Annotated in this window: 62 protein-coding genes (2 of these 62 cut by a window edge); 4 read left to right on the forward strand and 58 right to left on the reverse strand. The window is 38.8% G+C overall.

Going from position 1 to position 57,671, the window contains the following annotated elements:
• The 17 genes from AC0L0O_RS23750 to nuoA all read right to left on the reverse strand — a co-directional run.
• A protein-coding gene (locus AC0L0O_RS23750; protein ID WP_000170849.1) for an ABC transporter ATP-binding protein crosses the window boundary here: on the reverse strand, nt 1–820 show its 5' portion. Its footprint begins 23 nt before the window's first position; only the first 820 of its 843 coding nucleotides appear in the window; its start codon is at nt 818–820; its stop codon lies beyond the left edge, outside the window.
• 181 nt (nt 821–1,001) lie between these two features.
• The gene (locus AC0L0O_RS23755) at nt 1,002–2,009 is read right to left on the reverse strand and encodes a LytTR family transcriptional regulator DNA-binding domain-containing protein (RefSeq protein WP_075396257.1); all 1,008 of its coding nucleotides are present in this window, start codon (nt 2,007–2,009) and stop codon (nt 1,002–1,004) included.
• Between the two features lie 128 nt (nt 2,010–2,137).
• Nucleotides 2,138–3,157 carry a stage II sporulation protein D gene (spoIID, locus tag AC0L0O_RS23760; RefSeq protein WP_428889163.1) on the reverse strand — a complete coding sequence of 340 codons (1,020 nt, stop codon included), beginning with the start codon at nt 3,155–3,157 and terminating at the stop codon, nt 2,138–2,140.
• Nucleotides 3,158–3,365: 208 nt separating this feature from the next.
• On the reverse strand, nt 3,366–4,670 hold the full coding sequence (murA, locus tag AC0L0O_RS23765) for a UDP-N-acetylglucosamine 1-carboxyvinyltransferase (protein ID WP_000411264.1): 1,305 nt from the start codon (nt 4,668–4,670) through the stop codon (nt 3,366–3,368).
• Between the two features lie 39 nt (nt 4,671–4,709).
• Nucleotides 4,710–5,414: a YwmB family TATA-box binding protein gene (locus AC0L0O_RS23770; protein ID WP_000767907.1), complete on the reverse strand. Its 705-nt coding sequence runs from the start codon at nt 5,412–5,414 to the stop codon at nt 4,710–4,712.
• A gap of 51 nt (nt 5,415–5,465) precedes the next feature.
• Nucleotides 5,466–5,702 (reverse strand): DUF1146 family protein, encoded by a 237-nt coding sequence (locus AC0L0O_RS23775; protein WP_000940742.1) that lies wholly within the window; start codon nt 5,700–5,702, stop codon nt 5,466–5,468.
• Nucleotides 5,703–5,915: 213 nt separating this feature from the next.
• Nucleotides 5,916–7,430 carry an NADH-quinone oxidoreductase subunit NuoN gene (nuoN, locus tag AC0L0O_RS23780; RefSeq protein ID WP_346428331.1) on the reverse strand — a complete coding sequence of 505 codons (1,515 nt, stop codon included), beginning with the start codon at nt 7,428–7,430 and terminating at the stop codon, nt 5,916–5,918.
• A 7-nt stretch (nt 7,431–7,437) separates the two neighbouring features.
• Nucleotides 7,438–8,940: an NADH-quinone oxidoreductase subunit M gene (locus AC0L0O_RS23785; protein ID WP_428889162.1), complete on the reverse strand. Its 1,503-nt coding sequence runs from the start codon at nt 8,938–8,940 to the stop codon at nt 7,438–7,440.
• Nucleotides 8,937–10,799, reverse strand: a complete 1,863-nt coding sequence (gene nuoL / locus AC0L0O_RS23790; RefSeq protein ID WP_428889161.1) for an NADH-quinone oxidoreductase subunit L — start codon at nt 10,797–10,799, stop codon at nt 8,937–8,939. Before nuoL ends, AC0L0O_RS23785 begins: the two co-directional genes overlap by 4 nt.
• A 29-nt stretch (nt 10,800–10,828) precedes the next feature.
• Nucleotides 10,829–11,143 (reverse strand): NADH-quinone oxidoreductase subunit NuoK, encoded by a 315-nt coding sequence (gene nuoK, locus AC0L0O_RS23795; RefSeq protein ID WP_000100078.1) that lies wholly within the window; start codon nt 11,141–11,143, stop codon nt 10,829–10,831.
• Entirely contained in the window at nt 11,136–11,660 is a 525-nt protein-coding gene (locus AC0L0O_RS23800) for an NADH-quinone oxidoreductase subunit J (RefSeq protein WP_001012801.1), read from the reverse strand. Before AC0L0O_RS23800 ends, nuoK begins: the two co-directional genes overlap by 8 nt.
• The gene (gene nuoI / locus AC0L0O_RS23805; protein WP_000677187.1) at nt 11,657–12,076 is read right to left on the reverse strand and encodes an NADH-quinone oxidoreductase subunit NuoI; all 420 of its coding nucleotides are present in this window, start codon (nt 12,074–12,076) and stop codon (nt 11,657–11,659) included. The genes AC0L0O_RS23800 and nuoI overlap by 4 nt, the downstream gene beginning before the upstream one ends.
• A gap of 25 nt (nt 12,077–12,101) precedes the next feature.
• A complete protein-coding gene (gene nuoH / locus AC0L0O_RS23810; protein WP_000573430.1) occupies nt 12,102–13,103 on the reverse strand; it encodes an NADH-quinone oxidoreductase subunit NuoH in 1,002 nt (333 codons plus the stop codon).
• Complete coding sequence (gene nuoD, locus AC0L0O_RS23815) at nt 13,103–14,203, reverse strand: NADH-quinone oxidoreductase subunit NuoD (RefSeq protein WP_375361169.1); 1,101 nt, start codon at nt 14,201–14,203, stop codon at nt 13,103–13,105. Before nuoD ends, nuoH begins: the two co-directional genes overlap by 1 nt.
• A gap of 4 nt (nt 14,204–14,207) precedes the next feature.
• The gene (locus tag AC0L0O_RS23820; RefSeq protein ID WP_428889160.1) at nt 14,208–15,371 is read right to left on the reverse strand and encodes an NADH-quinone oxidoreductase subunit C; all 1,164 of its coding nucleotides are present in this window, start codon (nt 15,369–15,371) and stop codon (nt 14,208–14,210) included.
• Nucleotides 15,368–15,886 carry an NADH-quinone oxidoreductase subunit NuoB gene (gene nuoB, locus AC0L0O_RS23825; protein WP_000236331.1) on the reverse strand — a complete coding sequence of 173 codons (519 nt, stop codon included), beginning with the start codon at nt 15,884–15,886 and terminating at the stop codon, nt 15,368–15,370. The genes AC0L0O_RS23820 and nuoB overlap by 4 nt, the downstream gene beginning before the upstream one ends.
• Nucleotides 15,877–16,245: an NADH-quinone oxidoreductase subunit NuoA gene (gene nuoA, locus AC0L0O_RS23830; RefSeq protein WP_000179279.1), complete on the reverse strand. Its 369-nt coding sequence runs from the start codon at nt 16,243–16,245 to the stop codon at nt 15,877–15,879. Before nuoA ends, nuoB begins: the two co-directional genes overlap by 10 nt.
• A 290-nt stretch (nt 16,246–16,535) precedes the next feature.
• Between nuoA and AC0L0O_RS23835 the strand changes: the two genes are divergently transcribed.
• Nucleotides 16,536–19,265 carry a putative bifunctional diguanylate cyclase/phosphodiesterase gene (locus AC0L0O_RS23835; protein ID WP_000743639.1) on the forward strand — a complete coding sequence of 910 codons (2,730 nt, stop codon included), beginning with the start codon at nt 16,536–16,538 and terminating at the stop codon, nt 19,263–19,265.
• Between the two features lie 72 nt (nt 19,266–19,337).
• Here AC0L0O_RS23835 and AC0L0O_RS23840 read toward each other — a convergent pair whose 3' ends face one another.
• The 19 genes from AC0L0O_RS23840 to AC0L0O_RS23930 all read right to left on the reverse strand — a co-directional run bounded on the left by AC0L0O_RS23840 (nt 19,338) and on the right by AC0L0O_RS23930 (nt 33,600).
• Complete coding sequence (locus AC0L0O_RS23840; protein ID WP_428889159.1) at nt 19,338–19,991, reverse strand: DUF975 family protein; 654 nt, start codon at nt 19,989–19,991, stop codon at nt 19,338–19,340.
• A gap of 47 nt (nt 19,992–20,038) precedes the next feature.
• Complete coding sequence (locus tag AC0L0O_RS23845) at nt 20,039–20,830, reverse strand: DUF975 family protein (RefSeq protein WP_000578791.1); 792 nt, start codon at nt 20,828–20,830, stop codon at nt 20,039–20,041.
• Between the two features lie 121 nt (nt 20,831–20,951).
• Nucleotides 20,952–21,353, reverse strand: a complete 402-nt coding sequence (gene atpC, locus AC0L0O_RS23850) for a F0F1 ATP synthase subunit epsilon (protein ID WP_000847214.1) — start codon at nt 21,351–21,353, stop codon at nt 20,952–20,954.
• A gap of 20 nt (nt 21,354–21,373) precedes the next feature.
• A complete protein-coding gene (gene atpD / locus AC0L0O_RS23855) occupies nt 21,374–22,783 on the reverse strand; it encodes a F0F1 ATP synthase subunit beta (protein WP_001032600.1) in 1,410 nt (469 codons plus the stop codon).
• A gap of 119 nt (nt 22,784–22,902) precedes the next feature.
• Nucleotides 22,903–23,763 (reverse strand): F0F1 ATP synthase subunit gamma, encoded by an 861-nt coding sequence (gene atpG, locus AC0L0O_RS23860; protein ID WP_000157696.1) that lies wholly within the window; start codon nt 23,761–23,763, stop codon nt 22,903–22,905.
• Nucleotides 23,764–24,052: 289 nt separating this feature from the next.
• Nucleotides 24,053–25,561 carry a F0F1 ATP synthase subunit alpha gene (atpA, locus tag AC0L0O_RS23865; protein ID WP_000027518.1) on the reverse strand — a complete coding sequence of 503 codons (1,509 nt, stop codon included), beginning with the start codon at nt 25,559–25,561 and terminating at the stop codon, nt 24,053–24,055.
• 11 nt (nt 25,562–25,572) lie between these two features.
• Nucleotides 25,573–26,115 carry a F0F1 ATP synthase subunit delta gene (gene atpH / locus AC0L0O_RS23870; RefSeq protein WP_000064678.1) on the reverse strand — a complete coding sequence of 181 codons (543 nt, stop codon included), beginning with the start codon at nt 26,113–26,115 and terminating at the stop codon, nt 25,573–25,575.
• Nucleotides 26,112–26,618, reverse strand: coding sequence for a F0F1 ATP synthase subunit B (gene atpF / locus AC0L0O_RS23875; RefSeq protein ID WP_001142616.1), 507 nt, complete (start codon nt 26,616–26,618; stop codon nt 26,112–26,114). The genes atpH and atpF overlap by 4 nt, the downstream gene beginning before the upstream one ends.
• 129 nt (nt 26,619–26,747) lie before the next feature.
• Complete coding sequence (atpE, locus tag AC0L0O_RS23880) at nt 26,748–26,966, reverse strand: F0F1 ATP synthase subunit C (RefSeq protein ID WP_000052064.1); 219 nt, start codon at nt 26,964–26,966, stop codon at nt 26,748–26,750.
• Nucleotides 26,967–27,022: 56 nt separating this feature from the next.
• Nucleotides 27,023–27,742, reverse strand: a complete 720-nt coding sequence (atpB, locus tag AC0L0O_RS23885; protein WP_000399873.1) for a F0F1 ATP synthase subunit A — start codon at nt 27,740–27,742, stop codon at nt 27,023–27,025.
• A gap of 7 nt (nt 27,743–27,749) precedes the next feature.
• On the reverse strand, nt 27,750–28,142 hold the full coding sequence (locus AC0L0O_RS23890; RefSeq protein WP_000567600.1) for an ATP synthase subunit I: 393 nt from the start codon (nt 28,140–28,142) through the stop codon (nt 27,750–27,752).
• Entirely contained in the window at nt 28,142–28,366 is a 225-nt protein-coding gene (locus tag AC0L0O_RS23895) for an AtpZ/AtpI family protein (protein ID WP_001171223.1), read from the reverse strand. The genes AC0L0O_RS23890 and AC0L0O_RS23895 overlap by 1 nt, the downstream gene beginning before the upstream one ends.
• A 26-nt stretch (nt 28,367–28,392) precedes the next feature.
• A complete protein-coding gene (locus AC0L0O_RS23900; RefSeq protein ID WP_000232961.1) occupies nt 28,393–28,506 on the reverse strand; it encodes a DUF4024 domain-containing protein in 114 nt (37 codons plus the stop codon).
• 371 nt (nt 28,507–28,877) lie between these two features.
• Entirely contained in the window at nt 28,878–29,507 is a 630-nt protein-coding gene (gene upp / locus AC0L0O_RS23905) for a uracil phosphoribosyltransferase (protein WP_000517539.1), read from the reverse strand.
• A gap of 271 nt (nt 29,508–29,778) precedes the next feature.
• On the reverse strand, nt 29,779–31,020 hold the full coding sequence (gene glyA, locus AC0L0O_RS23910; RefSeq protein ID WP_000349816.1) for a serine hydroxymethyltransferase: 1,242 nt from the start codon (nt 31,018–31,020) through the stop codon (nt 29,779–29,781).
• Between the two features lie 216 nt (nt 31,021–31,236).
• Nucleotides 31,237–31,809, reverse strand: coding sequence for a TIGR01440 family protein (locus AC0L0O_RS23915; RefSeq protein WP_000136366.1), 573 nt, complete (start codon nt 31,807–31,809; stop codon nt 31,237–31,239).
• A 66-nt stretch (nt 31,810–31,875) separates the two neighbouring features.
• Nucleotides 31,876–32,319 carry a ribose 5-phosphate isomerase B gene (rpiB, locus tag AC0L0O_RS23920; protein ID WP_098945372.1) on the reverse strand — a complete coding sequence of 148 codons (444 nt, stop codon included), beginning with the start codon at nt 32,317–32,319 and terminating at the stop codon, nt 31,876–31,878.
• A 96-nt stretch (nt 32,320–32,415) separates the two neighbouring features.
• Nucleotides 32,416–32,856, reverse strand: coding sequence for a low molecular weight protein arginine phosphatase (locus tag AC0L0O_RS23925; RefSeq protein ID WP_000832355.1), 441 nt, complete (start codon nt 32,854–32,856; stop codon nt 32,416–32,418).
• A gap of 246 nt (nt 32,857–33,102) precedes the next feature.
• Nucleotides 33,103–33,600, reverse strand: coding sequence for a PTS sugar transporter subunit IIA (locus AC0L0O_RS23930; protein WP_473786152.1), 498 nt, complete (start codon nt 33,598–33,600; stop codon nt 33,103–33,105).
• A gap of 387 nt (nt 33,601–33,987) precedes the next feature.
• Between AC0L0O_RS23930 and AC0L0O_RS23935 the strand changes: the two genes are divergently transcribed.
• Both AC0L0O_RS23935 and AC0L0O_RS23940 read left to right on the forward strand, forming a co-directional pair.
• The gene (locus AC0L0O_RS23935) at nt 33,988–34,374 is read left to right on the forward strand and encodes a DoxX family protein (protein WP_000968618.1); all 387 of its coding nucleotides are present in this window, start codon (nt 33,988–33,990) and stop codon (nt 34,372–34,374) included.
• Between the two features lie 159 nt (nt 34,375–34,533).
• On the forward strand, nt 34,534–35,145 hold the full coding sequence (locus AC0L0O_RS23940) for a flavin reductase family protein (protein ID WP_000949069.1): 612 nt from the start codon (nt 34,534–34,536) through the stop codon (nt 35,143–35,145).
• Between the two features lie 439 nt (nt 35,146–35,584).
• Here AC0L0O_RS23940 and AC0L0O_RS23945 read toward each other — a convergent pair whose 3' ends face one another.
• The 14 genes from AC0L0O_RS23945 to spo0F form a co-directional block, all read right to left on the reverse strand.
• Nucleotides 35,585–35,863, reverse strand: a complete 279-nt coding sequence (locus tag AC0L0O_RS23945) for a DUF3935 domain-containing protein (RefSeq protein WP_000197486.1) — start codon at nt 35,861–35,863, stop codon at nt 35,585–35,587.
• 230 nt (nt 35,864–36,093) lie between these two features.
• Nucleotides 36,094–36,642: a manganese efflux pump MntP gene (locus AC0L0O_RS23950; RefSeq protein ID WP_473786153.1), complete on the reverse strand. Its 549-nt coding sequence runs from the start codon at nt 36,640–36,642 to the stop codon at nt 36,094–36,096.
• A gap of 77 nt (nt 36,643–36,719) precedes the next feature.
• Entirely contained in the window at nt 36,720–37,760 is a 1,041-nt protein-coding gene (locus AC0L0O_RS23955) for an L-threonylcarbamoyladenylate synthase (RefSeq protein ID WP_473786154.1), read from the reverse strand.
• Between the two features lie 108 nt (nt 37,761–37,868).
• Complete coding sequence (locus AC0L0O_RS23960; protein ID WP_000758435.1) at nt 37,869–38,327, reverse strand: GNAT family N-acetyltransferase; 459 nt, start codon at nt 38,325–38,327, stop codon at nt 37,869–37,871.
• Nucleotides 38,328–38,376: 49 nt separating this feature from the next.
• A complete protein-coding gene (gene spoIIR / locus AC0L0O_RS23965) occupies nt 38,377–39,243 on the reverse strand; it encodes a stage II sporulation protein R (RefSeq protein ID WP_042988832.1) in 867 nt (288 codons plus the stop codon).
• Between the two features lie 112 nt (nt 39,244–39,355).
• Nucleotides 39,356–40,207, reverse strand: coding sequence for a peptide chain release factor N(5)-glutamine methyltransferase (gene prmC, locus AC0L0O_RS23970; RefSeq protein WP_428889157.1), 852 nt, complete (start codon nt 40,205–40,207; stop codon nt 39,356–39,358).
• Nucleotides 40,207–41,274, reverse strand: coding sequence for a peptide chain release factor 1 (gene prfA / locus AC0L0O_RS23975; protein ID WP_000887065.1), 1,068 nt, complete (start codon nt 41,272–41,274; stop codon nt 40,207–40,209). The genes prmC and prfA overlap by 1 nt, the downstream gene beginning before the upstream one ends.
• Before the next feature lie 391 nt (nt 41,275–41,665).
• The gene (locus AC0L0O_RS23980; protein WP_000280867.1) at nt 41,666–42,253 is read right to left on the reverse strand and encodes a thymidine kinase; all 588 of its coding nucleotides are present in this window, start codon (nt 42,251–42,253) and stop codon (nt 41,666–41,668) included.
• Between the two features lie 108 nt (nt 42,254–42,361).
• Nucleotides 42,362–42,607, reverse strand: a complete 246-nt coding sequence (locus tag AC0L0O_RS23985; protein WP_000643433.1) for a type B 50S ribosomal protein L31 — start codon at nt 42,605–42,607, stop codon at nt 42,362–42,364.
• A gap of 331 nt (nt 42,608–42,938) precedes the next feature.
• Nucleotides 42,939–44,210 carry a transcription termination factor Rho gene (gene rho, locus AC0L0O_RS23990; protein ID WP_001053899.1) on the reverse strand — a complete coding sequence of 424 codons (1,272 nt, stop codon included), beginning with the start codon at nt 44,208–44,210 and terminating at the stop codon, nt 42,939–42,941.
• A gap of 382 nt (nt 44,211–44,592) precedes the next feature.
• Entirely contained in the window at nt 44,593–45,558 is a 966-nt protein-coding gene (glpX, locus tag AC0L0O_RS23995) for a class II fructose-bisphosphatase (protein WP_000442336.1), read from the reverse strand.
• A gap of 117 nt (nt 45,559–45,675) precedes the next feature.
• Entirely contained in the window at nt 45,676–46,965 is a 1,290-nt protein-coding gene (murA, locus tag AC0L0O_RS24000) for a UDP-N-acetylglucosamine 1-carboxyvinyltransferase (RefSeq protein WP_000413260.1), read from the reverse strand.
• A gap of 331 nt (nt 46,966–47,296) precedes the next feature.
• Complete coding sequence (locus AC0L0O_RS24005; protein WP_001131850.1) at nt 47,297–48,154, reverse strand: class II fructose-bisphosphate aldolase; 858 nt, start codon at nt 48,152–48,154, stop codon at nt 47,297–47,299.
• A gap of 210 nt (nt 48,155–48,364) precedes the next feature.
• A complete protein-coding gene (gene spo0F / locus AC0L0O_RS24010) occupies nt 48,365–48,733 on the reverse strand; it encodes a sporulation initiation phosphotransferase Spo0F (RefSeq protein ID WP_000398594.1) in 369 nt (122 codons plus the stop codon).
• Nucleotides 48,734–48,934: 201 nt separating this feature from the next.
• On the opposite strand from spo0F, the gene AC0L0O_RS24015 reads away from it, so the two are divergent.
• A complete protein-coding gene (locus AC0L0O_RS24015) occupies nt 48,935–49,459 on the forward strand; it encodes a DUF2529 domain-containing protein (RefSeq protein ID WP_000912417.1) in 525 nt (174 codons plus the stop codon).
• 31 nt (nt 49,460–49,490) lie between these two features.
• Here AC0L0O_RS24015 and pyrG read toward each other — a convergent pair whose 3' ends face one another.
• From pyrG to AC0L0O_RS24055, 8 genes are all read right to left on the reverse strand, one after another.
• Nucleotides 49,491–51,098 (reverse strand): CTP synthase, encoded by a 1,608-nt coding sequence (pyrG, locus tag AC0L0O_RS24020; protein WP_000170455.1) that lies wholly within the window; start codon nt 51,096–51,098, stop codon nt 49,491–49,493.
• 257 nt (nt 51,099–51,355) lie between these two features.
• Nucleotides 51,356–51,886, reverse strand: a complete 531-nt coding sequence (rpoE, locus tag AC0L0O_RS24025; RefSeq protein ID WP_070171519.1) for a DNA-directed RNA polymerase subunit delta — start codon at nt 51,884–51,886, stop codon at nt 51,356–51,358.
• Between the two features lie 154 nt (nt 51,887–52,040).
• Nucleotides 52,041–52,670 carry a TetR/AcrR family transcriptional regulator gene (locus tag AC0L0O_RS24030; RefSeq protein ID WP_000238605.1) on the reverse strand — a complete coding sequence of 210 codons (630 nt, stop codon included), beginning with the start codon at nt 52,668–52,670 and terminating at the stop codon, nt 52,041–52,043.
• 64 nt (nt 52,671–52,734) lie between these two features.
• On the reverse strand, nt 52,735–53,874 hold the full coding sequence (gene acdA / locus AC0L0O_RS24035) for an acyl-CoA dehydrogenase AcdA (protein ID WP_428889156.1): 1,140 nt from the start codon (nt 53,872–53,874) through the stop codon (nt 52,735–52,737).
• Between the two features lie 21 nt (nt 53,875–53,895).
• The gene (locus AC0L0O_RS24040; RefSeq protein WP_428889155.1) at nt 53,896–55,026 is read right to left on the reverse strand and encodes an acyl-CoA dehydrogenase; all 1,131 of its coding nucleotides are present in this window, start codon (nt 55,024–55,026) and stop codon (nt 53,896–53,898) included.
• Between the two features lie 72 nt (nt 55,027–55,098).
• Nucleotides 55,099–55,950, reverse strand: coding sequence for a 3-hydroxybutyryl-CoA dehydrogenase (locus tag AC0L0O_RS24045; protein ID WP_000538860.1), 852 nt, complete (start codon nt 55,948–55,950; stop codon nt 55,099–55,101).
• Between the two features lie 49 nt (nt 55,951–55,999).
• A complete protein-coding gene (locus AC0L0O_RS24050) occupies nt 56,000–57,283 on the reverse strand; it encodes an acetyl-CoA C-acetyltransferase (protein ID WP_428889154.1) in 1,284 nt (427 codons plus the stop codon).
• Between the two features lie 9 nt (nt 57,284–57,292).
• Nucleotides 57,293–57,671: the final stretch of a (Fe-S)-binding protein gene (locus AC0L0O_RS24055; protein ID WP_001086787.1), read on the reverse strand. 1,733 nt of this gene lie beyond the right edge of the window; 379 of the gene's 2,112 nt are visible here — the last part of the coding sequence; its start codon lies off the right edge, out of view; the stop codon is at nt 57,293–57,295.

Consider the following 57,671-nt stretch of genomic DNA (forward strand, 5'->3'; position numbering starts at 1 on the left):
CAATAAAGATATCACCTAACGTTGGCTCATAAGAATGAATGGATAATAGTTCTCCTTTTTTCATCCATTCTGAAATGCGTTTTGCACCTAATTCATCTTTTTGTACCGTTTCTTTCTTCTTATCCTTTAACACGACTTGTATTTGGTCTTTCGCATACTGTAAGCGAAGGTTCTCCGGTGTATCAAGCGCTACAATTTCTCCGCTACATAGAAAGGCAATGCGGTTACAAAGCGTTTCTGCTTCGTCCATGTTGTGCGTCGTTAGGAAAATTGTCGTTCCTTCTTTATTTAAGTCTTTTAAGATTTTATGAATGTTTTGTACGTTAACTGGATCGAGTGCAGATGTTGGTTCGTCTAAGAAGAGGATATCTGGTTTATGAAGAATTGCTCTAGCTAATGTGACGCGCTGCTTCATTCCTTTTGATAATTTCTTTACTAATGTTTTTTTATCATCTAATAGATTCACTTGCGCTAGCACTTCATCGATTCGTTCTTTTTTACAATCATATAAGTCACAAAATAATAGTAAGTTATCATAAATGCTAAGTCTTTCATATAAGCCACTGTTGTCTGTTAAAATACCAATTCGTTTGTAATCGATACTACTTGGCCCTGTAATATCTTTTCCTAGTACTCTTACCGTTCCAACACTATGAAGTAATTGAGAAGTTAAAATTTTTACTGTTGTTGTTTTTCCAGATCCACTCGGTCCGAGGAATCCGAAAATCTCTCCTTGCTTCACCTCAATATTTACATTTCGAAGTGCCGTTTTTTCATTGAAGCTTTTCATTACATCTTTCATTTCAATTGCCAATGTCATCTCGTCATCCCCTTTGTTTTTTTCTTTTATAGATGAAAGTCGCTTTAGTGCTTTTCGTTTGTTTGTTTCGCTTTTCTTGACTCCATCATATGAAAAACAAAGGGTTTACGCAGTAAAATACCGGTAAAAGGAGTATTTTTACCGGTGAATGAATCATATTTTGAGCTTATTGGAGCACTTTTTATAGCCCAATCACGCCTTTTAATTCATCCATTCGTCCTTTCGAAAGCGGAATTGAACTTTTTCTTTCGTCATCCAAAATTAAACTAAAACTATTACGAGTCCACGTAATCACTTCTCGTACTCTTTGTAAATTCACAAGGTACGAGCGATGACATCTAAAGAAACCAAAACCTGTTAATCTCGCTTCTAGTTCACTTAATGTTAATGCACATACGAAATCACCTTCACGAACATGAATATGGGTTATTCCGTTTTGCGTTTCAATGAAATGAATTTCCATCGGGTCTAATAAAATGATTTTATCGTTCACTTTCGCTGGTATTCTTTCTAACTTCATTTGCGGAATCATTTGAATGACTTTTTCTTCATCGACTTCTTCTGCTTCTTCTTGTTCGATTTCTATTTTTTTCACACCATCATTGTTTAATATGTATACATCTTCTGTTAACGAAAGGGCATCCGATAGAAATGATGACGTAATAAAAATTGCCTTTCCTTGCTCTTTCATTTTCATAATTGCTTTTCGAATCATAATCGTACTCTCTGTATCTACATTTTGCTCCGGCTCTTCCAAAATAACTAAATCTGGATTATGAATCATTACTCGCCCAATATGAAGACGACGTTTCTCTGAAAATGATAGTTTTTCTATTTTAACGTTTAACTTATCTAAGAGACCGACAGATTGTACAACTTCTTCCATACTTATATTCGATTCATAAAGCCCTATTAAGAACTTGAAGTATTCCTTTACCTTCAAACGATCATATGCTTCATCTTTCAAAAAACAAAAACCGATGCGCGAATAATTTCTCTTTCCAATCACTTCCTCTTCAAATAGCACATTACCAGTTGAAGCTTCTTCCTCACCAATAATAATGCGGTGCAAAATCTTTGCTGTATGGTTATTACACTGCAAAACAACACATTGTCCCTTCTCAACCTTCAGTTCAACTGCCGGTAACTGATTTGTCTTTCCTAACTGTTTCAACTCCAGTAGTGCCATTCCGTCTCCCCCGAATACTTTTTTATCCTATTATACCAAACAATTAATGGAAAATTTAGATATTTTATGAAGCATTATAAAAAAAGAAGGACCGTCCCAACATACCTCTTAGGACGGTCCCTTTTACTCTACTTCTTCACCATCAACTTACCTTCATAATCGTTCATCGTCTTTATTTCAACACCTTTATAGTAATGAGCGACGATATCTGTATATTTCTTGCCTTCTGCTGCCATGCCGTTCGCGCCGTATTGGCTCATGCCAACGCCGTGGCCGAAGCCTTTCGTCGTAACAATGATTTTATCTCCCTCTTGTTTCCACTTGAAGTCAGAGGAGCGTAAATCTAACTTTTCGCGAACTTCTTTTCCTGTTAATGTTTTCCCTTGAAATGCTACGTCTTTTACTCGCTTTCCTTCCGTAAGATCTTTAATATTTCCAACCTTCCCGTCTGCCAGTACCTTCACACCGAGACGTTTTTGAAAGTCAGCTACGGTAAAGGTTTGCTCGCTCGTAAATTTCGGAGAAGCTTGATCCCACGGGCTATCTACACTCTTTAAATACGGATAATCATTTCCCCAATAATCAGCCGCATTTTCTGTCCGGCCATTACTCGTTGAGAAGAAGGATGCTGAGATTGGGTTTCCCTCATACGTTAAAACTTGTCCTGCGGTTTTCGAAACAGCTTCCTCAATTTTCTTCAAATTATTTTCGTAGTTATTGCCCCATTGTTTTTTCAATTCTTCTTTACTTTTGTACACTTGATCATTCACCGTATCTGTCACGTCCGCATTGTTTTTCTTACCTCCGCTTAGCATACGCTGGACTACAAATGTTCTCGCTGCTAATGCCTGCGCCTTTAGCGCCTCTATTTCAAAACTGGCATTCATCTCAGAAGCTACTACACCGGTCACATACTCCTCCATAGGTAATGATTCTACCTTCTTTTGTTTCTCGCGATATACAGCAACCTGAACCGCTGTATCCACTTTTCCTGGAGCTGGTATACTTTCTATCGCTGGAGGAGTTTTAGAAGCTACTTTTTCCCCTACTTTTGCTTTCGCAAACGGAATAACAAGAGCAGCAGGTACAATGATAACGAGCGCTATGAGAAGCACTACCGTGATAAAAAATGGCTTTGAAAATTTCATCTTATTTCCCCCAATATAAAAAAGCTTTACTCCATTCATTCTTATGGAACAACTCTTTCTTTTAGAACATACTTCAGGGGGAACAGTATAAAGTGAAACTTTTCTAAATATTTTTACTGGTACGTGCATAAGTATAGAATTTCTTGACTATAACAGTAATAACCCAAAAAAATAGCCTCTACGTCAAAAGACGTAGAGACTATTTCAATTAAGCGTGAAGATCAGAAACTTCTTGTTCTTTCACTTCTTCTACTTTTTCGTTTACACGTTCAATAGTTGCACCTAATGCAGCTAATTTCTTATGGAAATCTACATAACCACGGTCAAGATGCTTTAACTCAGTTACACGAGTGTAACCTTCTGATACTAAACCAGCTAAGATTAATGCAGCAGCAGCACGTAAATCAGTTGCGCCTACTTCAGCACCTTGTAAGCTGTTTGGACCGTTCATAATAACAGAACGACCTTCGATTTTAATATCAGCATTCATACGACGGAATTCTTCAACGTGCATAAAGCGGTTTTCAAATACCGTTTCTGTAATCATACTTGTGCCATCAGCTTGTAGTAATAATGCCATCATTTGTGATTGCATGTCTGTTGGGAAACCTGGGTGAGGCATAGTTTTAATATCAACCGCTTTTAACTTATCTGGGCCGATAACACGTACACCTTCATTTTCTTCGATAATTTTAACACCCATTTCTTCCATTTTCGCTGTAATTGAGCGTAAATGTTCAGGTACAGCATTTTCAATTAAGATGTCTCCACCAGTAATTGCCGCTGCAACCATGAATGTTCCCGCTTCAATACGGTCAGGAATAATAGAGTGGTTTGCACCATATAATTTATCAACGCCTTCGATACGAATCGTTCCAGTTCCAGCTCCGCGTACTTTCGCTCCCATCGCATTTAAGAAGTTAGCTAAGTCAACAATTTCTGGTTCTTTCGCTGCGTTTTCAAGGATTGTTGTCCCTTTTGCTAATGTAGCTGCAGACATAATATTTTCTGTTGCGCCCACGCTTGGGAAGTCTAAATAAATTTTAGCTCCTTTTAGTTCTCCCTCAACGTATGCCTCAACAAAACCGTTACCAACCTGTACTTTTGCTCCCATTGCTTCGAAGCCTTTTAAATGTTGGTCAATTGGACGTGAACCAATTGCACATCCACCAGGAAGTGCAATACGAGCACGACCATTACGTGCTAATAATGGTCCCATTACTTGAACAGATGCACGCATTTTACGTACATATTCAAATGGTGCTTCAATGTTTAGCTCTTTAGAAGCATCGATTGTTACTTGGTTATTTTCAAATACGACTTCAGCATTTAAATGACGTAATACCTCATTAATTGTGTATACATCAGACAAAACTGGTACTTCAGATAGTACATTCTTTCCATCACTCGCTAATAGGGCTGCAGCGATTATAGGTAATACAGCATTTTTTGCGCCCTCAACACGCACTGTGCCGTTTAACCGCTTTCCGCCACGGACGATGATCTTTTCCAAATTATTCCCCTCCGTGTCCTTTTTTCAGTATCTATTCACTCAATACTCAGAAGTTATGATCGGTGTGCCAACCACAATTGTATCTTTGTTGTCTGTAGAACGTATTGCTATTTGCACATTTATTTTCTCTCTATTTGTTGAAAGAGCGTCATCCCACTTTTTATTGTATGCGGAGACTGACACAAATGCTCTTTCTTCTATCTGTTCGATCGCTCTTGCTGAAAGATCTTTCAAAACCTGATTGGTTTTATTTTGCAAAACACCTTCAATCTTATCATTCAGTACACCTTGAACACAAGTGTAAATTATAGGTTTTTCACTAAAAATTTTATTCGTTTTTTGAATATACTTCGGGTCCCATTTCGCCCCGCTCACTTCAAAAATAATGAAAGTGTTTTCTTTAGTATTTTCCTTACTCCAAGTTACTACTACTCGTTCTTCATAAGAAGAAAATTTTTTATAGGATGTAGCTTTATATCCATCTGGAGATTGCTCTAATTCCCACTTTTGAATATTCGCCTTCTCCTTCACATCGTTTAACAACTTTTGAAACGTATGTATATTAGAAATTGTTTTTGTTTCTCGCGCTAACCATGACCATTTCTCTACTTTCGCATCATTTTTCTCTAAGGATGCGATCATGCTCTCCATCTTCTGTTCATCACTGATTGGTTTCATCTCTCTATACCCAACCAAAAATAAAACAACACTAAGTGCAACAATAAGAATGGCTTTAAGCTTCAATTTCATCCCCTCCTATCCCCATTGTTAACGGAGATATGAGGTTCTATACACTTACTTTACTAAATACGTTAAACTCTTTGAATAGCCTAAATAATCAAGGAAAAAGTTACTTACAGATGTCCCAATTGCAATTGTAATTAAGATGAGTAATACTCTCGTCTGCATCACCTTTCCAGGCTTCATTAAACGCTCAATGTGAATACCTTGTAAGGCCCACCACGTAATGGTAATAAACAATAAATGCGAAACAATGGCAATCAGTGCTTGTTGCCCTAAAAGATGTGCCAAAAAACCGACCCCTTTTTACCCAGCTACTACTTACGAAATCATATAAAAACGATACCATAATAAGTAGGAGCCACACTTTTTCAAATACAAATAAGCATCTTACATTTTACATCGAAATTTTTCTCTTTAAAAACGTATACCTATATGTATTTTCAATTGTAGTTCACACAAAATAAAAAGCGCAGAGTAACGACTCCACACCTTTTATTTTCACTATTGTACCACGTTCCCTAAGAAGAAGAAATCTTTCATTAATGGAAAATATTCATAAAAGAAATTGTATCCAATCATCGGCACAATCCCTAGTATTACAATCGAAATTGCGCAAAGGCTCATCACAATCTTTATATTGAGTGGCAAACGAATTTTCTCTTCTACTTCTCCCGTCCGGAAAAATATTTGTTGTAAAATACGGAAATAATATACGAATGAAATGACTGTCGTCCCCATCATAATAGAAGCTAGTACGTAATGAGCTGGCTCTACATGAAGAGCCCCTAAAAAGATGTTAATTTTCCCAATGAAACCAGCTGTTCCTGGTATCCCCGCTAACGATAAAATAAAAATCGTCATCACAATCGCTGTAAATGGCGATCTTTTATATAATCCAGTGAAAATGGTGATATTTTCTTTATCGCTTTGTAAGATTAAGCCGTGGATAATTGCAAACGCGCCTATATTCATAAGCATATATGCAAGCATGTAAAACCACATACTATCCATCGTAAATGGTGATAATGCGACAAGCGGAACGAGTAAATATCCCGCATGCGCGATTCCCGAATAAGCAAATAGGCGTTTTACGTTATATTGCTTTAATGCGACTACATTTCCAATAATCATCGTAATACTAGCTAGCACAGCGATATATATGCTCATACGTCCGTATAAAGATTGCATGTCTCCTTGCACCGATACACTTGCAAAAACCATGAGGAACAAACGAATGATGAGTAAGAAACCCGCCATTTTAGAAATTGTTCCAAGAAAAGCAGTAACAGGTGTAGCTGCTCCCTCATACACATCAGGTGCCCACATATGAAACGGCACTGTCGCAATTTTGAATGAGAGCCCAACGAGTAAGAGTAGGAATGCGAGAGCTAGTAATAACTGAATGCCACTAGCCAGTTCCCCGGCAAATACTTTTTGCATATCCACCATATTGGTTGAGCCTGTAATACCGTATAAATAACTCATTCCAAAGAGTGTAATTGCCGTTCCAATTCCTCCATTAATGACATATTTCATTGCTGCCTCATTTGATGCACGGTTCTTTTTTCGTATTCCTACTAAAATGTAGGAGGAAAGTGAAAGCAATTCTAAACCGACGAAAAGTGTAACGAAATCAACGCTAGAAGCCATAAACATCGCCCCAAGAAGCGCCATTAAAAATAAGTAATAATATTCTCCCTTGTCTTCAATTGGATTTTTCTTATCATCGCTCATTGCGGTGCACAAAATCAGGGCCGCCCCGCCTAACAACAACGTTTTAAATCCTTTTGAAAATCCATCTAACACAAACGATCCATTTAAAATATCTCCCGCTGGTTCGCCATATAGCGTAATTAACGACACGATTGCTAATACGACCGCCGCGATTGCACCAAGCGCTACGTATCTATGGTTCAGCTTAAAAAACAAATCACATATGGAAAGAAGGATGGCAGCCCCGAGAATAATGAATTCTGGCACCATGAGATGCCACGATAAGCTAAGTAACGTATTCATATCCATCCTACTTCACCCCCAATGTTTTCAATGTATTTTGAAGCGGATCCCCTAGTATTTCTGGCATTACGCCAATTGCAATAATGCAGAAGATAAGTAGCAATATAGGAACATACTCCCATCCGTGTATATCAGCTTTCGCTTCCCACTCTTTCTTACCAAATGTTACTTGAAGTGTTGCTCTTAATACGTATACAGCGGTTAAAATGATGCCAAGTACTCCGGCCGCAGCAATGACTGGCTCTACTTGGAATAAACCGAGAAAGGCAAGAAACTCGCTAACAAATCCAGACATTCCCGGCAATCCAAGCGATGCCATTCCTCCCGCTAAAAAGAAACCGCTAAGTACGGGTACACTTTTTGCAAGTCCGCCAAGCGCTGTAATATCCGACGTTCCAAAACGCTGTTCTATAACACCAAGTAAGAAAAAGAGTAAGGCTGCAATTAAGCCATGCGACACAACTTGGAATAGTGCCCCTTGTGTACCTGGTGCATTTAACGCCGCAAGGCCCATTAATACAATACCCATATGCGAAATACTAGAGTAAGCAAGCACCTTCCGAAAGTCTGTTTGAATGAGCGCTAAGAAGGCTCCGTACAATAAATTGATAACCCCTAAAATCGCAATGAGCGTTGCAAACTCGCGAAAGTATTCCGGGAATAGCCCCTGCCCGAATCGAATTATACCGTACGCTCCAATCTTCAGTAAAACACCTGCATGAAGCATCACTACAGCCGGATGCGCTTCAATATGTACATTGACCATCCAGCGATGTAACGGGAAAACGGGTAATTTAATTGCGAAAGCAATCATTATGGCAAGAAACAAGCCGAACTGTAAGCTACTTGGGACAATCATTCCTCCCCCAGCACCTACACTCGCTAATATTTCTTTCAGTTCTGTAATATTTGTTGTACCTGTTTTCGCAAATAAAACCGAGAAAACGATGAGTAAAATAGCGGAGCCAATACCGTTATATATTAAATAACTATAAGCAGCCTTTTCACTCGACAACTTCCCCCACTTCCCAATTAATAAAAACATCGGCGGCAATGTAATTTCAAAGAAGATAAAGAACAACATTAAATTTTGAGCAGCGAAGACGCCGAGCATTCCTATTTCTAACATGAGTAACAGCATATAAAATGCTTTCAAATTTCTTTTAATCGTAAATGCCGCAATTGCTGCAAGCATCGCTAGAAGGGCCGTCAGCACCATCATAACGAGCGATAAACCATCTATACCAAGTTCGTAATAAATGGAAAACCATCTTTTATCTACCGCTGCAAAATCTCCGAATTTAATCCATTTCACTTTTTCATCAAATAGAGACAAATCCCTTCCAGAAGCATATGTACAAGCGAGGACGATAGCCATTCCAAATGGAAGCACCGTTCCAAATAAACCGAGCGCTCGCACTGTACGCGATTCTTTTTTCGGTGTTAATGCAAGTAAGAGAATTCCTAAAAGCGGGGAAAAAATGAAGAACGTTAATAACAAATCATTCATCGTAAATCCCCTCCTGTATAGAGCAAAATAATGAAGAGTACCGCAAGTGAAACAGCTGTTACAGTCCCGTACACTTGTACATTTCCGTTTTGGAGTCTAGAGCCGACTCCGCTCATCCCTTTAACTAAACTCCCTATTAAAATAGCAATTCCTTCGACTACATACACCTCAAATAAGCGAAGCACATGAGCGATTCCTTTCGTAATAGGAATGACCGTCATATTGTATAGTTCATCCACATAATATTTTTCTTTCAAAATTTTATACAGAGGTTCTTCCTCGCCACCAGCCCAATCTCTAGCAATAGATTTCTTGCCATATATGAAATATGCAAGAGCAATCCCAGCCAAAGAAACGAGCGTCGCAACAATCATAATCCAAACTGGGCCGTGTGCTTCTTGCACTTTAAATGCTACATCTTTCGTAAGCCAATCTCCGAGAAACGTTCCAAACCACGGTGTATTTATATAACCTGCCACGACTGCAAGGACGCCAAGGACAATCATCGGATATGTCATGATGCGAGGCGATTCATGCACATCTTCCTTCGTCTTCGCTTCCCCCGTAAAGACGAGAAAGTATAAGCGGAACATGTAGAACGCTGTTAGGAATGCTGCAATTACTGCTAATATGAATAAAACGTAATTGCCGTTCATCCAAGTCACCGCTAAAATTTCATCTTTACTAAAGAAACCGGAAAGGAGCGGCACACCACTTATTGCAAGGGTACCGATTAAAAATAGCGCAGCAGTTACTTTCATCTTCTTCTGTAAGCCGCCCATTTTATTAATGTTTTGCGTATGCACGGCATGAATGACACTTCCTGCCGCCAAAAATAGCAACGCTTTAAAAAAGGCGTGTGTCGTTAAATGGAACACACCAGCTACATAACCGGCAGATCCTAATGCAAGCATCATATACCCAAGCTGACTAACTGTAGAATAAGCAAGCACTCTCTTTATATCCGTTTGCACAAGACCAATGGAAGCCGCAAAGATCGCGGTGAAAGCTCCAACGATTGCCACCGTTTGCATCGCCACCGCACTTGCTGAAAATAGCGGAAACATCGTTGCCACTAAATATACGCCAGCTGCGACCATCGTCGCCGCATGAATGAGTGCCGAAACAGGCGTCGGCCCTTCCATCGCATCCGGTAACCACGTATGAAGGGGGAACTGACCTGATTTTCCCATCGCCCCGATAAAAATTAATATCGCCGTTATTGTAATCATCGTAGGGGTAAGATCACCCGTATGAATCGCCCTAAATATTGCGTCATATTCAAAACTACCTGCATGCCAGAAAATTAAGATCATCCCAATAAATAAACCGACATCTCCAATACGCGTCATAATAAAAGCCTTCTTCGCGGCAGCCCTCGCTTCTTCTTTAAAGAAATAAAAAGCGATGAGTAAAAATGAGCCAAGGCCAACTAACTCCCAAAATATATAAAGCTGTAATAAATTTGGTGATATAACGAGCCCGAGCATCGCAAATGTAAAGAGCCCTAAATAGGCATAAAAGGTTGGTAATCTTTCCTCACCTTTCATATAACCTTTCGAATACACATGTACAAGTAAACTCACAAGTGTAACGATAAACAACATTAAAGCCCCTAATGCTGTCACTTCAAAGCCAAACGATATATCAATATCTCCAGTTCTAAGCCATACCCACTTATGCTTCACTGGTACTGTCGAAAGTCTTTCTATTAATACAAGTACCGCACATATAAAGGAGAGAAAGACGAAGAAAATACTAAGTACACTGCTTCCTTCTCTAATTTTCTTCCCGAATATAATTAATAACAAAAACGAAACAAGCGGGAAAAGCGGTATGAGCCATACATAATCGATCATTGTTTCCTTCCCCCTTTTCGGTCACAATGCTATCCTTTGAGCGTATCCATTTCATCTACATGAACTGTCGTACGGTTACGATATAAAGCAATTAAAATGGCGAGTCCTACCGCGGCTTCCGCTGCTGCTACAGCCATCGTAAACAGAGAGAAAATTTGCCCTGTTAAATTTGGAAACAAACCTAATTTACTAAACGCTACTAAGTTTAAATTGGCTGCGTTAAGCATTAATTCAATACAAACTAATACAATCACTGTATTTCGCTTCGTTAAAGCTCCAAACAAACCGATGCAAAACAAAATAATCGCAAGCGTTAAATATGCAGAAGCAGGTACGCTACTCATTGGAATCCTCCTCTTTCTCATCCTTCTTCGCAAGAATAATTGCGCCAACAAGTGCTACAAGTAAAATAACTGAGGTTAACTCAAATGGAATAATATATTTTGAATAGAGAAGTGTACCGATTTGAAGTGTGTTTTTTTCATGGAGAGGTAAACTTCCTTGTGCGCTCTCATTTGCAAAATCAATATTGTTAACAGCGAAATACATAACTGCCCCAAATGCTACAACCGCAAAGAAGATAATCCATTTTCGAAGAGTAAGACGTGATTCATTTTCCGCGTTATGTTTCGTTAACATAATGCCAAAAATCATAATAATTGTGATCGCACCCGAGTAAAGTAAAATTTGTGCAACCCCTATAAATTCAGCTGATAAAAGAAAGTACAAACCCGCAATGCTGAGAAATGTCAGAACGAGAGCTAGCATCATATGCATGACTTTCGTTAAATTCAACATAAGAACGCCGCCGATAATTGCAGACAAGGATAGTATAAAGAATGCTATAAACTCGCCATTCATGCTTTATTCTCCTTCCTGACGTTTTCGTCGTTTTCATCAAGCCACTGCAAATTTTTAAATAAGTCATCCCGTGAATACTCCGCAAGTTCAAAGTTATTTGTCATAACGATTGCCTCTGTCGGACAAACTTCTGTACATAAATCACAAAGAATACAAATTTCAAAATTAATATCGTACGTGTCGATAATTTTTCCTTTTTTCGTAGGATCCGGATGTTTTTTCCCCGTTAACTGAATACAGTCTGTCGGACAAATATTGGAGCACTGGTTACAAACGATACACTTTTCCGGATAAAACTTTTGAATCCCTCGAAAACGGTCTGGCAATGGCAACGGTTGATTCGGATAATCATACGTCACCTTTTTCTTGCTCAAATTGCCTAGTGTATATTTTAATCCTTTAAATAGACCTTTCATCTCTTACTGGCACCCCCCTCATAGATTAGAAGAATAACTCCTTAATCAATGCCGTTAAGAAAATATTTGCAAGTGCAATTGGCAATAATACTTTCCAGCCAAACTCCATTAACTGATCACCTCTTATACGCGGAAACGTAACACGGAACCAAATTAATAGAAAAACTACGCTGCTAAACTTTAAAGCAAACCATACGGCACCTGGAATAAATCCAAGGAACATAACTGGATTCCATCCGCCTAAAAAAAGCACTGTAATTAACGATGCCATCCCGAAAAAATATACGTACTCTGAAAGCATGAAAAACGCCCAGCGAAACCCTGAGTATTCCGTATGATATCCAGAAACAAGTTCCGATTCTGCTTCTGGTAAATCAAACGGCGTCCTATTTAACTCTGCTACCGCTGCGATTAAGAATACGACGAAACCGATTGGTTGCACGAAAATGTACCAAACATTCTCCTGCGCTGCTACGATTTCATTTAAATTTAAGCTACCAGCTAATAAAACGATGCCAATTACACTCATTACGAGCGGAATTTCATAAGAAATCATTTGCGCCGCCGCACGCATCCCTCCTAAAAGGGAATATTTATTATTGGATGCCCATCCTCCCGTTACGACGCCAATCGTCGTAATGCCAGAAACAGCAATGTAATATAGTAAGCCTACGCCAATATCTGCGAACTGAAATTTATCAGTAAACGGGATGACTGCAAGCACCATAAATGCTGGCGCGAATGCAATAACAGGCGCTAATATAAACAACGGTTTATCTGCCGCTTTCGGAATACTATCTTCTTTTAGTAGTAGTTTTAAAACATCAGCTACCGTTTGCAGCAGACCGAACCGGCCCCCGACTTGGTTTGGCCCAATCCGCCCTTGCATAAAACCCATCACTTTCCGTTCTGCCAAAATACCATATGTAACGAAGCCAAGGACTGCAAATAATAGGAGCACCGCTAATCCGAAAAAAATGAAGAAATTCGTCCAGCTAGAAGGTGATTGTAAGAGCGTTTCAATCATTAGCCATCAACCTCCCCAAGTACAATATCCACTCCACCTAAAATCGTAATTAAATTGGCGATGTTTTCACCTTTCAATAACTTCGGTAAAATTTGCAAATTGTAAAAAGACGGCCTGCGAAACTTCAAACGGTATGGCTCTTTCTTCCCATCACTAGCAATATAGCAACCAATCTCTCCGCGCGGCGATTCTATACGGACGAACGCTTCCCCTTTAGGCGCCTTAATAATTTTCGGTACTTTCGCCAGTACAGCTCCTTCTTTTGGGAACTGCTGGACTGCTTGCTCAACAATCTTTAAAGACTCCTCAATTTCCTGCATGCGGCAAACGTAGCGATCCCAGGCATCCCCCACGCTCCCAATAGGAATATCAAAGTCAAAACGATCATAAATGGAATATGGTTCATCCTTGCGAAGATCCCAGTTTACTCCGGTACACCGCAAATTCGCTCCGCTTAAAGAATACGAAATCGCTTCCTCCGCGCTATATATACCAACGCCTTTTACACGATTTAAGAAAATCTCATTGCCGCTAACAAGATCATGATACCCTGCCAATTGTTCTCTCATATACGGAACAAATTCTTTCACTTTTTCAATCCAACCATCCGGTGCATCCCATTTCACACCGCCGACTCTCATATAATTAAAAGTAAGCCGTGCACCGCATAATTCGTTTAATAAATTAATAATCATTTCTCGCTCACGGAACGCGTACAAAAACGGGCTAACTGCTCCTATATCAAGAAGATTTGTCCCCCACCAAACGAGGTGGCTCGCAATCCTTCCAAGCTCCATTGCAAGTACTCGCAAGTATTCGGCCCGCTCCGGGATTTCAAGCCCCATCATCGTCTCTACAGCATGGCAAATGACGTAATTATTCGTCATAGCCGATAAATAATCCATCCGATCTGTATAAGGGATGATTTGCGTATACTGTAAGCTCTCTGCAATCTTTTCGGTCCCGCGATGCAAATATCCAATAACTGGTGTAGCTTCTTTAATAATTTCCCCGTCAATCTTAATAACAAGCCTGAACACACCGTGTGTACTCGGATGCTGAGGACCTACATTCAAAAGCATTTCTTCCGTACGGATCATTTAGCTACACCTCCACATCATACGGTTCATAATCTTTCCTAAGCGGGTGCCCTACCCAATCATCAGGCATTAAAATACGTGATAAATTCGGATGCCCCTTAAATACAATACCAAGCAAATCATACGCTTCCCGCTCTGGCCAGTCCGCTCCTTTCCAAAGCGCTGTCACCGATTCCACTTGCGGCGCTTCCCTATCCAGCTTCACCTTCACCGCTACTGACTGTTTCTTTCCATATGAAAATAAATGAACATACACTTCCATATGTGTCACAAAATCCGTCGCATGTAGCTCTGACATATAATCAAATGCAAGTCCCTCATGGAATCGCAGTAACTCCATTACTTCATAATATTTTGCAGGTTCCACCACAAGAGTTGGTACATCTTTTGACAGTTTATTAATGTAGAAATCTACTAATATATCCTCTCCTATCTTTCCCTTAATAACTTCAACATACTGATTTAAATACGGTTCATTCATGGATGGCTCTTCCTGCTTCGGCTCCTCTTCCTTCTTACCTTCAGCACCCTTTGTCTTCGCCCTTGCAGCCGCTGCCGCTTTTGCCTTTGCTGCTGCAATTGCCTTCGCCTTTTCATCTCCCGAATCTCCATTACCTTGCGATGCTTTCTGCTTCGCTAACGCTGCTGCTTTTGCTTTCGCGGCTGCGACTGCCTTCGCTTTCGCTTTCGCCTTTTCTTCTTCCGTTACTTCTTCTGTTCCTTCTCTTTTCTGCTTCGCTAACGCCGCTGCTTTTGCTTTCGCGGCTGCCGCTGCCTTCGCTTTCGCTTTGACCTTTTCCTCTTCCGTTACTTCTTCTATTCCTTCTCTTTTCTGCTTCGCTAACGCCGCTGCTTTTGCTTTCGCGGCTGCCGCTGCCTTCGCTTTCGCTTTGACCTTTTCCTCTTCCGCTACTTCTTCTATTCCTTCTCTTTTCTGCTTCGCTAACGCCGCTGCTTTCGCTTTTGCGGCCGCGGCTGCACGTCGTTTTGCTTCTTCTATAGTCATATCGTCATTTTTTGGTAGCGCTTTCTCTTTTTCGCGATTTTCTTCCTCAAGTTTACTTATTTCCACACCATGTTTCGCAACGAGACGCTTTCTCGCCTCTTCTTTCGCACGCCTAGCCGCTTCTCTTTTTAAATCCTCTAAGTCTTTGTTAGGATCACTCATTTATTCGTCACCTGCTTTCCAGTCTTTGCTTCGTAACGAATTTTTTCTTTTAATTTATTAATTCCATAAATTAAAGCTGCAGGATTTGGTGGGCAACCAGGGATATACACGTCAACTGGCACAATTTGATCTACACCTTTCACAACAGCGTACGAATTTACATATGGACCACCTGCTGTCGCACAAGATCCCATTGCAATAACCCATTTTGGTTCAGGCATTTGGTCATATAAGCGCCGAACAATAGGAGCCATCTTCTTCGTTACCGTTCCCGACACAATCATAACGTCCGATTGCCTTGGTGAAGTCCGAAAAAATGACCCAAATCGATCTAAATCATAATGTGATGAACCTACTCCCATCATTTCAATTGCACAGCATGCCAGTCCAAATGTCATCGGCCATAAAGAATTACTTCGCGCCCATCCTTTCAACTGTTCCAATGTAGAAAAAAAGATATTTCGTTCTAATTCCGCTCGCTCATTTGGATGTAATTCCTCAAAATTTATAACCATTGTAACACCTTCTTTTTCCAAGCATACGCTAATCCAACTAGCAACATTACAACAAAGATGAGCATTTCAATCAGTGCAAATAAACCGAGGTTGTCATATGCAACAGCCCATGGATATAAAAATAAAGTTTCTACATCAAAGATGACAAACAATAAAGCAAAAATATAATAACGAGCATGAAACCGAATATTCGCATCATGAAAAGGCTCAATCCCGCTCTCATACGTCGTCGCTTTCGCTGCACTTGGTTTGTTTGGGCGCAGCATCCTTCCTAATGTAAGAGCCACTACCGGCAGCAATATACCTAATAGTAAGAAAATCAAAACGATCATATAACTATTTCCATATACACTTGCCATTGTGAAACCCTCCCCCCTAAATTAAGAACAAGTTCACTTAGTAAACAATATGTCCTAGTTGCAGTAATTATTATTTTTAAATTTTTCTAAATAATGCAACTATTTTAATCATTATAGCAAACTTCAAATTCCTATGTCGATATGTTGGGGACAGAAACGAAAATTATTAAAATCTGTTTTTATAACTTGCTATACTTGCGCAAAATAAGTATATAGGTTATATATGTTTTTTAAGAAATTATAAAAAATACAAAAGAGGAATTTATATGTATATACCGTGGGTGAGATAGATGAAAAAACAAGCACATGTAAGTATTCTTATAAGCATTACATTGCTATCTATAGTGATTCATTATGTGGCAATGCCTTTTCTATATGAATACTCATTTCCCTTTCAAATATTAATTGGAATGAGTACTTTATTCATTGATATTATCGCTTGTAGTTATATACTTTATTTTTCAAACATGAAAGAAGGGTTACCTCGTTTATTTTGGACGATATTATGCGTTGGAACTCTCTCTTATTTCATTGGAGATATCGTCGTTGCCTATCAACGTTTAATTTTAAAGGACTACTATACATTCGTTGATCCGTCTGACTTTTTTTATTTACTTTTTTTAATTAGCTTTGCATTCGCCTTTCTATATGAAATCATTTATAACCGAGATTTATTAGAAAAGCTTTTTATGATATGTGATATTTGCATTATTGTTACAGCACAATTCACTTTAAGTTACTATTTACTTATTGAACGAACCATTCACGTTTTTACAACATCCTATATCGACATATTTGTTCAACTTACCTATCCAATGGCAGACTTACTCTTCCTTCTCATAGGAATCAATCTTTTATTCAGACCATTATCCTTATTACCGAAAAAAGTTGGAGCGCTTCTTGGCAGTGCTTTACTTTTATATGCGACTACAGATGCAATTTATGCTTTTATCAAATACTTTACACCAGAGTATTCTATGTTTACAGTTACTCCTCTTTATCAAGTAACTTTAGTACTAGTAGCAATCGCCTGTATTATCCATACAAAAGAACCTGAAAAACAAGAACAAATACTATTAACACCTAAACTTGGTGAGTCAATCAGATTGTCATTACCTTATATTTCTGTCGTAATGCTTATTGTTTTTATATTAGTTGAATACGTTTTTGCACCTATTGTAGTAATCGGGCTTATCATAACCTTCTCCTTCGTCCTTATACGCCATAGTTTAGTTCGTAAACAAAATAAATTATTATTACTAGCCCAAATGCAATTCAACTCAGAACTCGAAAAACAAATTGAACTGCGTACAGAAGATTTAGTAGAACAAAAAAATGAGCTCTATCATAACCAACAAATGTTTAAGTCTTTATACGAGCATCATCCAGATCCAATCTTCACATTAGATTTGTATGGTAATTTTCTCAAAGTGAATAATGCCGGTACGACTTTACTCGGCTATCAAACAAACGAATTATTAAATCAACCTTACTACTCACTCATATACGAAGAAGATTTAGAAGAAATTATTAACACCTTTCATCGCGTAAAAAAAGGGCATTCTATTTCTTTAGAAATACGGGCTTATCATAAAAATAGAGATATTTACTACTTGCATGTTACGGCTGTTCCTATCTTTTTAAAAGATCATATTTCGGGAGTTTATTTAATGATTAAAGATATTACGGAAAGCAAGCAACAACAAGAGCAAATTAATTTTCTAGCATATCGTGATACCTTAACAGAGCTTGCAAACCGACGTGCATTTCACCAATATGTAGAACAAGCAATTGCTCGATCCAAAATATCAAAAAGACCTTTTGCTGTTATGTTTCTAGATTTAGACCGTTTTAAAATTATTAATGATACCCTCGGTCATAGGGTAGGAGACCTCCTATTAATCGCAGTAGCGAAAAGACTCGAAAGAATGGCCACACCAAATATGAAGCTCGCCCGTCTAGCTGGGGATGAGTTCACAATCCTTATTGAGAACTATAATAAAAGACCAGATGTAAAAAGAATGGCTGATACGATTGTAGAAGCTATGAATGAACCATTTGAAATTGAAAATCAACATTTACAAATCTCACCGAGCATCGGGATTGCCATATATCCTGAAGCAGGTGAAGACCCATTGTCGATTCTACAACATGCTGATATGGCCATGTATGAAGCAAAAAATAGGGGCAAAAACGGTAGCTCTCTATACACGAAAGAACTGTACAAAAAAATGGAACGAAAAGCTCGAATTGAAAAAGATTTGCCACTTGCTTTAGTGAATAAAGAATTCTATCTCGTATATCAACCACAAATTGATATTACAACGAAAAAGATCATTGGTGCTGAAGCATTACTACGTTGGAAGCATCCACTATTAGGCGATATTCCACCGTGTGAGTTTATTCCAATTGTAGAAGAAACTCCACAGGTCATTCCACTTGGACATTGGGTATTACAGGAATCTTGTCGGCAGTTAACAATTTGGCATTCCTTCGGTTACAAAGATTTAAACATAAGTGTTAACTTATCAGCAAAAGAATTCCAGCAAGATCATTTAATCGAGAACATTTCACAAATACTAACAGATGTTAAAGTCGATCCAAAGTATGTAACACTTGAATTAACAGAACGAATTGCGATGATCGATGAAAAAGAAACATTATCAAGACTAAAACAATTAAAGGAATATGGTATTCAAACGTCCATTGATGACTTCGGCACCGGCTATTCTTCTCTCGCTTATTTATCTATTTTCCCTATCGATACATTAAAAGTACCGAGAGAATTTACACAACTAGCTGATCATCGACCAGAAGAGAGAGCCATCGTTTCCACTATCCTTTCCCTTGCAAATACTTTAAACCTTTCTGTCGTTGCTGAAGGAATTGAAACAGAAAAACAACTTAAGTTTCTACAAAGGAACAACTGTAAATATATGCAAGGTTACTATTTCAGTAAACCACTTACTAGCCAGCAATTTATAAAATTTCTACAAAAAACACCCAGTATGAACCAATAGCTCATACTGGGTATTTTTATCATACTATTTGCGGACAGTAAAACTAGTCATCAATGCGGGGTTCCCCCCACTTTATAATGCTGGAATTTCTTTCTCGTAATATTCCTCTGCAATTTCTTCATAAAAAGCTGCTGATGTCGTATAAAAATATGGAATTAACCATAAGAATCCAATCCCGAGTGTAATACAACTTAATATAAACCAACCAATAAAGCTTAAACATAAAATTAAATACTCCATCTTATGCCCATCCATCATACGACGACTTTCTGTAATCGCTTGATTTATAGAATACTCAGGGTGGTCATTTATTATAAAGTACGTCATCGCATAAGAAAATGATTTAATAATGCCTGGAATAATAAATAGTAAACACCATAAGAAAATATAAATATTCACTACTATATATAATAAAAATGACTTTATAAACTTATTTCCGCCTGTAAACCATCTGAATATATTCCCAATACGTGCGTCTTTCTCACGAATGATATGTAGTGCTAAATAATAACCACCTAGCGTTAGTGGACCTATCACCAATATTGTAATAACATCTACTGAAAGCGAGTTCTTTACTTCTTTCCAATCCCAAAACTGAGAGAAAATGAAATCAACACTAAAACTAAATGCTGAAATAAGAATTGAAATAAGTAATGTCGCCCCAACAGCTAATCCCCATTTCCCTTCTAATGAATCTAATGCCTCTCCTTTTAAATCACCAATCATACGTAGCCTCCTATACACAATAACTCTATTAGTATAGCATGTTCCTACTACAATTCATCTTTTGAAATATAGCGATAAAAATGCGCTGTCGTTGTACTTACATACGGGCTAAGCCAAAGAAAACCTATTCCGAGTGTAAGAATTGCTAAAAGTGCCCAACCTATAAAACTCAGCCATAAAAGGAATAAATCTAACTTATGTCCCTTCATCAGATTCTTACTTTCTTTCATTGCTTGTGAAACACTATATTCCGGTTTTTCAACCATCACATAATATGTCATCGAATATGAAAAATACAAAATGGCCATTACAATAAACGAAATAGCTAATAGAATAAAGAAAACAATTATAAATGATGGATTTGCATTCTCATCAAGAAAACCTAATAGCCCAAATACAATCATTCCTAACATCGGAACCCATGTACCTGTATATAACAAAATTGCAAGCATAGCCCACATCGTTTTCATCATTCTTTTAAAGCCACGAAATCCTTCAAATAAATAATCCACTCTAGCATCTTCTCGTTTGCTTATTTGTAGAAACAAATTCGTATGACCATATGTGGTAATGCCATAAGCGGCATAACTTAAAATTATCATAAGACAGTAAAAAATCCCAAACGTAATAGCAGCTCCAATTGCCATCACGTCCTCTTCAATTGAACCAGCTGAAATAGATGCTAAAAGAACTATTATAACTCCTGGAATTAATAGTATAAGCATTACAGCCATTGAAACGACGTAACTTACAATATGATATAAAATCGTTGATCCAACACCTAGCCCCCATTTTCCTTTTAAAGAGTGCAATGCTTCTCGTTTCATTTCACCGATCATTTATTCATCCCCTTTATAAATTGTTGTACATTCTCTACTTATACAAGCATCAACATAAGTATACCATTTTTGTAAAATTATCCATAAAAAAAACCGTAAAGGCAAAGCCTTTACGGTTTTTTTATTTCATATCGGAAACGTTTAAACGGTTCACAGCACGTTGTAATGCCATTTCTGCACGTTTAAAGTCAACATGTGCTTGCTTATCTTGCATACGTTGCTCAGCACGACGCTTCGCTTCATTTGCACGATGGATATCGATATGGTTTGCTTCTTCAGCAGATGATGATAATACAGTTACTTTATCTGGACGAACTTCGATAAAGCCACCACTTACTGCTACATAATCAGTATGTCCACCATTTTTCAGACGAACTGCACTAATTTTTAATGGTGCAACAGTTGGAATGTGACCTGGTAAAATCCCCATTTCCCCACTCTCTGCTTTTACACTTACCATTTCTACTTCTTTTTCGTAAACCGGTCCATCAGGAGTTACAATACTGACTGGAAATGTCTTCATACTTCGTCCCTCCTAAGGCCTTACGCCATCATTTTCTTCGCGTTTTCAATAACTTCTTCAATGCCACCAACTAAGCGGAATGCATCTTCTGGAAGGTCATCATATTTTCCTTCTAGAATTTCTTTGAAACCACGAACTGTTTCTTTTACAGGTACATAAGAACCTTTTTGACCTGTAAACTGCTCCGCTACGTGGAAGTTTTGAGATAAGAAGAATTGAATACGACGAGCACGATGTACAACTAACTTATCTTCTTCAGATAACTCATCCATACCTAAGATAGCGATGATATCTTGAAGCTCTTTGTAGCGTTGTAAAGTTTGCTGTACTTGACGAGCCACTTCATAATGCTCTTCTCCTACGATTTCTGGAGAAAGTGCACGAGATGTAGATGCTAATGGATCTACGGCTGGGTAAATACCCATTTGTGTTAAACGACGCTCTAAGTTTGTTGTTGCATCTAAGTGAGCGAACGTTGTAGCTGGTGCTGGGTCAGTATAGTCATCGGCTGGTACATATACCGCTTGGATAGACGTGATAGACCCTTTATTTGTAGATGTAATACGCTCTTGTAATTGACCCATTTCTGTTGCAAGTGTTGGTTGGTAACCTACCGCAGATGGCATACGGCCAAGAAGGGCAGATACTTCAGAACCTGCTTGCGTGAAACGGAAGATATTATCGATGAACAGAAGTACGTCTTGTCCTTGCTCATCACGGAAATGCTCAGCCATTGTTAAACCTGTTAACGCAACACGTTGACGTGCTCCAGGTGGCTCGTTCATTTGTCCGAATACCATCGCAGTTTTCTTAATTACGCCAGAATCGCTCATTTCGTGGTATAAGTCATTACCCTCACGAGTACGTTCACCTACACCAGCGAATACAGAGATACCACCGTGTTCTTGTGCGATGTTATTGATTAATTCCTGAATTAATACCGTTTTACCTACACCGGCACCACCGAATAGACCGATCTTACCACCCTTAATGTAAGGAGCAAGTAAGTCTACTACTTTAATACCAGTTTCAAGAATTTCTACTTTAGTAGATAATTCTTCGAATGCAGGTGCTTGACGGTGAATTGGATCACGACGTACATCCGCAGGAACCTCACCATCTAAGTCAATTGCATCACCTAATACGTTAAATACACGACCAAGTGTTGCATCACCAACTGGTACAGAGATTGCTTTACCAGTATCTTCTACTTCTGTGCCACGAACAAGTCCATCTGTGGAAGACATTGCAACTGTACGAACTGTGTCATCACCTAAATGAAGTGCAACTTCAAATGTTAAGTTAATGCTTGTTCCGTTTTCGTTGCTCTGTTTTACCGTAAGGGCGTTGTAGATTTCTGGTAGCTTTCCGCCATCAAACTTAACGTCTACAACCGGACCCATGATTTGCGTAACGCGCCCTTTATTCATCGGGTTCCCTCCTAGCTTTCTTTTAATTAGCCAACTTTCTACGAGCAGTTAGCTTTTCATTTTTTATTAGTTTATAGCTTACGCGACTCTTTTGACAGAGCCGCTTCCACTTTTTATTACTATTCTAACGCTGCTGCTCCACCAACGATTTCCGTAATTTCTTGCGTAATCGCTGCCTGACGTGCACGGTTGAATGAAAGTGTAAGTGAATCGATAACTTCCATTGCGTTGTCTGTAGCACTCTTCATTGCTGTCATACGCGCTGCGTGCTCACTTGCTTTACCGTCTAGTAATGCACCGTACACTAAGCTTTCTGCGTATTGTGGCAATAGTACTTTTAAAATTTCTTCTTCAGAAGGTTCGAATTCATAAGCTGTCGTCGGTTTATCAGACGCCACATCAGTAAGCGGTAAAATTTTATTTTCCGTTACTTCTTGTGAAATTTTACTTACGTAATGGTTGTAGTAAATATACAGCTCATCATAAGCACCATCTGCGAACATCGCAATTGCTCGAGAAGCAAGGTCTTTAATATCAGTAAATGATGGATGGTCAGATAATCCAACTACTTCATCAATGATGTTAAAGCCGCGACGTTTTAAATAATCACGTCCTAGTCGTCCAAGCACAATAATTGAATATTGGTTTGAATCCATATTATGACGTTCACGAATTACGTTACTTACTGTACGTAATACGTTACTGTTATAACCACCTGCTAGTCCGCGATCAGATGTAATAACGATGTATCCTGTACGCTTTACAGGGCGCGCATTTAGCATTGGATGATTAATTCCTTTACTTCCTTGCGCAATGCTCGCTACTACTTCTTGAATCTTTTCCATATACGGAACGAAAGATTTAGCATTTTGCTCTGCACGGTTTAACTTAGATGCAGATACCATCTCCATCGCTTTCGTAATTTGACTCGTTTTCTTTGTCGAGTTAATCTTCGCTTTTATATCGCGTAAAGATGCCACAGGTTTTCACCACCTTTTTTCCGGAAGTTGGCACGATTAGTAAGAATCCTCTTCCTAATCTACGTTGCAAGATATTCTTGCTCATGATTGAAGGAAAAGAATAGGTGCACCTACTCTTTTCCTTTACATAACCGTCAGCAATCTCAGAAATTGAGACGCCTTATATATACTATCTAGCTCCAGCGGCTTGAATACTCGGTGGCTTCACTTCTTTCCTACGAGGCAAACACCGCCTCTTCGTCAGAAGTTCCATCCCCCTCACATTCAGAACGAGCCGCTTCCGCTTTTATTATTCAGAAGCTACGAATACTTTTTTAAATCCGTTAATTGCTGCTGCAAATTTGTCGTCATCCGCAAGTTTCTTAGTTGTGCGGATTTCTTCTAATAAGTCAGTCGCATTAGAATCTAACCAAGCATGGAATTCTTCTTCGAAACGAGTGATATCTACTACTGGGATATCATCTAGGAATCCACGTGTTAAAGCGTAAAGAATGATAACTTGTTTCTCTACACGTAACGGTTTGTGTAATCCTTGTTTTAATACCTCAACAGTACGAGCACCACGGTTTAGTTTCGCTTGAGTTGCTTTATCTAAGTCAGAACCGAACTGAGCGAACGCTTCTAACTCACGATAAGATGCAAGGTCAAGACGAAGTGTACCTGATACTTTACTCATTGCTTTAATCTGAGCAGATCCACCTACACGAGATACAGAAGTACCCGCATCGATCGCTGGACGTACGCCAGAGAAGAATAGGTCAGATTGTAAGAAGATTTGTCCATCCGTAATCGAGATTACGTTTGTTGGGATGTAAGCTGATACGTCCCCTGCTTGTGTTTCGATGAAAGGTAGTGCCGTTAAAGAACCGCCGCCTTTTGCATCACTTAATTTTGCTGCACGCTCTAATAAGCGAGAATGTAAGTAGAATACATCCCCTGGATAAGCTTCACGACCTGGAGGACGACGTAATAGTAATGACAGCTCACGGTAAGCTGCTGCTTGTTTTGATAAGTCATCATATACTACTAATACGTGTTTACCATTGTACATGAACTCTTCACCCATTGTTACACCAGCATAAGGAGCTAGGTATAATAATGGAGCTGGTTGAGAAGCAGATGCAGTTACAACGATTGTGTACTCTAATGCACCATGCTTACGTAGTGTTTCTACTACGTTACGTACAGTTGATTCTTTTTGTCCGATTGCTACGTAGATACAAATCATATCTTCATCTTTTTGGTTAATGATTGTATCAAGTGCAACTGCTGTTTTACCTGTTTGACGGTCACCGATGATTAACTCACGTTGACCACGGCCAATTGGTACAAGAGCGTCGATCGCTTTAATACCTGTTTGAAGTGGCTCATGAACAGATTTACGATCCATTACACCCGGTGCTGGACTTTCGATTGGACGAGTGTTTGTTGTATTGATTGGGCCTAAACCATCAACTGGTTGACCTAATGGGTTTACAACACGACCAATTAGTTCTTTTCCTACTGGTACTTGCATGATGCGACCAGTACGACGAACTTCGTCGCCTTCACGGATTTCTGTGTAAGGTCCTAAAATGATAATACCTACGTTGTTTTCCTCTAAATTTTGTGCTAGCCCCATAACGCCGTTAGAGAACTCTACAAGTTCACCAGCCATAACGTTATCAAGACCATGAGCACGCGCGATACCGTCACCAACTTGGATAACTGTACCAACATCACTAACTTCGATTTCAGACTGATAGTTCTCGATTTGTTGCTTTATCAGTGCGCTAATTTCTTCAGCTCTGATGCTCATGTGCTTCACCCCTATCTATTCTTCATTAATTCACGCTGAATACGTGCTAATTTTCCTTGTAAACTTCCGTCGTAAATGCGATTTCCAATACGTACTTTAATACCGCCTAGTAAATCTTCATCTACAACATTTTTTACGCGAATTGCATCTTTTCCTGTTCTCTTTGCAAATGCTTCTGCAATGTTAAGCTTCTCTTCTTCTGATAGAAGACGAGTAGAGTATACTGTTGCGTCCGCTACGTTACGTTCTTCATTCGCAAGAACTACGTATTCATTTGCAATGTCAGATAAGATATCAATGCGTTTGTTATCAATTAAAATATATAACGTATTTAAAATAGATTCAGAAACAGATCCGAATACGTTTGCAAGAAACGTCTTCTTCTGCTCTTTTGAAATGTTCGGTTGTGTTAAAAAGCTATGTAGTTCTCCGTTCTTCTCATAAACGTTTTGTACAAGGCGTAATTCCTCTTCAAACATTTCTAATACGTGTTTTTCTTTTGCAATTTTAAAAAGAGCGACAGCATAACGTTTTGCTACAATCCCATTGCTCATCGCGCTTCTCCTACTTCTTTAATATAATCGCGAATTAACTTCACTTGATCTTCTTCTTTTAGTTCTTTTTCAATTACTTTAGAAGCAATTTGAACAGATAAAGAAGCAACTTGTTCTTGTAAAGCAGCAATTGCTTGCTCTTTTTCGCGTTGAATTTCTTGTACAGCAGATGCTTTAATTGATTCTGCTTCTTCTTTCGCAGCAGCAACAATAACATCCTTTTGATCTACAGCTTGCTTTTTCGCTCTTTCGATTAACTCTTGTGCTTCAACACGCGATTGTTTTAACATCTCACGTTGTTCTTCCACTAATTTCTTCGCCTCAGCATTATTTCTTTCTGCAGCGTCGATTTCATTAGCAACGTGCTCTTCACGTTCTTTCATAATTCCCATTAAAGGACCCCACGCAAATTTGCGTAGCATTACTAATAGAAGTAAGAAAATGAACAATGTGTAAGCAATCGTTCCAAATGGAATGGCAGCCCCTAATAATAAAGTTGGCACAAGGATTCACTCCCTTCAAAATATCTAAATTGATCATATGAAAAAAAAAGACATACGTTTCGTTCATAAAGCAATGGCGAAGAAAGTTCGGAAAAACACTCTTCGCCATCTATGTAAGGGGAGTCTCCCTTATTTGTTCATTACGATGAATGCAATAACTACACCGATGATTGGAAGTGCCTCAACTAAAGCAACCCCGATGAACATAATTGTTTGAAGTGCGCCTTTTAATTCTGGTTGACGAGCAACACCTTCGATTGTACGTGATACGATAAGACCGTTACCAATACCTGCACCTAATGCTGATAAACCAATTGCAATTGCAGCTGCGATTACACCTAAACTCATTTAATTTGTCCTCCTTTGTATTATAAAAAAATAAATTTTTTCTTACTTAAATTATATTAATGGTCATGGCTTACTTTATGAGCCATATAAACCATCGTTAACATAACGAAAATAAATGCTTGGATTGATCCAACGAATACACTGAATCCCATCCATGCTAACATCGGTACAAGTGCACCTAATGCTCCAAGGAATGTTGCTCCACCTAACTTAGCAAGTAATCCTAATAAAATCTCACCTGCATAAATGTTACCGAATAAACGAAGACCTAACGTTAATGTGTTAGCAAACTCCTCAATAACCTTTAATGGGAATAAGAATTTCATAGGTTGGAAATAACCTTTTACGTATTCTTTCGTACCCTTCATCTTAATTCCATAATAATGGGTGAGGGTAACTACCATCACGGCTAATGTTAATGTAACTGCTGGATCAGACGTTGGTGATCTCCACCATGCAATATGTTCGCCAGCTTCAGTTGCTGAATACATGAATGGTAAACCAAGGAAGTTCGATACGATGATAAACATGATAAGCGTAACGCCAAGCGTTAAGAATCGTCCACCTGTTTTCCAGTCCATCGTACTATTGATAATCCCTTTCACGAAGTCAAACACCCATTCCATGAAGTTTTGCATTCCTGTTGGGCGAAGAGCTAAGCTGCGAGTTCCGATAACAGCGATTAAGAAAACAATAACTGCTGCTACAGTAACCATCATAACTGACGACAAATCGAACGTTAAACCTAGAAATTCAACTAATTTACCGTGTTCCACTAGTAATTCACCTCTCTTCCCTGCTCTTATACTCTAAATAAAGAAAATCTATGATCATGACAAGGTATCCTGTCAGCAATCCTACACCTAAGCCCCACATCGCAATTAACTCTTGATATTTGGCTGCAAATAAAATTAATAACCCAATCGTGGCGAATCTTGAATATGTACTTACCGCTGTCGCCTTAAACTTTACGTTTTCTCCATTTGTCACGCGATCCAGCAGCTTGTCTGTTCTACGTGCAATGATGCGCAAACTAAGAAAACTGAAAATCGTCCCGATAATCAGTCCAAGAAATACATCCTTGTAAGAGGTGAATCCCCATCCTAGCACTAGAAGCGCAAGCAAGTAGTACATATATTTCTTTTGTCTTTGGACAAGTCCATGTACGTCTATCATCATTGCTCTCCCGAATAGTAATGTCGAATGAGTCGAATCATTGCGTATACCCCTGTTCCTAATCCGAGTAATAACCCTATTATAAGAAACAATGGAAACGTTCCAACCTTATTATCAATCCACTGCCCACCAAAGATCCCAACAAGAATAGAACCGACTAACTGGGCAAGAATACCTGACATTAAAGCATAAGCTTTTATATGGCTGCGATCGTTTTTTTGCAAGGATTCATCCCTCCAATATGTAACCCTCATTCACGATGTGTTAATAATAACTCATTTTTTTGCATAAATCCTATACAAAATAAAAAGTTTACATTTTCGTCACGGAATAGATGTATTTTTGTCACTGAAAGCCCTACCATCTATCCCCGTTGTTAGCATACAATAGGGTATTAACAGTGTCAACGAGAAATCGTAAAAAATCAAAAAATTTGAGTATTAGTCATTTCCTCCCAAAAATGAAAACGTTCCCCTTCTAAATACTGGTTAGAGATATGCAATTTCTAACAGTTTTCCTTTTATAATAGAAGGAAATGTTCACAAGTTTGTCACTATTATATTTTTAAGATATAACGCTTTCCTTCCATAATATAGTGCTCTTTAGACGTAAGACTTCTATATTATATGTGATGTGTATGCAACTTATGTTGTATATACTATGTATATTTATCCCCCTCCCCTACCTCACCAAGGTACAAAAAAACGAGAGGGGAATCCCCTCTCGTCAGTTGTCTTACTTCGTTCCGAATAAACGGTCACCAGCATCACCAAGACCTGGTACTACATATCCGTGGTCATTTAATTTCTCATCTAATGCTGCTACATAAATATCAACATCAGGATGTTCTTCTTGTACTACTTTTACTCCTTCTGGAGCTGCAACGATACACATTAATTTAATTTGTTTTGCACCGCGCTTTTTCAGAGAGTTAATTGCTTCAGCTGCAGAACCACCTGTTGCTAGCATCGGATCTAGTACGATAAAGTCACGCTCTTCTACATCCGTTGGAAGTTTCACATAGTATTCTACCGGTTGCAATGTTTTAGGATCGCGGTATAAACCAACGTGTCCTACTTTTGCTGCTGGAATTAATTTCAGAATTCCATCAACCATTCCTAAACCTGCACGTAAAATCGGAATTAAACCAAGTTTTTTACCAGCGATCACTTTTGTTGTCGCTTTGCTTACAGGCGTCTCAATTTCAATGTCTTTAAGTGGAAGATCGCGAGTAATTTCAAAAGCCATTAAGCTTGCTACTTCGTCCACTAATTCACGAAAATCTTTCGTACCTGTATTCTTGTCGCGAATATATGTAATCTTATGTTGAATTAACGGGTGATCAAATACATACAGTTTTCCCATGTGAATCTCTCCTTTAGATGATATTCATGCGTTTGCACGCTTTTTTACACTATTTACGATTGTAAAGAAAACGCTACTAATATTCAAGGGCAAATTTGGCAAAATCATGATTTCCGATGAATCTATCTAGTATCTTTACCAATTATGGGAGCTGTATCCTTCATTATATCGCCAAAATTTATTCATCATTTGTATACATACTTCAAGAACAATATATGTCCACAAAAAAGACTGCCAAAACAATTACGTTTCAGCAGTCTACTTCAATCTATTATAGATCTGTGTACATTGGGAATTTGCTCGTTAACGCTTCTACACGCTTACGTGCTTCTTCTAATGCAGCTTCATTTTCATGATTTTTTAATGTGTAAGCAATAAGTGAAGCAATTTCATCCATGTCTTCTAAACCGAAACCGCGAGATGTTACAGCTGCTGTACCGATACGTACACCACTTGTTACAAATGGGCTTGCTGTTTCAAATGGAATTGTATTTTTGTTCACAGTAATACCAACTTCGTCTAATACATGCTCTGCTACTTTACCTGTAATTTCTAAGTTACGAACATCAATTAAGATTAAGTGATTGTCTGTTCCACCAGAAACAAGTGTAAGTCCTTCTTTTTGAAGACCTTCAGCTAAGCGGTTCGCATTGTTAATGATATTTTGTGCATATGTTTTGAAATCATCTTGAAGTGCCTCACCAAACGCAACAGCTTTTGCAGCGATTACGTGCATAAGTGGACCACCTTGAATACCAGGGAAGATAGATTTATCAATTTGTTTTGCAAATTGTTCTTCACATAAAATCATACCACCACGTGGGCCACGTAACGTTTTATGTGTTGTCGTTGTAACGAAATGTGCATGTGGTACTGGGTTTGGATGTAAACCAGCAGCTACTAAACCAGCGATATGTGCCATATCAACCATTAAGTATGCGCCCACTTCATCTGCAATCTCACGGAATCGTTTGAAATCGATAACACGAGGGTATGCACTTGCACCTGCAACGATTAATTTTGGTTTATGTTCTTTCGCTTTTGCTAATACATCATCGTAATTAATACGGTGAGATTCAGCATCCACGCCATATTCTACGAAATTATATTGTACTCCACTGAAGTTAACAGGGCTTCCGTGTGTTAAGTGACCACCATGAGATAAATTCATACCAAGTACTGTATCGCCTTGCTCTAAAATTGTGAAGTATACTGCCATGTTCGCTTGTGCACCAGAATGCGGTTGAACATTTACGTGCTCTGCGCCGAAAATTTCTTTTACGCGATCACGTGCGATATCTTCTACTACGTCTACGTGTTCACAACCACCATAGTAACGTTTCCCAGGATATCCTTCAGCATACTTATTCGTTAAAACAGAACCTTGCGCCTCCATTACCGCTTCACTTACGAAGTTTTCCGAAGCAATTAACTCAATCTTCGAACGCTGTCTTCCTAGTTCTGCCTCAATTGCAGCAAATACCTTTTCATCTTGACGTTTTAAATGATCCACCAAAATCCCCCTTTTCTGAACGAATTACATCGATTCCCAACAGTTTTTTCTTATTTATTCAGAAAAAACGAAAATTCAGGTTGTAATTCTTTCGAACCTTCATGTTTTCAACTACATTCTAACATGACTTTCTATATCATAAAAGAAAAAAAAGACCGAAAATCGGTCTTTTCTTTCTTCTATGATAAAGTCAGACAACATACCTTATTCGTAACTTTAACGGCAAGTGATAGTCTCTTCCTTCGCCGCATAAACAGCACGTGCTCCACCAATTAGTTTTCCACGTGTTGTTGCCATCGTTACATGTGCACTTCCAATTTCCTTCACACTAGTACGAACCGGAACAGCTACGTGCTTTAAATGCATACCGATAAATGTATCACCAATATCCATTCCCGCATCTGCTTTAATAAACTCAATTACTACCGGATCTTTCAAATTGTGATAAGCATATGTTGCTAATGCACCACCTGCTGATCTAACAGGCGTAACTGTTACAATTTCAAATTGATATTTCATCGCTAACTCTCTCTCAACTACTAAAGCACGATTTAAATGCTCACAACATTGAAACGCCAACTCAATACCTGTTTGTTCTTGAAATTGTTTTAACTCAGAAAAAATCGCCTCTGCTACTTCCATCGTTCCTGATGTTCCAATTCTTTCTCCTAGCACTTCGCTCGTACTACACCCCACTACAAAAATTTGACCACTTTGTAATGAAGCTTGTTCTTGGAAATCAGAAAGCGAAATTTGTAGCTGTTCTCTTACCTTTACGATTTCTGTCATTACGCCTCTTCCTTTCACAGGTTGGTTCACCAAATTATATTTCCTACTGCTTCTAGTTAGAATCTATTACTTTGCTTCGTATGTTTTAATTTTTCCTACGCGGTTTTCGTGACGGCCACCTTCAAATTCAGTTGTTAACCAAATTTTTGCGATGTCACGTGCTAGACCAGCACCAATTACACGCTCGCCCATTGCTAACATGTTTGTATCATTATGCTCTCTTGTTGCTCTCGCACTGAAAGTATCATGAACTAACGCACAACGAATACCATTTACTTTGTTTGCAGCAATTGACATACCGATGCCTGTCCCACAAACTAAAATACCACGGTCTACTTCTCCATTTGCTACCATTTCCGCTGCTGGAAACGCAAAATCAGGGTAATCAACAGAACCAGCTTCACATTCACAACCTAAATCAACATATTCAATATTTAACTCTTCTAATAAACTTACAAGTTCTTTACGGATATTCATACCGCCGTGATCAGATGCTATTACTACTTTCATTTTTACCCCTCCAAAGTTTCAATCCATTATCTTCATTTCTCACTCGCTCCTACGATGGAACGAAGTAATCTCCAATATCGTATTATACACGAAACATCAACCTTCTGAATGTTTTTTCAATAAAGTTTGTACAAGTTTTTCCATCTCTTCTAACGTTTCTTTATAAATAGAAAGCGATCCGCCAAATGGGTCTGAAATATCCTTACTTATCCCCTCAGTTACTCCATATAACGTATCTACTTTCTTTTCAACACCCGGATAATGTCCAAGTACAATTTGTCTATGGTTTTCTGTCATTGTTACTATAATATCTGCCCAATCAATCAAAGTTTCGTTTATCTGCTGTGCGGTATGATCAATTGCAATTCCCTTTTCAGCTAAAGCTTCCTTTGCATGTACCGACGCATCACTTCCAGGATAGGCAAAAACACCAGCAGATTGCACTTCAAACTTACCTTCCCCATGATGACGAAGTAACGCCTCGGCCATCGGGCTACGGCATGTATTTCCAGTGCAAACAAATAATACTCGTTTCATCTAAACCCACCCCTTTTCTCTATTTCCTACCTTTTATCATAGCGTACATTACAATAGAACAAAAGAAATGTGAATATACGAAAGGCGCATTTCTCTTATATTTTTTCTAAGAAAAATGCGCCTTATCCACATATATGTGAAACCCTATTTCCAAGTGCCCAAAGTATTTTACCATACATAAAGAACAGACTACAAAACAAAATAAGGAATCCATTTCATACGAAACGGACTCCCTTCATGTAATAATTATTTCATTGTAACTTTCATTACTTCTGTTGAACCTTTTGTAGCAGTTACACCTACAGTTGTCTTAATAGACTCAGCTGCATCTGTGTTTGTAATAACGATTGGAGTAATTGTGCTTTTCGCTTTTTCACGAATTAATTCTAAATCGAATGAGATTAATTTATCTCCAGCTTTTACAGCTTGTCCTTCAGAAACGTGAGCTTCGAAACCTTCACCTTCCATTTTTACAGTTTCTAATCCAACGTGGATTAAAATTTCTGTACCGTTTTTCGCTTTAATTCCAATCGCATGTTTCGTGTGGAATAATTGTACGATTTCACCATCAACTGGAGATACAACTACACCTTCAGTAGGATCGATTGCAACACCGTCACCCATCATACGACCAGCGAATACTGGATCTGGTACTTCTTCAATATTTTTCACTACTCCAGTTAATGGAGCTACAATTGTTTCTTCATTTGTTTTTGAACCAAGACCGAATAATTTTTTAAACATAGGATAGTCCTCCTTATAATTTACCTAAAAGTTTATAGGGCAATCTCTATTAAAGATCAGAATAAACGTAAGACTTCATACTTCGAATATTATACTGTAAAAACGCTTTCGAAATAAATTACGTCATTGCTACTAGACTCTTATTGTAGCGTCTCACAAAATTCCAGTCAATTCTGATTGTCTGAATAACAATAAGAAGTTAACTTCTACTTATATTTTCTCTTTTTTTACTCAACTTGTCTAGAGGTCTTTACTACATTTTATTTTTTGTCGCTAATTTGTAAAATTAATTTCAAACTTTTTTCGAAATCCACTTGACTAAAGTAAGTAACTATTTTATTATCACTTACGTAAGGTAAGTTAATAACTTTTAGGAGGTTTTCAAAAATGATGGATTTCGGTCTTCTTATTATTCGTCTTATTATAGGTATTACATTCATGGGTCATGGTGCTCAAAAATTATTTGGTTGGTTCGGCGGTTATGGTTTAAAAGGAACAGGCGGCTGGATGGAATCAATCGGTTTACGCCCTGGTGTATTCATGGCATTTATGGCTGGTGCAACTGAATTATTAGGTGGTTTCTTATTCGCATCAGGTATTTTCACTGCAATTGGTTCATTATTTATCGTTGGAACAATGTTAATGGCAATCTTCACTGTTCATGGAAAAAATGGTTACTGGGTAACCCAAAACGGATATGAATACAACTTAATGTTAATCGCAGTTGCGATTGGTGTAGCTTTAATCGGGCCTGGCGCATACGTTTTACTATAATTTTTATCTTGAATCCGAGATTGTTTAGATGGAACTTACTTCAATTATAATGAAGTAAGTTCTTTTTATGTAATAAAAATATTATTTTCAGCAGGAGTTTTCCACTAACATCTTGTAAACAAACAATAAGTCGTCATATTTAGAAAGGGGATTTCAAGCATGTTATCCATTAATCCAAATGAACAAACAGAAAAAGAGAATTACAAATTACTTACAGGAAGTATTATTCCACGCCCTGTCGCATTCGTTACTTCTGTAACAAAAGACGGCGTATTAAATGGAGCACCATATAGTTATTTCAATATTGTCGCTGCTAATCCGCCACTTATCTCAGTTTCTGTACAACGAAAAGCTGGAGAAAGAAAAGACACTTCTCGAAACGCAATTGAAAAAGGGGAATTTGTCGTACATATCTCTGATGAATCATATGTAGCGGCAATTAACGAAACAGCAGCAAATCTCCCGCCAAACGAAAGTGAAATTGAACTAGCAAAATTAACACCAATTGAAAGTGATGTCATCTCCGTTCCAGGTGTAAAAGAAGCAAACATTCGAATGGAATGCGTACTAGAACGCGCAATCCCCCTTGGCGGAACAGAAGACTCACCAGCTTGCGATCTACTAATTGGACGCGTCGTTCGTTTCCACGTCGCAGAACACCTATACGAAAATGGCCGCATTCATGCAGAAGGACTAAAACCAGTAAGCCGCCTAGCAGGACATAACTACGCAAAACTAGGAGAACAATTTGAATTAGTGAGGCCACTCTAAAAGCGGAAGCGGCTCGTTCAGAATCGCAGGGCATTGGAGCTCTCGATCTTGAAGCGTTCTTTGCTTCGAGCGAGAGAGCGAAATGACCGGAGATTCTAGCCGCTGGAGCTGGATAACACCTAAAAGTGGAAGGGGCCCGTTTAGCTCTGACCAGCTAAGGTTCTCTCGCACAAAAGGTGCTTTTTACCTTTCGTGCGGGAGGTTCTTAGATGCGAAGAGCTGGCCACTGGAACTGGATAACATCTAAAAGCGGAAGCGGCTCGTTCAGAATCGCAAGGCATTGGAGCTCTCGATCTTGAAGCGCTTTTTGCCTCGCAGGAAGAAGCGAAGCCACCGACCATTCTAGCTGCTGGAGTTAGATAATATTTAAAAGTGGTAGCAACTCAATTCCTTCCATCACTCAAACATAAAATCCCCTGCTAAATAGCAGGGGATTTTATCATTGTAATTCTTCCTTTTTTTCCTCTAAATTCGGGAATTTCTCTTTTTTCGGTTTCCCAAGCTTAATTACGAAGAAGTATAGAGAAAGCAATGTAATAAGAAAAACAATTAAAAACGGGTATGGAGAATAAAAGGCACGCGCCGCCTCCGTTTTCCCCGCAACAAACTTCAATGACTCAATATCTAAAAACTCAGCAAACATTTGTACACCGAGCATACTAAACCAAAAAACAAAAAAACTAATAATAACACCAAAAACTTGCTTCAATCTCGTCATCCATCTCATCCTTTCTATATGTGTAATTTTTAGCGCAATCAGTATAGTACAAACAAAACTATGCACAGAAAGGAACTATCTTATCATTCACGAATTAATTTAATCCAACCTAAAATTGAAATTTGTAAAATAACACCCCAAATAATAAGTAGTCGTAACCATCTCGGAAAAAAGTTACAAATCGAATATACCATTCCAATAACGTGTTCATAACGCCCTCCCCCTTAAAATTATATAGGAAAAAGGAGATATAATCCAAATCCAACCAAAATGATACCACCTACTATCTCACCATATGTACCGAGCATACCTTTCGCATGCCTACCAATGAGTAAACCAATCCACGCTAATAACATACTAACAAATCCAAAGAGTAATATCGTAATAATTGTCTGTGCCCCGTAAATACCAAGACTAAGCCCTACTGAAAAACTATCTATACTAACACCAAATGCAAATACGAATAAACTAATTCCAATAGGAGCTGTTCTAGTCTCTTCATTCTCTAAAATAGAGGAATACACAATATAAAATCCTAGTCCTATTAATAAAATAGCACCTGCAAAATGTGCAATGTCTCCATACTGCTCTGATAAAAAACGACCTAATACTATCCCAATAAATGGCATGATAATATGAAATATCCCTATCGTCACACCGATATACAGGATTTGTCTTATCTTTAAGGCCATCATTCCCATACCAAGACTTACCGAAAATGCATCCATCCCTAAGGCGAATGCCATAATTATTAAAGGTATTAGCTGTTCAAACGTCATTCATGTCCCTCCTCGGACGTGCTACTTCACAATATGCTTATCCGAGGAGAAATATTCTGTTTGCTAATCGTACCTTATCATTCAGTAATAATATGATGTCCTGCCGCTTTTGTTAAACGATTCATAATCGCGTTTCCTATTCCTTCATTCGGTAACGATTCACTAAAAATAACATCCACTTCACTTGCATCAAACGTTCTAAGTACATCATATAATTTAGTCGCAACGCTAGCTAAATCACTTCGAACACCACATGATAATACAACGTCCGCATTATATATATGGTGATACTCTTCTGTCGTTAATACACCTACTTTGAATCCTTCTTCCTTCTTCTCATCCACAAGGCGCTGAATAAACTCACGTGATCCTTCAACGATACTGAGCGGAGCTTTCGGTGCATAATGTGTATATTTCATTCCAGGTGATTTCGGTTTTTCTTTCTCATCCTTTAAAGCTGGATCTAACGAAACCGTACCAATCACTGCTTCCAATTGTTCTTTCGTAATCCCACCTGGGCGTAAAATCGTTGGAACAGCACTTGTACAATCAATTACAGTTGATTCCACACCTACTCCTGTTGCACCACCATCTACAATACCTGCGATCTTCTCATTTAAATCTTCATATACATGAGATGCTAACGTCGGACTTGGACGACCAGAACGATTCGCACTCGGTGCTGCAACAGGTACATTTGCCTCTTCAATAAGAGCAAGCGCTACTGGATGATCAGGCATCCTCACTCCAACTGTATGAAGTCCTGCCGTCACCTTCTCTGAAATTCCTTCTTTTCTAGGTAAAATAATTGTTAACGGCCCTGGCCAAAAATGCTCCATTAACTTCTCTGCAACTGGTGGAATTTCCTTCACAATCCCATCTAACTGCGATTTTGTCCCGATGTGGACAATAAGTGGATTATCACTCGGTCTTCCTTTTGCTTCAAAAATTTTGGCAATCGCTTCATCATTCATCGCGTTTGCACCTAGTCCATATACTGTTTCTGTCGGGAAGGCAATCGCCTCATTTTCCCTTAATAATTTTGCTGCTTCTTGTAACTGTGGATAATATTTTTTTCTTTCCACAACATTATCCACAACCCACATATTTGTATGCATTTTTTCCCACGTCCTTTTCTACCCTGAAATACTTGTCTATTTTTAGTTTACTATGAGATTTATCCAAAAGACAAACAAGGTTTATCCACAAAATGTGGATAAACCTAATTAATCCGTGGATAACTTTGTGAATAGCTGACAATTTAGTATTATTGCATTTGGCTCTTTTATATTTTTACAAAAGTGTTCTAACTGTCGAATTCCCTCTGGTACGTTTTCTTTCTCTATAGTAACAAAGTCAAAAAACTGAAAGATTGTTATAGATTGTGGATGATTTGTTAGTAAGTACAATTGTCGAATATTTTTTTCTTTCATATACTGCAAAAACATTTCAAAAAAATATAAGAAAGTCTGTTTATCCACATTAGGTGTGAATAAACAAGAACGAATCAGTGCGTTTTCTTCACTTTGTTCATATCCAATGACTGCCCTTATTTCTTCCGCCTCTTCCAAAATCATAAATTGCGCGTACAACTCATTTATTTTATCATCTTTTTTATTAGCTTGTCCGAAAAAAGAATGCAATCTTTCCACATCTGCTTTCGTCGCAAAATATACCTTCTTCATAATAAATCCCTCCTCTTTTTTATATATGAGAAGGGATTTACGAATAGTACTATTTAGAGAATAAAGATGTAAAAGCTTCTACAATAAATAACTTAACTTCTGGCTCTTCTTCTTCCTCTTCTACTTTTACATACTCATTTTGTTTTTCTTGTTTTTGCTCCACAGGTTTCTCCACTTTTTCCACAGTTTTTGTTTCCTCTTTACTTACAGGTTGTTCTTCTACTTTTGTTTCATTTTTTACTACTTTCTTTTCAGAAGCTGTTACTTTTGTTGCGACTTCCTGCTTTACAACTTTCTTTTCTTTCACCTCATCCTCCTTTTTCTCTTCTGTATCTACTACCTCTTCATCATCTATTTGTTTTACTTGCTCCTCTTCTGGAGATTCAGCCTTCACAACATGTTCTTCTTTCCTTACAGCTGTACCACTTGAAAAATCTAAGAAACACATCGGTGGAAATAATACACACCACCAGTTTGCCCCTTCCCCTTCCCCAATTGTAATTAAAACTGCTTCATATTCCCCTGCCGGATAAATAAAATTCCCATATACCTTTGTAGGAAACTTTACATTTTTACTGAATTTCACTTGGAATGAATCTTTGCTTCCTTCTTTTTTCAACGTATTTGCCACTGTTTTTTCGATTTCTGGAATATGATTTTGAATGACTTTGCGCGCTTCTTCAAATGAAGTTAAATCAGCTACCCATCCATCAATTTGTGCTTTTACTTCATCACGCACTTTGCGCTTTAACGCCTGATCTTTATCTGAATCACTATTTGCTAAAATACGTAATCGAACGGCCTCTTTCGGAATAACTGAAGGCCCTTTCGCATCAGCTTTCATATATCCAAACTGCACAAGTAACTGTGCACCAATTAATAATAGAAGAAGATAAGCAATAACTTGTTTTTTCATTTCCTCCACCGTCCCTTCTACAAACAGTGTGGACAGACTTTCATCTTTCTAAACTATTAAATTCAAAATCTATATGAATTTTTCCACAAAAAAATAGAGTAAGGTGTAATCCTTACTCCATTTCTGCAAATACCATACGATCTTTCCCATTAATATCAAAAACAACCTCAACATGAGCATGTGGAAAAGCTTGTTGTAACAGCCCTTTCACGTCCTCACCTTGTCCTACTCCAATTTCAAATGCTACAATTGCTTTCTTCTGCAACACATTCGGCAACTCTTCCATAAAGCGGCGATAGAAATCTAATCCGTCTTCACCACCAACAAGCGCTCTCTTTGGTTCATACTCTTTCACCACAGGAGAAAGACCACGCCAATCTTCTTCCGGTATATATGGAGGATTTGAAACAACAACATCTAACTTTTGACCCGTTTCATAAAATGGTGATAATAAATCACCATGATAGAACGTTACTTCTGCGCCCAAAGTTTTCGCATTTTCTTTTGCAACTTCAATTGACTCCTGTGCAATATCTACCGTATATACATGAAGATTTTTATTTTCTAAAGCAAGCGTAATCGAAATCGCCCCGCTACCCGTACCGATATCCGCTACATGTAGTTTCTCATCACCAAAATGGCGCTCGATTCTTTCTAACACTCCCACTATAAGCTCTTCAGTTTCCGGTCTTGGTATTAATACTTCTTCATTCACAAAGAACGATCTTCCATAAAACATTTCATGACCAATCATATATTGAATCGGAATACCTTCTACATGCTTGTGGATAAACTCTGTAAAACTTGTTTCTTGTTCCGCAGTTATTTCTTCACGCATGTTCATCAATAATCCTGTTCTATTCGTCTTTAATACATGACAAAGGACAATTTCTCCCGCATTTTCATCTCGCCCATTCTCCTGTAAAAAAGAAGAAGCCCATTTCAGGGCTTCATAGACACGCATTACTCAGCTGCCTCCATCCTTTGAGCCTGATCTTCCATCACTAAGGCATTGATGAAATCATCTAACTTACCTTGTAAGATTTGATCTAGCTTTTGAATCGTTAAACCGATTCGATGGTCTGTAACACGGTTTTGCGGGAAGTTATACGTACGAATACGCTCTGAACGATCACCCGTACCAACAGCTTGTTTACGGTTTTGATCATACTCAGCTTGTGCTTCTTGTCTAAACTTATCATAAACACGTGCGCGTAATACTTTCATCGCTTTTTCTTTATTCTTAATTTGTGATTTCTCATCCTGACACGATACAACTACACCAGTCGGTAAATGCGTTAAACGTACCGCTGACATCGTTGTATTAACGCTCTGTCCACCAGGTCCACTAGAAGCGAATGTATCAACACGAACATCTTTCTCATGAATATCAATTTCTACTTCTTCTGCCTCTGGTAATACAGCTACAGTTGCTGTAGATGTATGAATACGTCCACCAGATTCCGTTTCAGGAACACGTTGTACACGGTGAGCGCCATTCTCAAATTTCAACTTCGCGAAAGCACCTTTACCGTTAATCATAAAGATAATCTCTTTATATCCACCTAACTCTGTATAGCTAGCCTCGATAATCTCCGTTTTCCAACCTTGTACCTCAGCGTAACGGCTATACATACGGTATAAATCACCAGCAAATAAAGCAGCCTCGTCACCACCGGCAGCTCCACGAACCTCAACGATAACGTTCTTATCATCGTTAGGATCTTTTGGTACAAGTAAAATTTTCAGACGCTCTGATAATGTTTTTTCTTGTGATTCTAGCTCAGAAACCTCTTCTTTTACCATTTCACGCATTTCTGCGTCTAACTTATCTTCTAACATTGCTTTCGCATCTTTTAATTGCTCACGAACATCCTTATACTCACGATACACCTCTACCGTTTCCTGTATATCAGACTGTTCCTTTGAATATTCACGAAGCTTATTTGAATCACTAATAATTGCTGGGTCGCTTAGCAATTCATTTAACTTCTCATAACGATTTTCTACAGCTTGCAAACGATCTAACACATCATTCACCTCTACATCCTAGTATCTAATACAAATAGTATATGGTACTTACTCAAAAAAACGCAAATTATATTTAAAAGTGGCGGTGGCTCGTTCAGCTCTGACCAGCTAAGGTTCTTTCGACCTAAAGGTGCTTTTTACCTTTCGGGCGGAAGGTTCTTAGGTGCGAAGAGCTAGCCACCAGAACTAGATATATTTAAAAGCGGAAGCGGCTTGCTCAGAATCGCAGGCCATTGGAACTCTCGATCTTGAAGCGCTTTTTGCTTCAAGCGAGAGAGTGAAATGGCTGGAGATTCTAGCCGCTGAAGCTAGATAATATACTTAAAAGTGGCGGTGGCTCGTACCACTCACACTCTCTATTCTGAAAAAAACCCGCCTTGCACAGCGAGTTTTACTTATCTTTGTTTGTAGGAACTGCATGACAATGACGACAGCGTGGTTCATACGATTCTGAAGCCCCAACTAAAATAATTGGATCATCAAATGCCGCTGGTTCTCCATCAATTAATCGTTGTGTACGACTTGCCGGAGATCCACATGCAGAACATACAGCTTGTAGTTTTGTTACATGTTCAGCAATCGCCATCAGCTGAGGAACTTGTCCAAATGGTAGACCACGGAAATCTTGGTCTAAACCAGCTACAATGACACGATAGCCACGATTTGCCAATACTTGCACCACTTCCACAATGTCCCCATCAAAGAATTGCACTTCATCAATTGCAATTACATCCATTTCTTCAGTGATATGTTTAAATATATCTTTTGAAGCTGAAACAGGAACTGCTTTTACCTTTAATCCGTTATGTGATACAACGTCTTCTTCACTATAGCGATTATCAATACATGGTTTAAATACAATTGCATGTTGTTTCGCAAATTGCGTACGACGAACACGGCGGATAAGCTCTTCTGATTTACCAGAAAACATACTACCGCAAATCACTTCAATCCAACCGTTCTGATTTATTAAGTACATGAAGCTCTCCTTTCATCTACTTTTTAATTAAAAGTAGGGTAAAGGTATAATATTTTCGCAAAAAAAACAGACAAGCGAATAGATACACTTGCCTGTTTTATGTTTTTATTACTTAAGACCGTATTTCTTATTGAAGCGGTCAACGCGTCCGTCTGCAGTAGCAAACTTCTGACGTCCAGTGTAGAATGGGTGAGAATCAGAACTGATCTCAACTTTTAGTAATGGATAAGTGTTACCATCTTCCCACTCAACAGTTTCGTTAGATCCTTTAGTAGATCCGCTTAAGAATTTGAAGCCTGTGTTTGTGTCCATGAATACAACTTTCTTGTAATCTGGGTGAATTCCTGCTTTCATTCTTTTCATCTCCTTCCGCCCTGAATCATTTTCGAAACAGAGTTTTTCATCTTCAGCTGCATACACAACTATATTGATGAAACACATATGATGAAATTATAACAAGGCTAACTTCATTTTGCAACTACCTGTTTTTGTCTTTTTAATTTTAAAAGCAGAAGCGGCTCGCTCAGAATCGCAGGGCATTGGAACTCTCGACCTTGAAGCGCTTTTTGCTTCGAGCGAGAGAGTGAAATGACCGGAGATTCTTCCACGCATCTCTCTTTAACATCACCTAAAAAACATAAAAAACTCGCTTACCACAAAATAAGCGAGTCCCAATCTTTTCCCTTTACTTAGTTGTTACATATCTTTTTGAATCTGCAACAATGTTTTGTAAAAATTCTTCATTTGTCTTTGTTTGACGAAGTTTACGTAAGAAACTTTCAACAAAGTCTGGTGTATCACGCATTGTTTTACGAATACCCCACAGCTTGTCTAAATGTTCTTTCGGAATTAATAGATCCTCTTTACGTGTACCAGAACGGCGAATATCAATTGCCGGGAAGATACGACGCTCAGCTAATGAACGATCTAAGTGAAGTTCCATATTTCCAGTTCCTTTAAATTCTTCGTAAATTACATCATCCATACGGGATCCTGTATCAACAAGCGCTGTTGCTAAAATAGTTAAGCTACCGCCTTCTTCAATATTACGTGCAGCTCCAAAGAAGCGCTTCGGTCTATGGAAGGCAGCTGGGTCGATACCACCCGATAATGTTCTACCACTTGGCGGAATAACAAGGTTGTAAGCTCGCGCTAAACGGGTAATACTATCCATTAAAATGATAACATCTTTTTTGTGCTCTACAAGACGCATTGCACGTTCTAACACAAGTTCCGCTACTTTAATATGATTTTCTGGTACTTCATCAAAAGTAGAGCTTACAACATCTCCTTTAACAGAACGTTCAATGTCTGTTACTTCCTCTGGACGCTCATCAATTAAAAGTACAATTAATTCAGCTTCCGGATGATTTGTTGTAACACTGTGCGCGATTTCTTTTAATAGACTTGTTTTACCAGCCTTTGGAGGCGCGACAATTAAACCACGTTGTCCAAATCCAACTGGTGCAATTAAATCCATGATGCGTGTCGGTAACTTTTTCGGTTCCGTTTCCAATTTCATTTGGCGATCTGGGTATAATGGTGTTAATGCAGGGAAATGCACACGCTCTTTTGCTGACTCTGGATCATCTCCGTTTACAGCTTCAACTTGTAATAATCCAAAGTAGCGTTCATTTTCTTTCGGAGGTCGTACTTTACCAGAAACTTTATCTCCATTACGTAAATCGAAACGACGAATTTGCGAAGCTGAGATATAAATATCTTCTGAGCTTGGAGAGTAGTTGATAGGACGTAGGAATCCAAATCCTTCTGATTGAATAATTTCTAATACGCCTTCCATGAAGAAGAAACCTTCTTTTTCTGCTCGAGCTTTTAAAATGGCGAAGATTAACTCTTTTTTCGTTAATTTGCTATAATACGAAATCTTAAATTCTTTCGCAAGCTCGTATAACTCTTTTAATTTCATGTTTTCTAATGCTGCAATTGACAAATTCATTCAGACACCACACTTTAACGTTATTCTCTTTTCACATGGGTAAAGGGAAAAAATACGGAAGGCAAATAATTAATAATGAAAGGCAATAAGTTCAAGTAGGGTAATATTCACTATTGTAACCCTTTTATCTAGTTTTAATCAATACGTTGAAACACAAATACAAGAAGCGAAGACAAGAAAATTTGTCTTCGCTTTTTATTTAATCTAGTTCCAGCGGCTAGAATGGTTGGTGGCTTCATTTCTTCCTACCATTCTGAACGAGCTGCTTACGCTTTTTACTTAATCCAGCTCCGGTCATTTCACTCTCTCACTCGAAGCAAAGAGCGCTTCAAGGTCGAGAGTTCTAAATAGCCTGCGATTCTGAACGAGCCGCTTACACTTTTTATTTAATAACCAAGTTCGGTTTTTTATTTAAGCTATGACGTCCGTCTACGAAGCGTACTGTGCCTGATTTTGCACGCATAACAAGAGATTGTGTTGTTCCTACGCTACCTTTAAATTGAACGCCGCGTAATAGTTCTCCGTCTGTTACACCTGTTGCTGCAAAGATTGCATCGTCACCTTTTACTAAGTCCTCCATGCGAAGGATGCGGTTGATGTCTTCTATGCCCATCTTTTTGCAACGCGCCAATTCAGCTTCGTTTTGTGGTAATAGCTTTCCGTGAATTTCGCCACCTAAACATTTTAATGCAACTGCTGCTAATACACCCTCAGGCGCACCACCAGATCCGAATAAAATATCTACACCTGTACGATCAAATGCAGTATTAATTGCACCTGCTACGTCTCCATCATTAATCAATTTAATACGAGCACCAGCTTTACGAATTTCTTCAATAATCGCTTGATGACGTGGACGGTTTAAAACTGTCGCTACAACATCTTCAATATCCTTGTTTTTCGCTTTCGCAACTGCACGTAAGTTATCGATAATAGGCGCATCAATATCGACCGCCCCAACCGCTTCTGGGCCAACCGCGATTTTATCCATGTACATGTCAGGAGCATGTAACAAATTACCGTGATCTGCAATTGCAATAACAGCAAGAGCATTCCATCCACCAGCTGCTACAATGTTTGTCCCTTCTAAAGGATCAACTGCAACGTCTACACGTGGACCATATCCTGTACCTAATTTTTCTCCGATATATAGCATTGGTGCTTCATCCATTTCACCTTCACCAATTACAACTGTACCTTTCATCGGAATTGTATCAAATACATCACGCATAGCTGATGTTGCTGCACCGTCTGCCTCATCCTTTTTCCCGCGTCCCATCCAACGCGCTGATGATAAAGCTGCAGCCTCTGTTACACGTACTAACTCCATAGATAAACTTCTTTCCACGATAATCCCTCTCCTTTAAGTCTTTATATTTCTGCCGTATTTTGTGAACCGTGTTTTTTCTATAAAGTGTACTTCCGCAAGTAGTGATGCTTCGCTTCCCCCTTGCGGAAGTATCACTTATGCGTTCTTCATTTCTTCAATTTCTTGCTTTGTCATTTGTTCTCGCCAAATGTTTGCACCAAGCCCTTTAAGCTTGTCTACTATATTTTCATAACCTCGATCAATATGCTCAAGTCCGGTTACTTCTGTAATTCCATCCGCCATTAATCCTGCGATAACAAGTGCTGCTCCAGCTCGCAAATCACTCGCTTTCACTTTTGCACCTTGCAATAAAACAGGACCAGTTACGATAGCTGATCGACCTTCTACTTTAATTTGTGCATTCATACGACGTAATTCATCAATATGTTTAAAACGTGCACCATAAATCGTATCCGTTACAACACCCGTTCCATGCGCCTTTGTTAAAAGTGTTGTAAACGGCTGTTGTAAGTCTGTTGGGAAACCTGGATATACAAGCGTTTTTATATCAACTACTTTTAATCTTCTATCACCGTTCACTGTAATCTGGTCATCATTCGTTTCAACCTGGACACCAGCTTCTCGGAGCTTCGCCGTAACTGACTCTAAGTGCTGAGGAATAACATTATCAACTGTTACTTCTCCTCCTGATGCAGCACCTAAAATCATATACGTACCCGCTTCAATACGATCTGGAATGATCGTATGATGACAACCGTGCAATGAATCCACACCATCAATTCGGATTACATCTGTACCAGCACCTTTAATACGTGCTCCCATGCTAGTTAACAGTGTAGCTACATCAATAATCTCTGGTTCTTTCGCTGCGTTTTCAATAACAGTTCTACCTTTCGCTCGTACAGCTGCTAGCATAATATTAATCGTAGCTCCTACACTAACAACATCTAAATAAATACGAGCCCCGCGTAGTTCATCTGCTCTTAAATAGATAGCACCTTGTTCATTCGTAACATGTGCACCTAACGCTTCAAACCCTTTAATATGCTGATCAATTGGCCTCGGTCCTAAGTGACATCCACCTGGAAGCCCAATAACAGCTTTTTTAAAACGGCCAAGCATCGCACCCATTAAATAATAAGAAGCACGCAATTTTTTCACTTTTCCGTTTGGTAAAGGCATTGCAACCATGTTAGAAGGATCGACTACCATCTCTTCCTCCTGTCCATACGTTACTCTTCCTCCAATTTCCTCTAGTAAGTCTCCTAACATTTTCACGTCCGAAATATTAGGGACACCACCAATAGTTACTGGAGTATCTGCTAAAATTGTCGCTGGAATTAATGCAACGGCGCTGTTCTTTGCACCACTCACGCGAATTGTTCCATTTAAAGCTCTTCCGCCTTCAATTAGCAATTTTTCCATATTGAGCTCCCTTCTTGTGAATGTATTTACTTTCTATATTTTTATAGAAAGCTCCCCCTTAAGAATCTCAATTACTTTTCCATCCCAAAACTCAATAAATAGGAAACCATTATCTTCACTTCTCCTGTCATACAAAAAGATAAAGATTAACTATGTATCGAATTTACTTTATCAATTTAGATACGTTATCACATTTATTAATAGGACTCTGCACATTATTTTCTATTTCAAAAACAAAATGATAAAATCTTTAGACTTGTTCACGCTTTCATTATACAACGAAAGGAAACCGTCTAAAAGAGTAGACGGTTTCCAAAACGGAATTTTATTCTTACGCTTTACCGTTAGAACCGAATTCGCGAATTTTACCAATAACAGTAGCTTTGATAGCGTCGCGGCCAGGTCCGATAAATTTACGAGGATCGTAAACTTCTTGGTCTTTGTTTAATACTTCACGAACAGCTTTTGTAAACTCGATTTGGTTCTCAGTGTTTACGTTGATTTTTGAAGTACCTAAAGAGATAGCTTTTTCGATATCAGCAGTTGGGATACCAGTACCACCGTGTAATACTAAAGGTACACCAGTGAAGTCACGAACTTGTTCCATTTCAGCGAATCCTAAGTTAGGCTCACCTTTGTAAGGACCGTGTACAGAACCTAAAGCTGGAGCTAGGCAATCGATACCTGTTGCTTCAACAAGGTGCTTACACTCAGCTGGGTCAGCGTAAATTACGCCTTCAGCGATTACGTCGTCTTCTTGTCCGCCAACTGTTCCAAGCTCAGCTTCAACAGATACGTTACGAGCGTGTGCGTATTCTACTACTTTTTTAGTAGTTTCTACGTTTTCTTCGAATGGGTGGTGAGAAGCGTCGATCATTACAGATGTGAAACCTGCATCGATTGCTTCTTTACATTTTTCGAAGCTTGAACCATGGTCAAGGTGAATCGCTACAGGAACAGTGATGTTCATTTCTTCGATTAAAGCTTTAACCATAGCTACAACTGTTTTGAAACCAGTCATATGACGAGCTGCACCCTCAGATACACCTAGGATTACAGGAGATTTTTCTTCTTCCGCAGCAGCTAAGATAGCTTGAGTCCACTCTAAGTTGTTCATGTTGAATTGACCAACTGCGTATTTTCCTTCTAGTGCTTTGTTTAGCATTTCTTTCATAGAAACTAAAGGCATGGTGAATCCTCCTAAAAAACGTTTTTTGTATCCGATAAGTTCTTATCGCTGGTAGTATGACCAGAATAAGGTAAAATATGTATATCTACGTACCGGACTTTTTTCTACACTCAATAGGATAACAACTTGTACTCAAAAACTCAACCGTATTCACCTGCACAATAGTCCATGTAAACGCTTTTTTCCATATTTTTTATAAAAAATTCATTTTTAAGCCTCTACAGCGAGCTCATTTCTCACCGCTTGACGAATTTCATCAATATCAAATGGTTTAGCAAAATGCATTAAAGCACCTAAATCTTTTGCTTCTTGGATCATATCAAGCTCACCATAAGCAGTCATTAAAATCACTTTAATACTCTCATCAATTTCTTTTACATGCTTTAAAATCTCTATACCATCCATACCTGGAATTTTCATATCTAACACAACTAAATCTGGATTATCTTTTTTCACGATATCTAAAGCTTGAAATCCATTCGCTGCTTGGAATGTCTGATAACCTTCTTTTTGGAACACTTCATGTAATAACACACGAATGCCATATTGATCATCAACGATTAAAATTTTCCCTTCCATAACTCCCAACCTTTCTGTGTAAATACAAGATTTAAAGCTTCTTATATCTTAACGATTTATTTTCGCTATTTCTTGCCAAATTCCTTCCTATTCTTTCTTATTTTACCGTTTCCTATTTTTTTATGCCACCATTCGATTTCACCTTTCTAAAAAAATAAACTATAATGAAAGCCGGTAAACACGTACGAAGGGAGTAACATTATGCTAAAAATTTTTTCAACCCAATTAAGTGGTTATTTCTCCAGAGTTTCTCAAAAAGAGGAAATGAATATAGAAGATAGCGCCCGTCTACTTGCTCAAGCATTAGTTGGCGAAGGTTTCATTTATTTACATGGTACAAATGAAATGGACGGCATTGTTGCTGAAGCACTATTCGGCGCTGAACCAATGAAGCAAGCAAAACGATTATTTGAAAATGGGAAAGAAGTAGAAGTAACTTCTGCAGATCGTGTACTTCTTATTAGCCGTTTTTCAACAGATGAAGAAGTTGTAGCAATAGCAAAAAAACTTCAAGCAGATGGACACTCTATTGTCGGCATCTCTGCTATTCAAGAAGGTACTGAATCACTAGAACAATATACAGATGTACATATTGATACAAAGCTGTTAAAAGGTCTTATTCCAGACGATGAAGGTAATCGCTACGGATTCCCAAGCTTAATGATAGCTTTATTTGCATATCACGGTATCAAATTTACAATCGATGAAATGTTAAATGAATATTAAAAAAAGCGCCCTATTTCAGGCGCTTTTTTTATTACTTGCTCTCTTTATTCGTAATAGAAGCTTTTACAAAGTCATGGAACAATGGTTGTGGACGGTTTGGACGAGAAACTAGTTCTGGGTGGAACTGTGCTGCCACGAACCAAGGGTGATCTTTTAATTCAATGATTTCAACTAGACGGCCGTCTGGGCTTGTACCAGAGAATACAAATCCTGCTTTTTCCATATCCGGACGGAATTGATTGTTGAACTCATAACGATGACGATGACGCTCATATACAACCGGCTCATTGTAAGCATTGTAAGCATTTGTTTCTTCAGAAAGCTTACATGGGTATAAACCAAGACGAAGTGTACCACCTAAGTCTTCTACATCTTTTTGTTCTGGTAATAAGTCAATGATTGCATAAGGTGTGTCAGGATTAATTTCAGAAGAGTTAGCTCCTTCTAATCCTAATACGTTACGTGCGAATTCGATTGATGCAAGTTGCATACCTAAGCAAATTCCTAAGAATGGAACTTTGTTTTCACGAGCATATTGAATTGCAACGATTTTACCTTCTACACCACGATCGCCGAAGCCACCTGGTACAAGGATACCATCTGTGTCTCCTACTAATTCTTGTACGTTCTCTGCTGTTACGTGCTCAGCATTTACCCATTTCACTTCTACATCTGTGTCGAAAGAGTAACCTGCATGACGAAGTGCTTCGACAACAGAAATGTATGCATCTTGAAGCTCTACGTATTTACCAACAAGAGCGATTTTTGTTTTCTTAGAAAGGTTACGCACTTTTTCAACTAGCGCAGTCCACTCTGTCATATCTGCAGCTGGATTGTCTAATTTTAAGTGATCGCAAACGATTTGGTCCATATTTTGCTCTTGAAGAGATAATGGAACCGCATATAAAGTATCTGCATCGCGTGCTTCAATAACTGCTTTTGTATCAATGTCACAGAATAATGCAAGCTTGTCTTTCATATCTTGAGAAACAGGCATTTCTGTACGAACAACGATAATATTTGGTTGAATACCTAAGCTGCGAAGCTCTTTAACGCTATGTTGCGTTGGTTTTGTTTTCATTTCACCCGCTGCTTTTAAGTACGGGATTAACGTACAGTGAATGTACATTACATTGTCACGACCGATGTCGCTCTTAATTTGACGGATTGCTTCTAAGAATGGTAGAGACTCGATGTCACCAACAGTTCCACCAATTTCTGTAATAACAACATCCGCGTTTGTTTCGCGACCAGAACGGTATACGCGCTCTTTAATTTCGTTAGTAATGTGAGGAATAACTTGAACTGTTCCTCCTAGGTATTCACCGCGACGCTCTTTTTGAAGAACTGAAGAGTAAATTTTACCTGTTGTTACGTTGCTGTATTTGTTTAAGTTAATGTCGATGAAACGCTCATAGTGACCAAGGTCTAAGTCAGTTTCTGCGCCATCATCTGTTACGAACACCTCACCGTGTTGGTATGGGCTCATAGTCCCTGGGTCTACGTTAATGTATGGATCAAATTTTTGAATCGTTACGTTTAGACCACGATTTTTTAAAAGTCGTCCAAGAGATGCTGCTGTAATACCTTTACCTAAAGACGATACTACACCGCCTGTTACAAAAATATACTTAGTCATGAAAAAGCTCCCTTCTATTTTGCTGTTATATAATCACCGTTGCAAAGCGCAACGTATGTAGATAACACTGTATCCATCTTATTGTTAGACTCTTTTTATTTTCTAAACAAAAAACAAAAAAGAAAATTGCTCCCCTCATCACATAAAGTAATAAGTAGGGAGCAATTTTCTTTTATATTTACACTTTAAAAGTATTATCGTCCTTTTTTAAAGAGCCCAAAAATGATTCTACATGGACGATAATGAAAAGTCAAGAACTACAGTTCTTCCTCTTCTTCTTCTTCAGTTTCATCATACTCAAGTTCTTCTTCGGCGAAGTCGTCTTCATCTTCATCTAAATCATCAAGATCATCGTCATCTCCGTCTTCATCTTCAAGAACCTTGTCCAAATCTTCTACATCATCATCTTCGTCTTCAGTTACGTCTGCATCGTCGAAGTCTTCATCTTCTTCAATGTAGTCGTCAAAACCGTCGTCTTCAACTTTACGTTTCTTCTTCGGTTTTGGTTGAGGCAAGATTTCTTCATCAATTTGCTCGTATGGGTACCAGCTGCGTAGCCCCCAACGATTTTCTCCTAAATTAATGAAACGTCCATCAATGTTTAAGTCTGTATAAAATTGTGCGAGTTTCGCATTAACTTGCTCTTGAGATAGTCCCAGCACTTGAGCGATTTCTTGAACCAACTCATTGAATGTCGTTGCTTGTCTTTTATCCCCTAAAACGCTATGTACAACTTCAATCATTGAACATTCTTTTAGCTCTTCTGGTGAATATTGCTTAAAATCCACTTATGCGGCACTTCCTTTCATCAAATATAACCTTATATATAACGGCCTGCTTAAAAAAATCCATACTATTCATTATAAACAAAAGTCGCACAAATATGCTACAAAAAAAACGGGAAACTTTTATAGGGTAATAAATTTATAATTTGTCCATTCCTTATTTCGGAAGCATATGAGCCCCTTGCAATACATACCTAATTTGCATTTCTGTATATTCCTCGAGCGTATATAGCTTTTGCAACGCCCAACGTCTAAATCCCCACATCTGTCCTTGTATAAAAATATTATGCGCAAGAAGCTGTATTTCTTTTTTATTTAATGTAAATGTGCCATTTTCCGTACACTGTTCTAAAATATTCTCAAACATTCCTACCATTTGAAACTCCTTTTCTAATACATACGGGAGTGATTCTTTCGGTAAAAAGCGTACCTCTTGATACATGATTAATACTTCTTCCTGCAATTCGTCCATCACTTTAAAATAATTCGTTATTGCTATCTTTAAACTTTCTACACTTCCTTTTTCTGTACAAACTACTTCCTCTAATCTTTCTTTTACATGTTCATAAATACTATCACAAACTAAATACAAAACATCATCTTTTGTACGGATGTATTCATAAAGTGTTCCAATACTAAACCCAGCAGCCTTTGCAATCTCTCTCGTTGTTGTACGCGGAAATCCTTTTTGCTTAAACAATTGCACCGCACCTTTAATCATTTGTTCACGTCTTAACGCGACTAATTTTTCATCTTTCACTGATGCGTGCACATTATGTTTAACCATCCCCTTCACCCCTCTATTATTTTTTGGAAGGAAAAAGCGTAGGAAAATACCTACGCCTTCGATCCTACTTCGTTAACATACGAGAAATTACGAGCCTTTGAATCTCTTGTGTTCCTTCATATATTTGTGTAATCTTTGCATCTCGCATATAACGCTCTACTGGATAATCTTTCGTATAACCGTAACCACCAAATACTTGTACCGCTTCAGTCGTCACCTTCATCGCTGCATCACCTGCAAATACTTTTGACATCGCTGACTCTTTCCCATACGGAAGCCCTTCCGATTCAAGCCAAGCTGCTTGGTATGTTAGAAGGCGCGCTGCCTCCACATCCGTTGCCATATCTGCAAGTTTAAAGCCAATCCCTTGTTGCGCCGCAATTGGCTTCCCAAACTGATGGCGCTCTCTTGCATATTCTACGGAAGCATCTAAAGCCCCTTGTGCAATACCGACCGCTTGCGCTGCAATACCGTTACGCCCCCCATCTAATGTTTGCATCGCTATCTTAAATCCTTGTCCTTCTTCCCCTAGTAAATTCTCTACAGGAATGCGGCAATCTTCGAACATAATTTCAGTTGTTGGTGAAGAGCGAATCCCTAACTTACTTTCCTTCTTCCCAACTGAGAATCCTGGTGCATCACTTTCCACAATAAACGCGCTCGTGCCACGCTGCTTCGATTCAAGATCAGTTAACGCGAAAACAACATAAATGTCGGCAATACCGCCATTTGTAATAAATATTTTCGATCCATTTAAAACGTAATGGTCTCCATCTCTTTTGGCGATTGTCTTCATTCCACCAGCATCCGATCCAGATCCTGGCTCCGTTAACCCGTATGCACCAATTTTCTTTCCTTCAGCCATCGGTCGTAAAAACGTTTGCTTTTGCTCTTCAGTTCCAAATTTAAAAATTGGCCAACCAGCAAGTGAAGTATGTGCAGACAATGTTACACCTGTAGAAGCACATACACGCGATAATTCTTCAATAGCAATTACATACGCCAAGTAATCGCTTCCAATTCCGCCGTATTCTTCAGGCCACGGAATTCCGGTTAAACCAAGCTCTGCCATTTGATCAAATAGTGCACGATCAAATCTCTCTTCTTCATCACGCTCGGCTGCTGTTGGTGCTACTTCGTTCTTAGCAAAATCCCGAACCATTTTTCTTATCATTTCATGTTCTTCTGATAGTTTAAAATGCATGTCCGTCTCCCCCTTGTGCTTTTATAAAGCTCGGCTAATAACAAGTTTCTGTATTTCACTCGTTCCTTCATATATTTGCGTGATTTTCGCATCACGGAAAAATCTTTCTACTGGATAGTCTTTCGTATAACCGTAACCACCAAATACTTGCACCGCCTCAATCGCAACTTCAACAGCTGTTTTAGAAGCGAATAATTTCGCAATAGATGCTTCCTTACCACATGGTAATCCTTGCGCTCTTAGCGATGCCGCCCTATATACGAGTAATCGCGCCGCTTCTACACTAGTAGCCATATCGGCAAGTTTGAAGCCAATCCCTTGCTGCGCCGCAATTGGTTTTCCGAATTGCTCACGTTCTTTCGCATAATCAATTGCACATGCAAGCGCCGCTTCAGCAATTCCTAGTGCTTGCGCTCCAATTCCAATTCGTCCAACATCTAAATTCGCCATCGCAACCTTAAATCCTTGTCCTTCTTCACCAAGTAAATTCTCAGCCGGCACTTTCATATCCTCGAACGTAAGTTGTACCGTGCGAGAACCGAGAAGTCCCATTTTATGCTCATCTTTTCCAATAATTAAGCCTGGTGTATCTTTCTCTACTATAAATGCAGAAATCCCACTTTTTCCTGCCTCTGGATTTGTAGAAGCGAATACAATGTATGTACTTGCTTCACCGCCATTTGTAATAAATACTTTCGACCCATTAATAATGTAGTGATCGCCTTTCCTTACAGCTCTTGATTTCAAACTCCCTGCATCTGATCCTGCATTAGGTTCTGTTAATGCAAATGCGCCTAAATATTCACCAGTCGCAAGTTTAGAAACATATTTCTCTTTCTGTTCTTCTGTTCCAAAATATAAAATTGGGTTCATCCCAACTGACGTATGTACAGCTAAAATTACACCAACTGTTGCGCTTACCTTTGAAATTTCTTCAATCGCTAAAATGTAAGAGATAAAATCCATTTCTGAACCGCCGTATTTTGCAGGCGCTGGAATTCCCATTAATCCAAGCTCACCCATCTTCTGCAAAATCTCTTTTGGGAACACCCCTTGTTCCATACTAGGAACAAAGGGAGCTATTTCCTTCTGCGCAAAATCTCGAACCATTTTCCTCATCATCTGTTGCTCTTCATTAAAACGAAAATTCATATACCCCGCCTCCATTTGCTATATATCCTTTTAACAATTTGGTAAGACCACTATTTTGTAACAAAGGGGAATTTATTCGTAAACGTAGAAACCACGACCTGTTTTACGTCCTAACCATCCTGCATTTACGTACTTGCGTAGCAATGGACATGGGCGATATTTACTATCACCTAAGCCTTCATGCAACACTTCCATAATGTATAAACATGTATCTAAACCGATAAAATCAGCGAGCGTTAAAGGGCCCATCGGGTGATTCATACCAAGTTTCATTACTTCATCAATCGCTTCTTTCGTCGCTACACCTTCATATAACGTATAGATCGCTTCGTTAATCATCGGTAATAAAATACGGTTCGATACAAATCCTGGGAAATCATTCACTTCAACTGGTACTTTCCCAATCTTCTTCGTAATATCTTCAATTGTTTCGTATACCGCATCATCTGTAGCCAAACCACGAATGATTTCAACAAGTTTCATAACCGGAACGGGATTCATAAAGTGCATACCGATTACTTTTTCCGGGCGCTTCGTTACTGCGGCAATTTCTGTAATTGGCAAGGATGACGTATTCGTCGCTAAAATTGCGTGTTCTGGAGCAATTTCATCTAGATTCGCAAAGATTTTCTTTTTAATATCCATTTTCTCAACAGCTGCTTCAATAATAAGATCCGCTTCCTTCACACAATCTAAATCAAGCGTTACTGTAAGACGATTTAAAGTTGCTTCTTTTTCTTCTTCCTTCATGCGTCCTTTTTCTACTTGGCGCGCTAAGTTTTTCGTAATGATAGCCAATCCTCTATCTAATTGCTCTTGTTTTAAATCTTGTACCTTCACGTCATATCCTGCCATTGCACATACTTGCGCAATTCCTGACCCCATTTGTCCTGCACCAATTACAACAATTTTTTGTACACCCATTTCTTCTTCCCCCTTAATTTTTAATAAACTATATATCTTCTAATCTTAATTAGTGAACTTCAATCATCACTGCATCGCCTTGACCGCCACCACTACAAATCGAAGCAATTCCAATTCCACCGCCGCGTTGCTTAAGTGCATGGATTAATGTAACGATAATGCGCGCTCCGCTTGCTCCAATCGGGTGTCCCATCGCCACTGCGCCGCCATTTACATTCAATTTTTCTGGGTCAATTCCTGCGATTTCTGTACTTGCAATTGCTACCGCTGCAAATGCTTCATTAATCTCAAATAAATCGATGTCTTCAATTTTCTTTCCTGTTTTTTCAAGCAATGCGTTAATTGCATAACCTGGCGTCCTCGGGAAATCTTTAGACTCCACTGCAATTGCTGTATGTGCCAAAATTGTCGCTAACGGCTTTCTTCCTTCTTGCTTCGCTCTGTCTTCGCTCATTAATACAAGTGCAGCGCCACCATCGTTTAGCCCTGGTGCATTACCAGCTGTCACCGTAGCTGTCTTATCAAATACAGGTTTTAATTTTGCTAGTTTTTCAATTGTTGTATCTTCACGCGGCGCCTCATCCTTTGCAACGACAATAGGATCGCCTTTTCTTTGTGGAATCGTTACTGGCACGATTTCCTCTTCAAAACGTCCTTTTTTATGCGCTGAAACTGCACGCTGATGGCTACGATATGCCCATTCATCTTGCGCTTCGCGAGAAATTCCATCCTCCTTCGCAACTTCTCCGCCATAAACACCCATGTGTATACCTGAAAATGCGCATGTTAAACCGTCAGCAACGTTTAAATCAATGACTTCGTTGTTACCCATTCTGTATCCCCATCTTGCTCCTCGTAAAATGTAAGGACTGTTACTCATCGACTCCATACCACCAGCTACAATTAGTGATTGATCGCCAGTACGAATAATTTGATCCGCTAAAGTCACCGCACGAAGCCCTGATGCACAAACTTTATTGACAGTTTCCGTCTGCACTTCCCAAGGGATTCCAGCAGCCCTTGCAGCTTGGCGTGATGGAATTTGTCCCTGTCCACCTTGAATAACCGTTCCGAATATAACTTCCTCAACATCACTAGCTGAAACATTCGCTCTTTCAAGCGCTGCTTTAATTGCGATTCCTCCAAGTTCTGTTGCTTTTACATCTTTTAAAGATCCTCCAAATTTCCCCACCGGTGTTCTTGCAGCACTTAAAATAACTGTTTTACTCATGTTTCTTTCCCCCATTTCTTTTTTTAGCACCGAGCGCTTGCTCGGCATTGTTACGCTGAGAAGAGGTGCAATGATTGCACCTCTCTCTAAAGTTGTATTCATGCTTGCAGATTACATCGCTTCTTTCTTCTGTCCGATAACAGAGCGTTCTAAAATCTCTGTTACATCAAGCGTTTGAACCTTCTCTTCTACTTCTTTCGCTTTCGTCCCATCACTAATCATCGTTAAGCAATATGGACAACCTGTACCGATAATGGATGGTTGCACAGCTAGCGCTTGTTCTGTACGAGCAACGTTAATACGAGAACCTGTTGTTTCCTCCATCCACATTAAGCCACCACCTGCTCCACAGCACATTCCCGTTTCACGGTTACGTGCCATTTCTACAAGATTCACACCAGGAATCGCTTTCAAAATGTCACGCGGGGCTTCGTATACTTCGTTGTATCTTCCTAAGTAACAGGAATCATGGTACGTAACTGTTTCCTCA

The sequence above is a fragment of the Bacillus sp. GS3m_15504 genome (genome assembly GCF_055825275.1).

What these genes read in the sequence shown, in the direction of transcription:
- AC0L0O_RS23755 (WP_075396257.1), bottom strand. Translation starts at nt 2,009, where the DNA reads ATGGCACTACTGGAGTTGAAACAGTTAGGAAAGACAAATCAGTTACCG.
- spoIID (WP_428889163.1), bottom strand. Translation starts at nt 3,157, where the DNA reads ATGAAATTTTCAAAGCCATTTTTTATCACGGTAGTGCTTCTCATAGCG.
- nuoN (WP_346428331.1), bottom strand. Translation starts at nt 7,430, where the DNA reads ATGAATACGTTACTTAGCTTATCGTGGCATCTCATGGTGCCAGAATTC.
- AC0L0O_RS23785 (WP_428889162.1), bottom strand. Translation starts at nt 8,940, where the DNA reads ATGAATGATTTGTTATTAACGTTCTTCATTTTTTCCCCGCTTTTAGGA.
- nuoL (WP_428889161.1), bottom strand. Translation starts at nt 10,799, where the DNA reads ATGATCGATTATGTATGGCTCATACCGCTTTTCCCGCTTGTTTCGTTT.
- nuoK (WP_000100078.1), bottom strand. Translation starts at nt 11,143, where the DNA reads ATGAGTAGCGTACCTGCTTCTGCATATTTAACGCTTGCGATTATTTTG.
- AC0L0O_RS23800 (WP_001012801.1), bottom strand. Translation starts at nt 11,660, where the DNA reads ATGAATGGCGAGTTTATAGCATTCTTTATACTATCCTTGTCTGCAATT.
- nuoI (WP_000677187.1), bottom strand. Translation starts at nt 12,076, where the DNA reads ATGAAAGGTCTATTTAAAGGATTAAAATATACACTAGGCAATTTGAGC.
- nuoH (WP_000573430.1), bottom strand. Translation starts at nt 13,103, where the DNA reads ATGATTGAAACGCTCTTACAATCACCTTCTAGCTGGACGAATTTCTTC.
- nuoD (WP_375361169.1), bottom strand. Translation starts at nt 14,203, where the DNA reads ATGATCCGTACGGAAGAAATGCTTTTGAATGTAGGTCCTCAGCATCCG.
- AC0L0O_RS23820 (WP_428889160.1), bottom strand. Translation starts at nt 15,371, where the DNA reads ATGAGTGATCCTAACAAAGACTTAGAGGATTTAAAAAGAGAAGCGGCT.
- nuoB (WP_000236331.1), bottom strand. Translation starts at nt 15,886, where the DNA reads ATGGTTATAAATTTTGAGGAATTACATCCAAATGAGCGAGCGGAATTA.
- nuoA (WP_000179279.1), bottom strand. Translation starts at nt 16,245, where the DNA reads ATGGCAAGTGTATATGGAAATAGTTATATGATCGTTTTGATTTTCTTA.
- AC0L0O_RS23835 (WP_000743639.1), top strand. Translation starts at nt 16,536, where the DNA reads ATGAAAAAACAAGCACATGTAAGTATTCTTATAAGCATTACATTGCTA.
- AC0L0O_RS23840 (WP_428889159.1), bottom strand. Translation starts at nt 19,991, where the DNA reads ATGATTGGTGATTTAAAAGGAGAGGCATTAGATTCATTAGAAGGGAAA.
- AC0L0O_RS23845 (WP_000578791.1), bottom strand. Translation starts at nt 20,830, where the DNA reads ATGATCGGTGAAATGAAACGAGAAGCATTGCACTCTTTAAAAGGAAAA.
- atpC (WP_000847214.1), bottom strand. Translation starts at nt 21,353, where the DNA reads ATGAAGACATTTCCAGTCAGTATTGTAACTCCTGATGGACCGGTTTAC.
- atpD (WP_001032600.1), bottom strand. Translation starts at nt 22,783, where the DNA reads ATGAATAAAGGGCGCGTTACGCAAATCATGGGTCCGGTTGTAGACGTT.
- atpA (WP_000027518.1), bottom strand. Translation starts at nt 25,561, where the DNA reads ATGAGCATCAGAGCTGAAGAAATTAGCGCACTGATAAAGCAACAAATC.
- atpH (WP_000064678.1), bottom strand. Translation starts at nt 26,115, where the DNA reads ATGAGCAATGGGATTGTAGCAAAACGTTATGCTGTCGCTCTTTTTAAA.
- atpE (WP_000052064.1), bottom strand. Translation starts at nt 26,966, where the DNA reads ATGAGTTTAGGTGTAATCGCAGCTGCAATTGCAATTGGTTTATCAGCA.
- AC0L0O_RS23890 (WP_000567600.1), bottom strand. Translation starts at nt 28,142, where the DNA reads ATGATAGACGTACATGGACTTGTCCAAAGACAAAAGAAATATATGTAC.
- AC0L0O_RS23900 (WP_000232961.1), bottom strand. Translation starts at nt 28,506, where the DNA reads ATGGTAGGGCTTTCAGTGACAAAAATACATCTATTCCGTGACGAAAAT.
- upp (WP_000517539.1), bottom strand. Translation starts at nt 29,507, where the DNA reads ATGGGAAAACTGTATGTATTTGATCACCCGTTAATTCAACATAAGATT.
- AC0L0O_RS23915 (WP_000136366.1), bottom strand. Translation starts at nt 31,809, where the DNA reads ATGACAGAAATCGTAAAGGTAAGAGAACAGCTACAAATTTCGCTTTCT.
- rpiB (WP_098945372.1), bottom strand. Translation starts at nt 32,319, where the DNA reads ATGAAAGTAGTAATAGCATCTGATCACGGCGGTATGAATATCCGTAAA.
- AC0L0O_RS23925 (WP_000832355.1), bottom strand. Translation starts at nt 32,856, where the DNA reads ATGAAACGAGTATTATTTGTTTGCACTGGAAATACATGCCGTAGCCCG.
- AC0L0O_RS23930 (WP_473786152.1), bottom strand. Translation starts at nt 33,600, where the DNA reads ATGTTTAAAAAATTATTCGGTCTTGGTTCAAAAACAAATGAAGAAACA.
- AC0L0O_RS23935 (WP_000968618.1), top strand. Translation starts at nt 33,988, where the DNA reads ATGATGGATTTCGGTCTTCTTATTATTCGTCTTATTATAGGTATTACA.
- AC0L0O_RS23940 (WP_000949069.1), top strand. Translation starts at nt 34,534, where the DNA reads ATGTTATCCATTAATCCAAATGAACAAACAGAAAAAGAGAATTACAAA.
- AC0L0O_RS23945 (WP_000197486.1), bottom strand. Translation starts at nt 35,863, where the DNA reads ATGACGAGATTGAAGCAAGTTTTTGGTGTTATTATTAGTTTTTTTGTT.
- AC0L0O_RS23950 (WP_473786153.1), bottom strand. Translation starts at nt 36,642, where the DNA reads ATGACGTTTGAACAGCTAATACCTTTAATAATTATGGCATTCGCCTTA.
- AC0L0O_RS23955 (WP_473786154.1), bottom strand. Translation starts at nt 37,760, where the DNA reads ATGCATACAAATATGTGGGTTGTGGATAATGTTGTGGAAAGAAAAAAA.
- AC0L0O_RS23960 (WP_000758435.1), bottom strand. Translation starts at nt 38,327, where the DNA reads ATGAAGAAGGTATATTTTGCGACGAAAGCAGATGTGGAAAGATTGCAT.
- spoIIR (WP_042988832.1), bottom strand. Translation starts at nt 39,243, where the DNA reads ATGAAAAAACAAGTTATTGCTTATCTTCTTCTATTATTAATTGGTGCA.
- prmC (WP_428889157.1), bottom strand. Translation starts at nt 40,207, where the DNA reads ATGCGTGTCTATGAAGCCCTGAAATGGGCTTCTTCTTTTTTACAGGAG.
- AC0L0O_RS23980 (WP_000280867.1), bottom strand. Translation starts at nt 42,253, where the DNA reads ATGTACTTAATAAATCAGAACGGTTGGATTGAAGTGATTTGCGGTAGT.
- AC0L0O_RS23985 (WP_000643433.1), bottom strand. Translation starts at nt 42,607, where the DNA reads ATGAAAGCAGGAATTCACCCAGATTACAAGAAAGTTGTATTCATGGAC.
- rho (WP_001053899.1), bottom strand. Translation starts at nt 44,210, where the DNA reads ATGAATTTGTCAATTGCAGCATTAGAAAACATGAAATTAAAAGAGTTA.
- murA (WP_000413260.1), bottom strand. Translation starts at nt 46,965, where the DNA reads ATGGAAAAATTGCTAATTGAAGGCGGAAGAGCTTTAAATGGAACAATT.
- AC0L0O_RS24005 (WP_001131850.1), bottom strand. Translation starts at nt 48,154, where the DNA reads ATGCCTTTAGTTTCTATGAAAGAAATGCTAAACAAAGCACTAGAAGGA.
- spo0F (WP_000398594.1), bottom strand. Translation starts at nt 48,733, where the DNA reads ATGGAAGGGAAAATTTTAATCGTTGATGATCAATATGGCATTCGTGTG.
- AC0L0O_RS24015 (WP_000912417.1), top strand. Translation starts at nt 48,935, where the DNA reads ATGCTAAAAATTTTTTCAACCCAATTAAGTGGTTATTTCTCCAGAGTT.
- pyrG (WP_000170455.1), bottom strand. Translation starts at nt 51,098, where the DNA reads ATGACTAAGTATATTTTTGTAACAGGCGGTGTAGTATCGTCTTTAGGT.
- AC0L0O_RS24030 (WP_000238605.1), bottom strand. Translation starts at nt 52,670, where the DNA reads ATGGTTAAACATAATGTGCACGCATCAGTGAAAGATGAAAAATTAGTC.
- acdA (WP_428889156.1), bottom strand. Translation starts at nt 53,874, where the DNA reads ATGCATTTTAAACTATCAGAAGAACATGAAATGATAAGAAAAATGGTT.
- AC0L0O_RS24040 (WP_428889155.1), bottom strand. Translation starts at nt 55,026, where the DNA reads ATGAATTTTCGTTTTAATGAAGAGCAACAGATGATGAGGAAAATGGTT.
- AC0L0O_RS24045 (WP_000538860.1), bottom strand. Translation starts at nt 55,950, where the DNA reads ATGGGTGTACAAAAAATTGTTGTAATTGGTGCAGGACAAATGGGGTCA.
- AC0L0O_RS24050 (WP_428889154.1), bottom strand. Translation starts at nt 57,283, where the DNA reads ATGAATACAACTTTAGAGAGAGGTGCAATCATTGCACCTCTTCTCAGC.